Origin of the sequence: Pontibacter qinzhouensis, from assembly GCF_008017455.1 — a bacterium.
Taxonomy (GTDB): Bacteria; Bacteroidota; Bacteroidia; order Cytophagales; family Hymenobacteraceae; genus Pontibacter; species Pontibacter qinzhouensis.
In genome coordinates, this window is sequence record NZ_VRTY01000017.1 from 1 (window position 1) to 57671 (window position 57671).

General features: G+C 45.6%; 30 protein-coding genes (1 of these 30 running past the window's edge). 29 read left to right on the plus strand and 1 reads right to left on the minus strand.

Annotated elements, in window-relative coordinates:
• The 5 genes from FVR03_RS06285 to FVR03_RS06305 all read left to right on the plus strand — a co-directional run.
• A partial coding sequence (locus FVR03_RS06285; RefSeq protein WP_187270061.1) for a DUF8487 domain-containing protein occupies positions 1-267 on the plus strand: 267 nt, incomplete at its 5' end.
• 42 nt (positions 268-309) lie between these two features.
• Positions 310-1974, plus strand: a complete 1665-nt coding sequence (locus FVR03_RS06290) for a glycoside hydrolase family 2 protein (RefSeq protein WP_147920888.1) — start codon at positions 310-312, stop codon at positions 1972-1974.
• 23 nt (positions 1975-1997) lie between these two features.
• Positions 1998-2045, plus strand: coding sequence for a hypothetical protein (locus FVR03_RS25170; RefSeq protein WP_369410444.1), 48 nt, complete (start codon positions 1998-2000; stop codon positions 2043-2045).
• Between the two features lie 24 nt (positions 2046-2069).
• Positions 2070-2579 carry a glycoside hydrolase family 2 TIM barrel-domain containing protein gene (locus FVR03_RS06300; protein ID WP_187270062.1) on the plus strand — a complete coding sequence of 170 codons (510 nt, stop codon included), beginning with the start codon at positions 2070-2072 and terminating at the stop codon, positions 2577-2579.
• A gap of 325 nt (positions 2580-2904) precedes the next feature.
• A complete protein-coding gene (locus FVR03_RS06305; protein WP_147920890.1) occupies positions 2905-5841 on the plus strand; it encodes an exo-beta-1,4-galactosidase in 2937 nt (978 codons plus the stop codon).
• A 186-nt stretch (positions 5842-6027) separates the two neighbouring features.
• Here the strand turns inward: FVR03_RS06305 and FVR03_RS06310 are convergent, their stop codons facing one another.
• Positions 6028-6282, minus strand: coding sequence for a hypothetical protein (locus tag FVR03_RS06310; protein ID WP_147920891.1), 255 nt, complete (start codon positions 6280-6282; stop codon positions 6028-6030).
• 965 nt (positions 6283-7247) lie between these two features.
• On the opposite strand from FVR03_RS06310, the gene FVR03_RS06315 reads away from it, so the two are divergent.
• The 24 genes from FVR03_RS06315 to FVR03_RS06425 form a co-directional block, all read left to right on the plus strand.
• Positions 7248-8486 (plus strand): hypothetical protein, encoded by a 1239-nt coding sequence (locus FVR03_RS06315; protein WP_187270063.1) that lies wholly within the window; start codon positions 7248-7250, stop codon positions 8484-8486.
• A gap of 923 nt (positions 8487-9409) precedes the next feature.
• Entirely contained in the window at positions 9410-10495 is a 1086-nt protein-coding gene (locus tag FVR03_RS06320; RefSeq protein WP_222707179.1) for a family 43 glycosylhydrolase, read from the plus strand.
• Between the two features lie 203 nt (positions 10496-10698).
• Positions 10699-12048 carry a glycoside hydrolase family 28 protein gene (locus FVR03_RS06325; protein ID WP_147920893.1) on the plus strand — a complete coding sequence of 450 codons (1350 nt, stop codon included), beginning with the start codon at positions 10699-10701 and terminating at the stop codon, positions 12046-12048.
• A gap of 417 nt (positions 12049-12465) precedes the next feature.
• A complete protein-coding gene (locus FVR03_RS06330; protein ID WP_147920894.1) occupies positions 12466-13722 on the plus strand; it encodes a right-handed parallel beta-helix repeat-containing protein in 1257 nt (418 codons plus the stop codon).
• A 437-nt stretch (positions 13723-14159) separates the two neighbouring features.
• Positions 14160-17453 carry a glycosyl hydrolase gene (locus FVR03_RS06335; RefSeq protein ID WP_147920895.1) on the plus strand — a complete coding sequence of 1098 codons (3294 nt, stop codon included), beginning with the start codon at positions 14160-14162 and terminating at the stop codon, positions 17451-17453.
• A gap of 39 nt (positions 17454-17492) precedes the next feature.
• Entirely contained in the window at positions 17493-19910 is a 2418-nt protein-coding gene (locus FVR03_RS06340; protein WP_147920896.1) for a glycoside hydrolase family 2 TIM barrel-domain containing protein, read from the plus strand.
• 1296 nt (positions 19911-21206) lie between these two features.
• Positions 21207-23672: a DUF4982 domain-containing protein gene (locus tag FVR03_RS06345; RefSeq protein ID WP_147920897.1), complete on the plus strand. Its 2466-nt coding sequence runs from the start codon at positions 21207-21209 to the stop codon at positions 23670-23672.
• Between the two features lie 664 nt (positions 23673-24336).
• Entirely contained in the window at positions 24337-26550 is a 2214-nt protein-coding gene (locus tag FVR03_RS06350) for a glycoside hydrolase family 43 protein (RefSeq protein ID WP_147920898.1), read from the plus strand.
• A gap of 22 nt (positions 26551-26572) precedes the next feature.
• Positions 26573-26722 (plus strand): hypothetical protein, encoded by a 150-nt coding sequence (locus tag FVR03_RS24315; RefSeq protein WP_187270064.1) that lies wholly within the window; start codon positions 26573-26575, stop codon positions 26720-26722.
• A gap of 622 nt (positions 26723-27344) precedes the next feature.
• The gene (locus tag FVR03_RS06355; RefSeq protein WP_147920899.1) at positions 27345-30470 is read left to right on the plus strand and encodes a SusC/RagA family TonB-linked outer membrane protein; all 3126 of its coding nucleotides are present in this window, start codon (positions 27345-27347) and stop codon (positions 30468-30470) included.
• 34 nt (positions 30471-30504) lie between these two features.
• Entirely contained in the window at positions 30505-31953 is a 1449-nt protein-coding gene (locus FVR03_RS06360; RefSeq protein WP_147920900.1) for a RagB/SusD family nutrient uptake outer membrane protein, read from the plus strand.
• A gap of 35 nt (positions 31954-31988) precedes the next feature.
• A complete protein-coding gene (locus tag FVR03_RS06365; protein ID WP_147920901.1) occupies positions 31989-33662 on the plus strand; it encodes an arylsulfatase in 1674 nt (557 codons plus the stop codon).
• Positions 33663-33700: 38 nt separating this feature from the next.
• Positions 33701-34594 carry a formylglycine-generating enzyme family protein gene (locus tag FVR03_RS06370; RefSeq protein ID WP_187270065.1) on the plus strand — a complete coding sequence of 298 codons (894 nt, stop codon included), beginning with the start codon at positions 33701-33703 and terminating at the stop codon, positions 34592-34594.
• A 12-nt stretch (positions 34595-34606) separates the two neighbouring features.
• Positions 34607-36286: an arylsulfatase gene (locus FVR03_RS06375; protein ID WP_147920903.1), complete on the plus strand. Its 1680-nt coding sequence runs from the start codon at positions 34607-34609 to the stop codon at positions 36284-36286.
• A 929-nt stretch (positions 36287-37215) separates the two neighbouring features.
• Positions 37216-38325, plus strand: coding sequence for an AI-2E family transporter (locus FVR03_RS06380; protein ID WP_147920904.1), 1110 nt, complete (start codon positions 37216-37218; stop codon positions 38323-38325).
• A 734-nt stretch (positions 38326-39059) separates the two neighbouring features.
• On the plus strand, positions 39060-40793 hold the full coding sequence (locus FVR03_RS06385) for a family 43 glycosylhydrolase (protein ID WP_147920905.1): 1734 nt from the start codon (positions 39060-39062) through the stop codon (positions 40791-40793).
• Positions 40794-41125: 332 nt separating this feature from the next.
• Positions 41126-43408, plus strand: coding sequence for a beta-glucosidase BglX (bglX, locus tag FVR03_RS06390; RefSeq protein ID WP_147920906.1), 2283 nt, complete (start codon positions 41126-41128; stop codon positions 43406-43408).
• Between the two features lie 460 nt (positions 43409-43868).
• Positions 43869-46766, plus strand: coding sequence for a ligand-binding sensor domain-containing protein (locus FVR03_RS06395; protein WP_187270066.1), 2898 nt, complete (start codon positions 43869-43871; stop codon positions 46764-46766).
• A 791-nt stretch (positions 46767-47557) separates the two neighbouring features.
• Positions 47558-50578 (plus strand): SusC/RagA family TonB-linked outer membrane protein, encoded by a 3021-nt coding sequence (locus tag FVR03_RS06400; protein ID WP_147920908.1) that lies wholly within the window; start codon positions 47558-47560, stop codon positions 50576-50578.
• Between the two features lie 20 nt (positions 50579-50598).
• Complete coding sequence (locus tag FVR03_RS06405; protein WP_147920909.1) at positions 50599-52143, plus strand: RagB/SusD family nutrient uptake outer membrane protein; 1545 nt, start codon at positions 50599-50601, stop codon at positions 52141-52143.
• A gap of 25 nt (positions 52144-52168) precedes the next feature.
• Positions 52169-53095 (plus strand): LamG-like jellyroll fold domain-containing protein, encoded by a 927-nt coding sequence (locus FVR03_RS06410; protein ID WP_147920910.1) that lies wholly within the window; start codon positions 52169-52171, stop codon positions 53093-53095.
• A 325-nt stretch (positions 53096-53420) separates the two neighbouring features.
• Positions 53421-55124 (plus strand): glucoamylase family protein, encoded by a 1704-nt coding sequence (locus FVR03_RS06415; RefSeq protein ID WP_222707181.1) that lies wholly within the window; start codon positions 53421-53423, stop codon positions 55122-55124.
• Positions 55125-55355: 231 nt separating this feature from the next.
• Positions 55356-56735, plus strand: a complete 1380-nt coding sequence (locus FVR03_RS06420) for a glucoamylase family protein (RefSeq protein WP_147920911.1) — start codon at positions 55356-55358, stop codon at positions 56733-56735.
• Positions 56736-57203: 468 nt separating this feature from the next.
• Positions 57204-57671 carry the 5' portion of a GDSL-type esterase/lipase family protein gene (locus FVR03_RS06425; RefSeq protein WP_147920912.1) on the plus strand. Its footprint extends 222 nt past the window's final position, so the window shows 468 of its 690 coding nt (coding positions 1-468); it begins with the start codon at positions 57204-57206; its stop codon lies off the right edge, out of view.

Consider the following 57671-nt stretch of genomic DNA (forward strand, 5'->3'; position numbering starts at 1 on the left):
ATCATGCTGGATTCTGTAGCTACAGGCTTAAAGCCAATAGTTCGTGTAATTGATGATTGGGTTACTGCCCGTTCATTGGGTCTGATTTTCGAATGCAAAGTTGGTAAGGGAAGCATGATTGTATCGGGAATTGACTTTACAGGTAATTTAAAAGACCGCCCGGAAGCACGGCAATTGCTGCATAGTTTACAGCAGTATATGACTTCGCCTGCTTTTAACCCGGAAACACCTGTTACTATCGACAAAATTAAGAGCCTGGTACATTAAGCCTCAAGCTATCAATATTAACTATCTAAAATCGCTGATTGTATGATTAGTAGCAGAGCGTTCCGATTTTTTATTTTAGTATTCCCCCTGCTGCCTATTTTGTGTCAGGGGCAAACTATTTCTAATTCTTTTAAAATTCGTCATTTTTCAAACAACAGCAATGCCAATGGCGAAACCGATTTTAAACGAAAGACGAGTGTTTTCACTGATCAGCAACGGATAGATTTTTTAAATGCTTACGCTACTTATGGAATGATTTTTTGGAAAGATGCAAATCTTAACAAAGAAGCGTATCCGCTTGAAAAAGCAGTTAATCTATCCGCAAAGATAAAGTCACAGCCCCAACATCAGGTAAGAAGCCGAATGCTCACCGATGAATGGTCAAGGAAGGGCTATAAGCCGGGTAAAGAAGCCATTGATGCTGCTGAACTTGATAAATGGAAAGTATCCGGCGATGTGCGGGTTGAAAATGGTGCACTTTCTTTCAATAAGGAAACGCAGTTAATAAACCATGTTGACGCTCAAAACTGGCGATGTAAATTAGAAACAGACATCAACCTGTTTGAGGTAAAAAACTTCAGTATTTCATTAGACAATTGCGCGGAGTTCGGAAAAGACCAGTTGGGAAAGTTTTACTACACAGTTAATGGTAAAAAAGTTTTTTATAAGCCTAAAGCCCAGCCGAAAGGCTTAGTCAATATTAAAATTGATCTCGATTTTACTACCCGCCGTTATAATTTTTATGTACAGGATCAGTTAATCGGCGACTATGCTTATTTTTCAGACACTACCAGCAAAGCCTTTACAAAGCTGGTTATCAATGGCCCGGCAGGTTTTAAACTGGACAATCTACATGGTACGGGTTATAAAAGGTTAACTGCTGACGCTCATTATCCTTTCGATATCACTACGTTTGTTGATGAAGACTTTTCTCCGGCCAAACCGCTGGGTGAATGGAGCGAAGTTGCTTACAATGCTTCGGATTGGGCAACGGATAAACTTCCGATTGTGCATGGCGGCGAATGCTATAAAAAAGAAGATCTTTATTTGAGAAAAGAGTTTGAAATCAAGGATATAAAAGAATTTAAAGCCGCTAACCTCTACATTGAATCCATAACACCATCCGGGATATTGTATGTGAACGGCAAAACCGTTGAAGTTATCCATAACCCTGCCCCGGTAACTATCGATATCCGGAAATATTTAAAGCCGGGTAAAAACCTGGTAGCTATAAAGGTCGATTCTTATGAAGTTGCACCTGAACAGGTGATGACACACACTTCTACCGACAAGCATACCGGCTGGTTTGCGGGAAGAATTCACCTTGATTTATTGAAGACCGCCTATATTAAAGATGTATTCACGTACACCGAATCCATTTCCGGAGTACGTGCGGAACAAGTTATCAAGGTAGATTACCGTAATCTGACTGAAAGTAAATTTAAGGGGAAGCTTCGGATTAGTGTATCGCCCTGGTTCCCAAAAGAGGGAGCAGTGATTGCCAGTAAAGAGGTGTTATATGATGTAATGCTAATTGATCAGCTTAATGTAAGCAAACTAGTAATTGAAAATGCCGCGCTTTGGACAGCCGCTAACCCGCAATTATACCTTGTAAAAACAGAACGCCTTGATGCCGCCGGAAAAGTGGTAGGTGATCATCTGGTAACGACCGAAGATAACGTTAGGTTTTTATCATTCTTTCTATGATTAATGAGATGATTGGACGTGATATGAACCGTTGCAGCGTTGTACTATGGAGTGTGGTAAACGAGACATAAGCCAATAGCGACAGAAACCGAGTGTTGGCAAAGGCAATAGACGAATGCCATAAACTGGATCCTGCCCGGCTCGTAACCGTGGCACTGGATAACATGAAATATGCTGACAGTACAATAACAATTAACGATAATATTTTTAAATCGCTGGATATAATTTCGGTGAACGAATACCTTGGCTGGTACCAACATTGGATTGTAAAGCCAGAAGAAAAAACCTGCATATCAAACTTAAATAAACTGATTGTTATTTCTGAATTTGGTAGCGAAACCTTGTATGGAAACCACGGGCCATCCGATATCGCCAGTTTATGGACCGAAGAACACCAGGAAAAAGTGTATCAGGATCAGGTGACGATGTTTAAAAGAATGCCTGCTTTGCGCGGGACATGTGCCTGGTTATTGGTAGATTATAGATCGCCTAAGCGAATGCATCAAGCTTATCAGAACGGATGGAACCGGAAAGGATTACTTTCCGATCAGGGCTTCAAGAAAAAAGCCTTGTATATATTGGCTGACTATTATAAACAAAAATAAGAACTGTGACTTTGGATTTATCCTGATATGGATTAATGATTTTGCATATACTAAAAAATTGTATCCAGTCATTTTAAACCCAATACATATTTTACTGGACTTACTCCATAATCTTGAAAATTTTGCCCTGTAAACTTGGTGTTCTTTTAGTTTTTCGAGGTGCCCATGGTACCCGGTGCTGAGCGGAATATACTTTTTGCCGCTCCCTCGGAAACAGTGAGTGGAGGCGTTCATAAATTGAAAATGGCAGGGGCAGAACAAATAATTAAAGAGTTAAATATCAAAATAAGAGTAGCTTTATATGATGCGGTATAACTATAATTTTATGAACCTGAATCGCCCTGCCATTTTTCGCCTATTTCTGGTAACTGTATGCTGTCTGCTGCTTTTAAGCCAAGGATCCAAAGCACAGCAAAAGGAAATATCGCTGGCCGGTGACTGGAAATTCACCACTGACCCGACTGGCAAAGGGCTGACTGAAAAATGGTTCACCCAGAGCTTCCCCGAGCAGGTAAAGCTGCCGGGCTCTATGGCTGAAAACTTGAAGGGGAACGACATTACCCTGAAAACGGAATGGACCGCCAGCATTTACGACAGCTCCTGGTTTTACAATCCGCGGATGGCCCGCTACCGCGAGCCAGGCAATATAAAAGTACCCTTCTGGCTTACACCTGCCAAGCACTATGTGGGACCGGCCTGGTATCAGAAAGAAGTAACCATTCCGGCCTCTTGGAAAGACAAACGGATAGTACTGGAGCTGGAGCGCGCGCACATTGCCACACACCTTTGGATTGATGAGCAGGAGATAGGGAAAGCAAACTCCCTGGTTGCACCACACCTGTACGACCTCACAGGCAAGCTCGCACCTGGCAAACACACCATCACCCTCCGGGTAGACAATACCATTACAGAAGATGTGAATGTGGGCACAAATTCCCACAGCATCTCCGACCACACCCAGGGGAACTGGAATGGCGTAGTAGGCAACCTGATGCTGAAAGCAGGTTCTAAGGTATATTTTGATGATATACAGGTATTTCCTAATCTGAAAACAAAAACTGCCAGCGTCAAGCTGACCTTGCAAAACACCACAGATAAACCTGTAACCGGTAAAGTAAGCTTAGGAGCCAAAAGCTTTAACAGCGATAAAACCCATGCGGCACAGGCAAAGCCCGTAAATGTAAAGTTAAACCCAGGCGAAACAGTGCTCGACATAAACCTGCCGCTTGGAGAGAACATGCAAACCTGGGATGAGTTTAATCCTGCGCTGTATAAACTGACAGCAAAACTGGATGCAAAAGGAAACCAGGACGATGAGCAGGGAGTGCAGTTCGGAATGCGCGAAATAAGTGTAGAAGGAACCCGGATTATGGTGAACGGAAAGCCGGTTTTTCTGCGGGGCGACCTGAACAATTCCGAGTTTCCGCTAACAGGTTACCCGCCAACCGATGAGGCTTCCTGGGAGCGAATTTACAAAATAGCCAAGGCACACGGGCTTAATCACATCCGTTTCCACTCCTGGTGCCCGCCTGAAGCTGCTTTTATTGCCGCTGATAAGATTGGTATTTACCTGCAGCCTGAAGGCCCTACCTGGCCTAACCACAGCACCTCCCTTGGGAGTGGCAAAGCCATTGATACCTATATTTATGAGGAGACCAACCGCATGGCTAAACATTACGGCAACTATGCCTCCTTTACCATGTTGGCTGCCGGAAACGAACCACGGGGCGGAAACCAGGCAAAATACCTGGCGGAATTCGTGAAATACTGGCAGAAGAAAGACAACCGCCGCATCTACACCGGAGCATCGGTGGCAATGAGCTGGCCCCTGGTACCCGAAAACGAATTTATGGTGAAGTCGGGGCCGCGTGGTTTAAACTGGCCGAATGCACGACCAGAAAATGAGGGCGATTACCGAACAAAGATTGAAGGCTTTACCGTGCCCTATGTTACCCATGAGATGGGCCAGTGGGTAGCCTTCCCCAACTTCGAGGAGATAAAGAAATACACCGGCGTTTACCGCGCTAAAAACTTCGAACTGTTTCAGGAAGACCTGGCGGACAGGGGGATGGGCGATCAGGCGAGAGACTTCCTGACGGCTTCGGGTAAATTACAGGCACTGTCTTATAAATTCGAGATTGAGCAATCGTTGCGTACGCCCGGGCTGGCAGGTTTCCAGCTGCTGGGGCTGCAGGATTTCCCGGGCCAGGGAACGGCGCTGGTAGGTGTACTCGATGCATTCTGGGAGAGCAAGGGCTATATTTCACCGGAAGAATTCCGCCGCTTTTGCAATACGACCGTTCCACTTACCCGAATGGCAAAGTTCGTTTACAAAAATAACGAAGTCCTGACGGCAAATGTGGAACTGTATCATTTCGGAGAGTCTGACCTGACCAATGCTATTTTGAACTGGGAGCTGAAAGATGATAAAAACAATGTAGTTGCTTCCGGTAGCTTGCCAGCCAAAGCTTTTCCACGGGGTGCCAATACCGAAGCAGGAAAGCTGGAGATACCGCTCACCAAAATTACAAAAGCCAGCAAACTGAACCTGTTTATTAAGCTGGCTGAAACCAATTTTGTAAATGACTGGAATGTGTGGGTGTACCCGGCGGAGGAGCTGCCAGTAGTAAAGTCAGATGTTTACTACACAAAGGTGCTGGACAAAAAAGCGGAAGAAGTGCTAAACAGGGGAGGCAGTGTGTTCCTGGATGCAGCCGGAAGCGTGGTAAAAGGTAAAGAGGTAATGATGTATTTCACGCCTGCTTTCTGGAACACCTCCTGGTTTAAGATGCGTCCGCCACACACCACAGGATCGCTTATAAAAGCAGATCATCCGGCTTTCGAGTATTTTCCTACAGAGTCGTTCACAGACCTGCAGTGGTGGGAGGTCGTAAACCGGGCACAGGTCATGCACCTGGAGGACTTTCCGAAAGATTTTCGTCCAATCGTGCAGCCAATAGACACTTGGTTCATGAACCGGAAGCTGGGTCTTATCTACGAAGCCAGCGTAGGAAAAGGCAAATTGCTTGTTTCCAGTGCCGACCTGACTTCAGACCTGGATAACCGCCCCGCTGCCCGGCAGTTGCGCTACAGCCTGCTGAGTTATATGGCTTCGGATAAGTTTCAGCCCAAAGACAAGCTTGATATGGAGTTGGTGCGGGATGTGTTCCAGACCCCATCCAGGGAAGTGTGGGATAGCTTTACCAAAGATAGTCCGGATGAGCTGAAGCCAAATCAAGGGCAGCAGCCTGTAGTAAAGTAACAATTGAGCATAATGCATCAGGTGCAGAACTGGAATTGTAATGTTTTGCTGGAGACTTTTATAGGCAGTTAAAGCTTTGTATAACAGGTTTTCATATTGGCAAAGAGTCAGGTAGCCAAATTTTGAGTCCCTCCTTTTTCTGCTGTAGAAACCTTCAATGTATTCAAACATGGCAAGCTAGACTTCCTATCTGGTGGCAAAATGGTGGTGGTCTGCTATTTCTGTCTTTTTTGTTTTAAAGAAGCTCTCTTTCATGGCATTGTCCCAGCAGTTTCCTTTCTTGCTCATGCTCTGCACGACCAGAATTCCCTCGAGTCGTTCTTGGGAGATACTGCAGGCATATTGTACGCCCCAGTCAGAGTAAAACAAAAGGGAATAGAGCAAGCAACTGTTTCTGATGGCCATCTGGAAGGCCTCCACCTTGATTGCTTCTGCCTCCATGGTCTTACTCAGCACCCTGCCCACCGCTTTCCCTCAGTACGACCGTCAGGTACAACCAGCCTAGCCTGGTTTTGATGTAGGAGAGATCAGAGACCCTCATCTCTGCCGGCCTTACCGCTATGGATGGCCTTTTTTTAACCAGCAAACGTGCGTCAGCATAGGGGCGCAACTCGCTCCAACTGCGCCTCCTTCAGTTTCTTTTGTAACCGATTGATCTCTTCTAGTTCCTCCCTGAGCCCATCGGTAGACCGAATGGGCTAGCCTTCCTTCTGCCGTGACTTGCTCAACCGGCCAGAATCAATCCCAAGTTCGTCTGCTGCTTCTTTTACTTCTTCCCTCGCATAGGAGAGGTCAATCGCCATCCGTTTGAAGGAGGCATCTAATACAGGCCTTTCCAGTATAGTCAATTTTATATCAAATCACCTAAAGGCTATTCCGAATCCTTATATTTTATAGTGTACTTCTATGGTCAATGCTGACTGGTAGCCAAGTGCTTTTTGACGATTTTTTGTTTAAGTGTTCAGTAGTGGGGGCACGAGCCTCGTTTAGACATAATCCCCTCATGCTTGATTCTTTTGCTCACTTTAGGGAAAGAAGTCTTCGGTTCTCATCAAGGGAAAAAGTATGGCCCAGCCAGCGAGACGAATGCCATTAGAAAGCAGTCGAATATTCAATTGACAGAGCAGCAGACAGATATTATCGATAAACTTTACCTCCAACAAACTTGAGCTTATTATTCGCAAGGTAGTTTATACTATCAGGTATTAATTAATTATTTTACTTAAGTCTGCGTAGTATAATGCCTCCAGTCAAAGGTAACAACGCCAAAAGAGTGAGGCCATTCTCTTGCAATCAGCTTATATCCTGTCATTACTTTTGAACGTCTATCATTTATTTTGGACGTATATGATTAACTTGTTATTTTAGCAGGCATTAAGCATTTCCAAATTTAACATATCTTTGTTTTGATGGGCAGGAAAGTTAACCTAACAGATGTGATTAAATGCTGCGAAATTCGCTTCGGTCGCGGAGCGGCTGCCCATTGGACACATAGTGACTTTATTAACCTTAATCACGATATAATACGGGCAACGAAAATAAACATCAGTATCAATACCTTAAAGCGTATTTTTGGTAAACTTGCTGTAGATGAGAAGTATATCCCCCAGCATGCCACCATTGAAGCGCTGCAAAAATATTGCGGATACACTTATCCTGAAGATGTTCAGGCACCCGTTGAAGCCCAGATAAGCGAAGTAATAGCCCCAATAAAAGTCAGAAAAAATATATTTCTGTACATCTTCATCCTTGCTATAATCGGTATTTCAGGATTTGCTGCCTGGAAGTTGTTTAAGCCTGTCGCCTCGTTTCCCGCATATGTTACTTTACTAAAAATAGAAGGGACTATTCCGTTTACGGCCGTTTTTGATATTATGGTACCTGATAATCAGGACAGTACATTCGTAGATTTTGGAGATAAGTCACCATTAATCCACGTTAGAGCAGAGCAAAAACGGGTATCACACAATTATTTATATGCAGGTGTATTTAACGTAAGTTTGCGAACACGCCGGTCTGTTTTCGCAGAAACGACAATTAGTGTAAGTTCCAACAAATGGATCGCGCTTAGTTACCATGATCAAATGCGTAATCATTATTACGAGATCCCGGCTGTTAGAACAGGTTCTGATAGTCTTTTTAATCTCACGAACAGACAATTACATAGTATAGGCTTAGATACCGTCAAGCGTATTTTCACCAGACTGTATAATTTCACTCCGGTAAATTATTTTGCAGACGATTTTACGTTCGAAACAACTTTTAAAAATCCACCCCGCAGACACGGATTTTCCTGTAATAGCACCCAGTTTCAGATATCGGGTATCAATAGTATGATACGTTTTAAACTTTCGAACCCAGGGTGTAGCTCACGGGTGATCAATGTATTAAGTGAGCAACGGTTTGATGGAGATAAGGATGATCTTTCTCAGTTTGTTCTTGAGCAGGAAAATTGGAATACGGTAAAAATGATTAACCAGAACAAGCAAGTTTCGTTATTTGTCAATGGAGAACTGCTGTTTACGGGAAGCTATCAAAAACCATTAGGTGAAATAAAAGGATTGTTTATTGAATTTGAAGGAAATGGGTTTGTAAAAAACTGTGACCTTAAAGCTGGCGATGGACGCAGCCTCTATCAATTTTAGGCACAATGCGAAACCGTTAAAAAAAGCTCTAACTGATAACTTATCTTGTTTTTGATGTATTTTTAGCGCATGCCAGCACCCTTTGTGAGCGCACATGCCTATACCTCCTTACTCCTTTAGCTTTATCTCTAGCAAATCCCTGTCTTATTTGAAAGTATAGCTTTTGTCGGCAAAGAAAAGAGATATTCTTTTTTGGTAGCTCCACTTCCTTGAGCACCTCATTTATGTAAGCTAACTCAATAGCGGCTATTTGGAGCTTTTAACTTAATGCTCATCAATAAGCTGGTAAATCGGATGCCAGTCTACTCCTTTGTTTATCTGGTCGTAAAACTCGCTATTAATCTTATGGCAATCAACTACAAGGTTGGCAAAACCTATACAGGCTGTCTCATTGATATGCCTAAAATAATAATTTTTAACACACATACACTAAAATTATAAGCCATAAGACAGTAGCGTACCTGCAACGGCCTCAATGTTCATTTTATTAATTATTTGATTGTCAAATACATACTTCATCCATAATTTGGATGAGCTTTGGGCAGGCTCATTAGCCCTTTAAAAATAAAACTTCTTTCTATTTTTGGTTATTGTTCTGATGAGGAATGATTTGGTAGTTTATTATTACCATAAAATTCGGCAATTTCATTTACAAACATTTGTTCAATATTAGCCTATTAATTTTCTTGTTCGGTTTAACCTCTATTGCTTCCATTTAATTAAAGAGACAGATCTTGTCTTGCAAAGAGGATATTATTGCCAGCATCGGGCTGGCTAATAAATAGTGGCAGGACCCAGGAACCCCTGTTTCCGTCCTTAAGGCTAATAAACTGGTTATGCGAAGCAGCAAGCTTTAAAAACATTGAAAAAATAAATAAACTTAAATAGCTATACCTGATACATATTACCAAATTACTAACAATATGCACAAAACAGAAATGCGCCAATTAATGCCATGGTCACACCCACTCTTTTATGGTTTTAAAGCAGCATTTTGCCTGCTACTTACCCTATCTTTTTGCGCCAGCGATGCGCTGGGCCAGGGTAAAACCAATACAATCTATCCGGGCGAAGTATGGCCAGATAACAACGGAAACCACATACAGGCGCATGGCGGGGGAATTACTAAATGGAAAGGCCATTATTATTGGTATGGCGAGGACCGGCGGGAGGGGTTAGACCCAAACTACCGCTACACAAGTTGTTATAGATCTAAAGATCTGGTGAATTGGACTCATCTTGGATATGCTTTAAAAGTTTCAAAGCCTGACACTATACTGGGTGAATGGGTGGTTGAGCGGCCCAAAGTTTATTACAATGCTAAAACAAAAAAGTTTGTGATGTACGTGCATGTGGACGGTTCAGTGAAAGGAGTATCTCCTGATCCTAGCATTATAGCCTACCACTACGCACGGGTTGGTGTGGCTATTAGTGACAAACCTGAGGGACCCTTTAAATTTATAAGAACCTTTAGGCCATTGGGCCATGAAAGCAGGGACATTGGCCAGTTTATAGATGATGATGGATCGGCGTACTTAATCTTTGAAGACCGCCCGGTTCGTGGTTTTAGAATCGCGAAGTTGTCAGATGACTATTTGGATGTCGAAAAAGAAATGTGCCTGATTACTGAACGCATAGAAGGGGGAGCAATTGTAAAGTATGAAGGGCTTTATTATGTTATAGGTTCCGGATTAACGGGTTGGAACGCAAATCCGAATAAATATGCTACTGCTACCTCATTAAGCGGCCCCTGGTCCGAATTTAAAGACATTGCACCGCCGGAAACAAACACCTATGGCTCTCAATCCAGCATGTTAGTTAAAGTACAGGGAACCAAAACAACCTCGATAATTTTTACCGGGGATGTGTGGAAACCCAAAACACAATGGGATTCACGCTACCTGTGGATGCCCCTGGAAATAGGAGATGGAAAGCTTTGGTTGCCAGAGCCGGCACCATGGACATTGAATATAAAAACCGGCGAGACAAAAATTTTAAAGAAAAAATAACCTCTTCGCAAAAAGTATTGATTACACGCAAGGTTCCATTCTTTAGTTTATGCGTAGACTGTCGCTCCCGAATCGAGGACATGTCTTCAGTTGAAAAAAGGATATTGTACCTATCTCAATGCTTTTTGTAGAAAATAAATAAGGCCTGTTCAGGGAAGTACTTTCCTGAACAGACCAGTTCACCCAGCAAAATAATTGCTTTAATGAAATATGCATCCCTCTCCTGTTTACTGAGCGTTTTCCTGCTGATGGCCTCCTGCAGTAAACAACCTCTTGCCACTTCGGGGCAGCAGGTGTATGATGTAAAAAGGTTCGGAGCTGTAGGAGATTCCGTAACCGTAAATACAGCCGCTATTCAGCGAGCCATTGATGCGTGTTTTCAGAATGGTGGCGGCACAGTTTTAGTTGCTGATGGTGTTTTTTCCTCAGGAGCTCTTTTCCTGAAGGAGAATGTGCACCTACAGGTGGAAAAGGGAGCCAAGCTCAGAGGAGTTGCAGGACTGGAAAATTACCCGGAGTTAGAGAATACCCGCATTGCAGGTATCGAAATGAAATGGCCTTCTGCCTTCATCAATGCAATTGATACAAAAAATGTGAAAATTTTCGGGGAAGGCACCATTGATGGTTCGGGCTACTACTGGTGGGAACACTACTGGACAAAACGCGACAGCCTTTCTAAAACAGAACTCCGCGGCATAATCGACTGGCATGTGCCTCGTCCCCGGCTGGTGCTCTTTCACAACGTTTCAGAATCTGAGCTGCAAAGCATTAACCTGATAAACGCTGGTTTCTGGACGGTTCAAATCTGCTACAGCAATGCTATTAAAATAACAGATGTAAACATTTTCAATCCTGTGCTTGAAAAGGGAAAGAGAGCAGCCAGTACAGACGGCATTGACGTGGATTCGAGTCAGGATGTTTTTATCCGGAACTGCTCTGTTTCGGTGGATGATGATTGTATTGCGGTGAAATCAGGAAGAGGCTCTGATGGGTTACGGGTTAATATTCCGAGTGAAAATGTACTGATCGAAAACTGTTTTTTCGGCACTGGCCATGGCGGCGTCTCGATCGGAACAGAAACTGCCGGAGGAGTTAAAAATGTACTGGTCCGAAACTGCAAATCCGACGGAAATGTGGCGCCTATTAAATTTAAGCCGCGCCCGGGCAGAGGCGGCGTAATTGAAAACATTACGCACGAAGGCTGGGAGATTAAAAATGCAGGTACTGTTATCGACTATGCTTTAATTGATATTACCGCAGAAGATTACATTGATGAGTGGCAGAATATAAGGGTGCCCTTCGAAAAAGCCAATCCTGTATACAGAAACATTACCATCCGCAATGTAAATGCTACGGGTTCTGGTAAAGCTATCAGTTTCCTGGGTTGGCCTTTGGTGCATGCCGAAAACGTGATCCTGGAGAATATTAAAATTCAGGCGGAGAAAGGAGCCCGGTTCCAGTACATTGACAACCTACTGCTCAAAAACGTGAAGATAGAAACGCCCGGGACTCCAATAGAGTTCCTTGAAATCGCTAACATGACACGGTTATAGGCAATACAGAAGTAGATCATCATCTAAATAAGTTAAGCATAATACTCCTAAACAGTTGATTAACAGAAAAAAAAACAACATTACCTGATTCTGCTGAGCTGCATCACGGCTTTTTGTAGTTTGCCTGTTTTGGCCAGAACAAACCTTTGGTAAAACAAGTCAAAAGCGAGTTATATCACCCCCCGGACATCGCCCGCACAAAGCTTTGGTGGTTCCATAGCGAAACCGAAACAACACGAGAAGGCGTTGGCGGTTTTACAAGATTTATAAAAAATGATTTCTTCAAAAATTTGTAAATGAACCTGATATTAAAGCTTTGAGCATTGTAAGTATCAGGAAAGTACAGGCTTTAACAGTTAGCTACATTGGATAAATTTTAATCAAATTTCATATTTCTATAAACCTAAATCCATTTTTATGAACTACAAATTTAATAAAGCATCTTCAAGAATAATGGTAGGACTTTTTCTGCTATTTATGGTTGGCTCCTGTTCATCCATTGATGAGGATCTGGTGCAACAGGAAATGCAGCAAATTAAGGCATCAACTCAGTCTGCTTCTGGAGAAGTTAAATTAATTGATGATACCTGGCACAGTTACACTTACGGGGTAGAAGTCTATGTGGGAACTGATATGATAACAGCCATTCAGCAGGCAATAGATCGTCTTAATCCGAATAGACGAGAAAAAGAACTGGTAGTAGTACATCATTCAGGTAATTCAGGGCCTGATAATGGAAGTGGAGATGTACATGGGGTTTATTTAAGGAATTTTACTGCCCTCGATTTTTTGAATAATACGATGCATGTAAATGATACAGATAGAGAGCTTATCGTGCCTATTATAGCCAGGAGAGCTCATAATATAGAAATCAGGAATTTTAAAATCACAGGCAATCCGCGGTATGGTATCTGGATACAGAGCAGTGAAAACGTAATTATTAATGGCATTAACATCTCAATCCCTGAAGCGAAGGATGTCGGTTTAGGAATTCGTATAGATAATGGCAGGGGTACCAGGTCAAAAAATGTAGCTATCGATAATATTTATGTTGAAAAGGCGAAGAACCATGGTGTGGAAACAGCTGGTGTAGATAGTTTAACAATAGGTAAAATTACAACTGTAGATACAGGAGGCTGTGGACTATTACTTAACGGTACCAAAGATGCAGTCGTAGATCTGGTGCATGCCACCAGGGCAAACAAAGGAGGAGGATATGCTGGTTTTAGAACTGCAAATGATTGTGGCCCCAATATTTTGGTTAAAAAGGTAATAGCCTCCGAATGCGGTAGAGGTGTATTCAGCGTATCAGGAAGTTATGGTATTACCATTGAAGAAGTAGATATTTCCGGTTCTACCAGCCAGGGTGTGTTGATAGAGAACACGCAGGATTATACCATAAAAAGAGGAGTAATCAAAAATTCGGGAAATCAAGGGCTTAGAATTGCTTCCAGAAATGATGGCACCTACCATCCTTCCAGAAATGTAATGGTTAGAAATTTAAGGATATACGATGATAGAACTCCCATGATACAAACTCATGGTATTTTGGAGACTGCTCCTAGTTCTCATAATCGTATCGTGAATAATGATCTTCGAAACAGTGGTACTCAAAGCAGTCTTGAATATCATGGCGAGAAAACCATAGCAGCTGGAAATAGAGTTGACAAATAATCTTTTTTCAATATTGAATAAAAGGGAGGCTGTTCTCCATTTTATCTATAGCAACAGCATGATTAAATTAACTGAGGCCGATTCATACATTTTCGGCCTCAGTTTTTTCTCGCTATTGCATTTTAAAACCCAAAATCGATAAGGAGGTTAACCCTATTTGTTCTTAGAAAACGAAAGAAATAAAAGCCGCTGATGACCTGGATTCGCCTTTGGTGCACGCCGAAAACATCATCGTGGAAAATATCAAAATTCAGTCGGAGAAAGGAGCCAGATGCCGGTACATTGACAACCTGCTGCTCAAAAACGTGAAGATAGAGATGCCCGGAACCCCATAGAGTTCCTTGAAATTACCAATATAACACAGTTGTAGGCTGTGCAGAAGTAGATCATCATTTAAATAAAGCTACACCTAATACCTCTAAACAATTTATTAACAGATGAGAAAACAACTCTGCGTCATTCTGCTAAGCTGCATGACGGCTTTTTGTAGTTTGCCTGTTTTGGCCCAGACCAGCAATAATTCGTTAAAACAAATCCGGAACGAATTTTCTCACCCCTCGGACATCGCACGCACTAAGCTTTGGTGGTTTCATGGCGAAACCGAAACAACACGCGAAGGCATTACTGCGGATTTAGAGGCATTTAAACGTGAGGGCGTTGGCGGCGTGGTGTATTACGACCAGCAACATGGTAAAGGAGAAAATGCCCTGGTTGCTTTTTCTAATGAATGGTGGAATATGTTCCGCTTTGCCGCTTCCGAAGCAAAACGTTTAGGACTAACTTTTGAAACACATCTCTCTAACGGGTATGTTTCTGGCGGACCCTGGATTACAGAAGAATTAAGCATGCAACGCCTTGAAGCAACTGATACATTGGTTAATGGTGGCCAGCGTTTTAATGCTAAACTTCCTGCCCCTGCCCGTAAAAGCAAATCGGGAATAGTGCGTGATGTGGCTGTTGTAGCCTTTCCCGTTCCGGAAGGAAACTGGGAAACAAGTCGTAACCAATTTCCCAAGGTATCCAGTAATATCGCGCAACTGAACGCGAAGGCAATCGTTTTTCCAACAGATAATAAACTAATTAGTATCCCGTCTCAACAACCCGGAGCTGCTGTATTCATTAATTTGGAATTTAATAAATCTTTTACGGTGCGTAGCATCACCTACCGTGTTCGTCCGAGGGGTAAATCAAGAACGGGCGCCATGAATATGCCAGGTCCCCCATCAGAAACCTTTTATGGCTATGGCCATGTAAAGCAACCTGACCTGGGCCAGTTGGAAGTTTCGAACGATGGCATCACCTATACCAAAGTTTGTGATTTAAAACCCATGTATGAGTCGCCTTCCTGGAACCAGAGAACCATCTCTTTCCCGGCTGTAAAAGGAAAATATTTCCGGCTTAACCTGCACGACTGGAATAACCCCAATAATGCCGGTCAGGACATGCCGTTTGGCGATGTGGTGATTTCGTCACAGGCAAAAATGGACCAATGGGAAGAAAAGGCAGCGCTCAACTCGGAATATATTGAAAAAGATTTAACACCAGTCTATTCTAAATCGGCCGTTATTGATCCTAAAAAAATAGTGGATTTAACCTCTAAAATGGATAAAAACGGCCAACTGAATTGGAACGTACCTGCTGGGAAATGGGTGGTTATGCGGTTTATTCGTGTACCTATAGGAGTAAACACCAAGCATGGGCGGCCTAACTTAATGGGGCCTGAAAGTGACAAACTATCGGCCACAGCTACTAAAGTGCAGTGGAACAGCTATTTTAAAGTAATGGCCGATTCTTTAAAAAAAGTTGGAATTCCGTTAACTGGCTTGCACATGGATAGCCACGAAGCCGGTTCGCAAAACTGGACACCTGGATATGAAGCGAAATTTAAACAGCGTCGGGGTTACGATATACATCAATACCTTCCCGCATTAGCAGGTTACATTGTTGGTTCAAAAGAAGAAACCAGCGGCTTTCTTTACGACATGCGACGTACCCTTTCCGATTTAGTTTCGGATGAATATTTTGGTACGTTAGATAGCTTGTGCCGACAGGCAGGCGTAACATTTACTGCCCAGGCAGTGGGCAATGGACTTACAATCGTAGCAGATAACTTTAAAGCAAAAGGGCGGGTTGAGAAGCCTCAAGGCGAGTTCTGGGCATATCAAACCCACGGAAGTTATGATGTAAAGGAAACATCTTCTGCCGCCCATATTTACGGAAAGCCAATTGCCTCAGCAGAAGCTTTTACGGATTTAAAGTTCAGCCAATCATTGGCCGATGCTAAGAATGTAGCTGATTACGCCTATGTTTTTGGTTCCCAGGAATTTGTTGTTTGTGCCTCAGCGTATCAGCCCTGGCTCGACAAAATTCCGGGAAGTACCGGTGGAGGCAGGCAGTACGTGCTGAACAGAAATAATACCTACTGGAACTACAGCCGTCCATTCTGGGACTACCAGGCAAGATGTGCTGCCTTAATGCGAAACGGACGTTCCGTAGCAGATTTGTGCATATATCTGGGAGAAAATGCCCCTGTAAAACTGTTGGCTCACCGCTTGCCGGAAATGCCGGAAGGATACGACTTTGATGTGTGCACAGAAGATGGTTTACTAACCCGGATGGCACACAAAGATGGCCGGATTGTTCTTCCGGATGGCGTTAGCTACCAACTATTGGTTCTTGAGCCTAATGGAGACGTTTCGCTGGCCGCATTGCGGCAGATTGCGAAGTTAGTGAAAGAAGGTATCCCAGTATATGGAACGCGTCCATCTGGTTCAGTGTCTTTAAAAGACGCTGCTTCTGCAAAGGAATATCAGAAATTGGTAAAGCAATTATGGGGCACAGCACAATCAGGAACTAAAGTATTCGGTAAGGGTAAAGTGTATTGGGGCATGACCCTCGCCGAAGCGTTAGAAACACAAGGCATTAAACCAGATGCCGGGTTTAAAAGCGGGAATACTGTTACCGACAAAGTGTATTTTGCACATCGCCAGTTAGAAGATTCTGATATTTACTTTTTGAACAATCATAGTCAACGCGTATATAATGATACAATCCGTTTACGCACCCATGCCACCAATGCCGAATATTGGGATCCGGTAACCGGCCTGCAATATGCACTTCCCGTTTCAGCATCCGGAAAAGATGGACTGTTACTACATGTTGTTTTGCAACCCAACGAATCCGGATTCATTGTCACCTCTAACCAAGCTTCATCATCTCTTCCGACAAAGTTGAAAGGGATCGAAGAACAAGTTACACCGATAGAAGGGGAATGGAAAGTATTTTTTGATCCAAAATGGGGCGGTCCTGGGGAAGTTACTTTTACCAGCTTAACAGACTGGACGAAGAACTCGGATAATCGGATCAGGTATTATTCCGGAACAGGAGTGTACCGAAAAACAATTCAATTCAAGAATCCGGTATCGGGGGCACAAGTATTGCTTCGTTTCCCAAAATTAGGCTCTCTTGCCCGTGTTTTTGTTAATGGGAAAGAAGTTTCGACCGTCTGGTGCAGTCCGTGGGAAGCAGATGTAACACCTTATATACAGAAAGGCGAAAATGCACTTGAAATTCAGGTTGTAAATTCATTGACCAATCGCATGGTGGGAGATGCTTCCTTACCTGTTGCTGACCGTTTTACTTATGCTTATCCGGAGATAGCCACCCCTCAAACCTCCCTGGTACCTTCGGGCATCATGGATAAAGTATTGCTTGTACAACGAACAAAATAGGCTTTAAACTTAAAAGGTATTTAAACATATAATAATAGAATGAAGAATATTAAAATTTTGCTATTTGTTATTGGATTTTTTTCAACAACATTTCTTTTTGCGCAGAAAACGCAGCAAAACAAAGAAGAAATTAGAATAAAGCAACTTTTCAATTTTGACTGGAAATTCAAAAATGGTGACGTTCCGAATGCCCAAGATATAACCTTCGACGATAGTGGCTGGCGCAAGCTGGATTTACCACACGATTTCCAGATCGAGCTGCCCTGGGATAGTACTGCCAATAGAGGTCGTGGGTTTAAACCTCTGGGAGCAGCATGGTATAGAAAAACCTTTAAAGCAGATAGTAACTGGAAAGGAAAACAGATCCTGCTTGATTTTGAAGGCATTATGCTATCAGGAGAAGCCTGGTTGAACGGGAAAAAAATCGGGCGAACTCCTTACGGCTATCTCGGTTTTGAAGCGGATATATCAGATATCATTAATTACGACGCCGACAATGTAATTGCCGTTCGTTCTACTACAGAAGGCAATTCCCGATGGTACACCGGTGGCGGAATCTACCGCGATGTGCATTTGGTGGTAAAAGATCCGGTTTCTATCGCACGCCATGGTATTTTTATAACCACTCCAAAAATTACTGATCAGAATGCTGAAGTCAGTGTACAAGTGGAAGTGGCAGGAATTAAGGATAAGGAATTAGATGTCGAGATAATTACTAAGATATTTTCTCCGGATGGAAAACAAGTAGCCGAAACTAAAACGTTGGCTCCGAAAAAATCAAAATTGGTTGAAATAGAAGTGCCATTACCAAAGGTTAACATCGCTAATCCACAGCTTTGGTCCACCGAAACACCAAACCTATATTCTGCTGAAGTTTCATTGGTTTTGAACGGCAAAGTAGTGGATAGACTTACTAAGAGGTTTGGAATTCGTACCTTAGAATTCTCTAAAGAATTCGGGTTTAAATTAAACGGCAAAAAGGTCTTTCTAAAAGGTATTGCCAATCATCACGACTTAGGTGCGGTAGGAGCGGCTGCTTATGAAACTTCGATTGCCAGAATGATGGATAAAATTAAGGCTTTTGGCTTCAATCATATCCGTACCTCGCACAATCCATATTCCGAATCATTTTATGACCTTGCAGACGAAAAGGGAATTCTGGTAGTGAACGAACTTTACGATAAATGGGGCAGCAAAGTCGCCTGGGCAGGAAGTGAACCATGGAATGACATCTGGTATGATAATATTAAGGAGTGGGTTAAACGCGACCGGAACCATCCTTCCGTAATTATGTGGAGTTTCGGGAACGAATTACAGTTTCAGGAAGAACGTTGGGAATGGCCAACAAGCGACTGGGGGGTAACGACCTACCGCATTATGGATGTAGTGGCGAAACGTTATGATCCTACCCGTAAAACGACAGTTGGTATGTATCCTGCCCGAGCTGGCGGTATTATCAGAGCCAACCCTGATTTCCGTATCAAAGAGAACATTGTTCCACCCGAATTGTCTGTAGCAACCGATGTTGCCAGTATTAACTATACCTGGGAGGATTATCAGGAGTATCTGAAGCATGCACCCGATATGATAATTTATCAAAGTGAGGCAGTAACGAACGAATTGGCGGCTCCTTTCTTCGGAATGGACAGGGAGAAAATGGTTGGTTTGGCTTATTGGGGCGCTATCGAATATTGGGGCGAATCGCAGGGGTGGCCAAGAAAGGGCTGGAACTATTCCTTTTTCAATCATGCCATGGAGCCTTTTCCTCAGGCATGGTTAACCAAAAGCATTTTTGAAGACAAACCGGTAGTATATATTGGTATGGTTGATAATGAGGGAGAGATGAAAATGTGGAACGATCAGGTAGTAGGCCAAAAGGTTGTCTCGTCGCACTGGAATCGACAAAACGGTGAAAAGTATAATCTCTATACTTATACGAATGCCGATGAAGTGGAATTGTTTGTGAATGGGAAATCGATAGGTGTGCAGCAAAATTCTACAGACGTGAGAAAACGCAATACTATTTATTGGCAAAACATTCCTTATTCTCCTGGCAAAATTACCGCAATCGCCCGAAAGGGAGGTAAAGTTGTAGCACAACACGAACTGGAAACAACCGGAAAAGCAGTCGCATTAAAAGTAGAAACTGAAAATACCGGCTGGAAAGCGGATGGTATGGATCTTCAGTACGTAAAAGTTTATGCTGTTGACAGTAAAGGGCGCAAAGTACCTACTGCAACAGGAGAGGTTACTTTTGATGTAAGTGGAGCAGCACGTTTAATTGCGGTAGATAATGGCAACCACTCAAGCGACGATTTGTTTGCAGGCAATAAGAAGGCATTTCACTATGGCTTTGCTATGGCCATTTTACGTTCAGAACAAAAAGCTGGAAACGTAAAATTGAATGTTACAGCACCAGGACTGAAACCGGTAAAGAAAACCTTAGTAGTGAAATAAACTGTTGTTTATGATCAAGTTCTGATTCAGTCCTTTCATTTTTACAAAAGATCCGAATTTGATAAATCAACGAAAATCTTAATATTACTTACCGAAAAACAAACGCGTGCGAATTTAAAATTGAGCTAACTCAAGCATGGTGCCATCCTGCCGATCACTGCTTCCGAAGTGAAGGCAATGGCTGCTGAGCACTCTATCGTCAAAACGGCTAAGCCTGTGTGTTGCGTCCTTCGGCTGCAACCGGAGAACTTACTTTTAGTGTAAGTAGAGCAGCACATTATGGAGTTGTTACCTTTAACTGGAGACCTTTTTTAGGCAGATTTAGAGAAACGATTAAATCTGACTAAGATGGAAAGACGTGTATTTGATACCTCCTTTAAACGGATGGCTATTGACCTCTCCTATGCGAGGGGATCAGTAAAAGAGGTAGCAGACGAGTTTGGAATTGATCTAGTCGGCTGAGCAAATGGCGGCAGAAGGACAGTTCACGAGTAGGTAGCTCACTCCTTGCCAGTATGAGAACCTATTATACAACCAAGCTGTGGCTGCCTAAAAAAGTACCCAGTAAAACATTGCAATTCCAGTCAGACGTATCGTTTGGTTTCAAAATAAAGAGCCAGAAGTTTCGGGGCTATACAGGTCATTCAGAAGCGGATTCTTTAAATTGTTTTATAAGAACAGAGCTGTTGCAGTCGTTTGTCCGGCTGCAGCGGCTCTGTTCTTTTTTAGTATAAGAAAAACATGCTGCTTTAGAGCTTAATCGACCCGCACAACCACCTTATTGTCAAGTACTGCAAAGTAGAATCAGAACCTCCAGGGCTGGGTTCATCCGTCAGCTTTTTTCACTGAAAGGCCCTCCTCTAGGTACTTGGTCATGTTTTTATAAGTATTTCCTGACCGTTACTCTTGTGATAGCTATAGGTTTCATTATTATTTTACTTCTATGTTCTTAAAATAGGAATAGCTACCTCATAGTTTTTATTTCAAAGTTCATTTTCAAAATCGATGTCTACTTTGCGTTTAGCGGTAGAACATTTCTTTCTGACCATGTAAAAGTACCTTATCACAAGGCTAAGGGTATGGTGAAATTTAGTTTCTGTAATAGGCAGGAGCAAAGTTTTCGGTGTTGATTTTGGCTTATACTGGAGCCTGCATTAGCAGGTGTTTCGATTAAATTTTTTTGCTACCTGGTTTTGTGTGTCATCAATCTGCTATGTTTCAGGAAAATATTAGATTAAATGCGAATACTAATTAGTTTTGTGAAACACATATCTTCTTGCATCTAGTTAAATATAAATGAGTTCTAACTACTATATCAAAAGAGACGTTTTCTTTCAGAAACTGAGGTTTATCTTCTTACTGGCCTTACTATCAATAGCGACAACTTCTTTTGCGCAGGTAAGGGTGGTAACAGAGCTGCGCGACAACTGGAAATTCCGGAAAGGTCAAGATGAGGCAGCTTACCAAAAAGAGTTTAATGACAAGAGCTGGCAAACGGTTACAGTGCCACACGACTGGGCCATATATGGACCTTTCAGTAAGGAAGTAGATAAGCAGGAAGTAGCCATTGTGCAGAACAACGAAAAGGTAGCCACCGAGAAAACCGGTAGAACCGGGGCGCTTCCTTACATTGGCGAAGGCTGGTACAGAAATACATTTACGCTGCCACATTATAAGCCGGGGCAAAAAGTGATACTGCTTTTCGAGGGGGCCATGAGCGAGCCAAAAGTATATCTGAACGGCGAAAAGGTGGGGGAATGGAATTTTGGGTACAATTACTTTTACTTCGATGTAAGCGAGCATATAGTAGCCAGTAAGCCAAATACACTGGCAGTTCAATTGTCGAACAAAGGCTTATCGTCGAGGTGGTACCCCGGGGCTGGTTTGTACCGCAAGGTGCAGGTTATCGTTAAGAACCAGGAGAGCATAGACCAGTGGGGCACGTTTATCACCACACCCTTTGTCTCTGCCGGTCTGGCTAAAGTGAACATCAAAACGAAAGTATCCGGAGAGAATATACGGCTAGTTACTTCTATTGTAGATGCAGCAGGAGAAACGGTTGCAACAGACGAAACACAGACTATTTTTGCCAACGAATTTGAGCAAAACATAGGTGTAAAAAACCCGAAGCTCTGGAGCCCCGAATCACCGAACCTTTATACGGCCGTAACCCGCCTGTATATAGGCAACGAGCTGAAGGATGAAATAACCACCCGCTTTGGCATCCGCGCCATCAGTTACCAGGCAGGCGTTGGATTTAGCTTGAACGGAGAAGTGCGCAAGTTCAAAGGTGTATGCTTGCACCACGACCTGGGCCCGCTGGGTGCTGCGGTTAACAAGGCGGCGTTGCGCAGGCAATTGCAGATACTGAAAGACATGGGCTGCGACGCCATCAGGAGTTCCCATAACATGCCCTCTATAGAGCAACTGGAGCTGTGTGATGAGTTGGGCTTTATGTTTCTGGCAGAATCGTTTGACGAGTGGGAAAAGCCAAAAGTTAAAAATGGTTATAACCGTTTTTTCCAGACCGATGCCGAGAAAGATATTGTGAACCTGGTGCATGCCACCCGCAACCACCCCTGTATTGTGATGTGGAGCTCCGGCAACGAGGTACCCGACCAGCATGGTGCTGAGGGTGTAAAACATGCCAAGCGCCTGCAGGAAATATTTCGTAGGGAAGACCCCACGCGCCCCGTAACTGTTGGTATGGATCAGGTGAAAGCTACCATGGCCTCCGGGTTTGGTGCCGTACTGGATGTGCCTGGCCTGAATTACCGCACGCATTTATACGAGGATGCTTTTAAAGCTTTTCCGCAAGGCTTCATCCTTGGTTCAGAAACGGCTTCTACTGTTAGCTCAAGAGGCGTATACAAGTTCCCGGTAGAGAAAGGTCCTGAAAAAACATATCCTGACGGGCAGTCTTCTTCTTACGACCTTGAATACTGCAACTGGTCAAATATACCGGAAGACGATTTTATACTGCAGGACACCAAGCCCTGGGTTATCGGGCAATTTGTATGGACTGGCTTCGATTATCTGGGAGAACCAACACCCTACGACAACTTCTGGCCTTCGCGCAGCTCTTACTTCGGCATAAACGACCTGGCCGGGCTGCCTAAAGATCGGTATTTTTTGTACAGGAGCCAGTGGAACGCACAGGATCAGACGCTGCATATGCTCCCGCACTGGAATTGGGCCGGCAGGGAAGGACAGGTAACCCCCATCTTTGTATACACTAACCACGATAGCGCAGAGCTTTTTATAAACGGCAAAAGCATGGGCGTGCAACGCAAAAACAACGCAAGCCCGCTGCACCGCTACCGCCTGATGTGGATGGATGTGAAATATGAACCTGGTACAGTACGCGTAGTCGCTTTTGATAAAGATGGCAAACCAGCAACTGAAAAAACGATGGTAACAGCCGGGAAGCCCCACAAGCTGGTGCTGGAGTCGGACCGCAAAATTATAACTGCCGACGGACAGGATATTTCTTTTGTTACCGTGTCGGTGGTTGATGAAAAAGGAAATCCTTACCCGCTGTCAAACGACCAGTTAACCTTTAGTGTAAGCGGTAACGGGAAATACCTGGCAGCCTGCAACGGAGACGCTACCTCGCTCGAACAGTTTCACCTGCCCACCATGAAGTTGTTCAGTGGCAAACTCGTGGTGCTGGTGCAGTCTACCACAAAACCTGGCAATATTAAGTTATCTGTAAAAGGCAAAAACTTAAAGGCTGCCGAACTTCTGTTGCAATCCAGGTGAAGAAGATGAGATGGTTGGCCTAATAGCTGGTTAATTTTACCACCTAAGAACAGGCAAGAAAGTTTTGTCATATTAATTACCGGCATGTCAGTGTAAGTTTCTAAATTATTCGAATGAAACCAGCCTCCAAAAGGTTTTTCGTCAGTTTTTTGCCAAGGGTCTAGCCGACATGCTTTAGATAAAAATACTTGCTGCCATACGTTTCCACATTTAGTCAAACCTCTTTACACTGTTAAGTAGGAGGGTGTCATTACTGCTTGGTAAGTAATAATGGGACCCTCCTATATAAGTATGGCTGCTGATTTAGCTGATATTTAGCCTTATAACCTCAATTTCTGATTTGTATTTTAGGGCAGCAGCGAGTTTAGCTTTTGAACCTATGCGCTTGGTAAATGCCTTTACTGCAATAAAGTAAGTTTAAGAAGTAACAGGCATGATTTGCCAAAATACCCCCTTCAATTACAAATTTCCCCCACCTCCCAAAAGATGCGATCAAGTATATTTGTCTAACAAATGTTTAGTAGTTATAATAATAGCTGCCAAAGAGAGACGATCGCATAATCTTTAAAGTGTTTTTTTTACATTTATGCACTTTCTTCTATTATATTTGATTGTATCTCATTGCCTACAATTTGCTAGCAGTAGCTTTAAAATTAGATGCCCTATGTTTCTCAGAAAAGAAAAAGTAAAAAAGTACATCAGCTTTTGCCTCATGCTGGGCTTGTTGTCATCGGCTTGTTCCACCCTCAAAACCGACAGCTCCGATAAGAGAAGCAATGCCACAACGGCAGGTGTGCCGGAGGAAAAATATTCAGCTTACCTGTTTACTTACTTTACCGGAAATAGCAAAGCCGAAGAGGCCATACGGTTTGCTATCAGCAACGATGGCTACAACTACAGGGCGCTCAATAATAACAAACCGGTAATCAAGTCAGAGGATATCAGTTCTACCGGGGGGGTGCGCGACCCGCACATTCTGCGTGGCGCCGATGGCAAAACGTTTTACATGGTGGTTACCGACATGGTGTCGGCTAATGGCTGGAGCTCGAACAGAGCCATGGTGCTGCTCAAGTCAAACGACCTCGTAAACTGGACTTCCAGTGTGGTCAATATCCAGAATAGATTTTCTGGTAACGAGGACCTGCTGCGGGTGTGGGCGCCACAAACTATTTATGACCCCGAGGCAAAGAAATATATGGTGTATTTCTCTATGAAACACGGCAACGACCCGGATAAAATCTACTACGCCTACACCAACAAAGACTTTACTGACCTGGAGTCGGAGCCGAAGCAGCTCTTTTTCAGCCCGACCAACAACGCAGCCATCGACGGCGACATTATCTACAAAGATGGTAAATACCACATGTTCTTTAAAACCGAAGATGCCGGCTCTGGCCTGAAAGTAGCCGTGTCGGATAAACTGACAGAAGGCTATGTACTACGCGATAAGTTTGTGCAGCAGACAAAAGATCCGGTAGAAGGATCGGGTGTGTTTAAGCTCAACAATGGCGAAGGCTACATCCTGATGTACGATGTGTATACCAAAGGGAAGTACCAGTTTACGAAAACCAAAGATCTGGAAAACTTTGAGGTGGTAGACGATGCCATCAGCATGAATTTCCATCCGCGCCACGGTACAGTATTGCCTATAACTGCCAAAGAGGCCGAAGCGCTGGTGAGCAAATGGGGCACCATAGATGAAGCCGCCTTAGCGCCACAGGCAGAGGCTATTAAAAAAATAAATGTAGTGGTAGATACAGCAGCTAAAAAGGTATACCTGCCTGTAAAACCAGGAACAGATGTAAAAGCCTTCGATCCGGATTTCAGCGCGATGCCCGGTATTACTGTTTCGCCCAAAGGCGCGCAGAACTTTGCCGCCGGACCAGTAACCTATAATGTTACTATAGCAGGTAAAGCTCCACAAGCCTACCAGGCCATTGTGAAAAATGACCACAACCCGGTATTGGCTGGCCTGTATGCCGACCCCGATATTATTTATTCTGAAAAAACAGGCAAGTTCTACATTTACCCCACCAGCGATGGCTTTACCGGCTGGGCTGGTACGTATTTTAAAGCCTTTTCTTCTCCTGACCTGGTAAACTGGAAAGACGAAGGCGTGATACTGGACCTGAACAAAGATGTGAGCTGGGCCGACCGAAATGCCTGGGCTCCCTGCATTATCGAGAAGAAAGTAAACGGTGCCTACAAATACTATTACTACTTTACAGCAGCACAAAAAATAGGTGTGGCAGTAGCCGATAACCCTACTGGACCATTTGTAGATTCCGGCAAACCTCTAATTGATAAGTTTCCGGAAGGTGTTACCCGCGGGCAGCAGATTGACCCCGACGTATTTACTGACCCTAAGACCGGAAAGAGCTACCTCTACTGGGGCAACGGCTATATGGCTGCCGCAGAGTTAAACACCGATATGGTATCGCTCAAGCCAGGTACAACCAAAATTCTGACACCAGTGAGGTCTTATAACGAGGGTACGCATGTGTTCTACCGAAACGGCAAGTACTATTTTATGTGGTCAGAAAACGACACCCGCGACGAAAATTACCAGGTGCGTTACGGTACCTCCAACTCCCCAACCGGAAAAATAAGCGTGCCGGAGAATAACCTGGTGCTGGTAAAAGATACAACTTCCGGTATTTTAGGCACCGGGCATCATTCTACTATTCAATTACCAGGTACAGATACGTGGTATATCGTGTATCACCGCTTCAACTATCCGAAAGGTGCTGCTATGGGAGAGGCTGCCGGCTACAATCGCGAGGTCAGCATCGATAAAATGGAGTTTAACCCGGATGGCACCATAAAGCCGGTAAAACCGACTCATGAAGGCATAAAGCCTGTCAGCTTAAATAAGTAACCAGGTTTTTACCCTTACAAAGATGAGCATCACGAAGAAACTACTCTGGATAACTTTGCTGGCGCTGCTATTGGTGCCAGCAACAGGTAATGCTCAAAAAAAGGCTAAGTTGCCCATAACAAATCAACAACTCCAAAAACTAATAAAAATGCTTCCAGATGGGCCATTGTAGTGCCTTTTACAGCATTTTTAATATGGTGAAGCTCCTAAGCTTAGCACCCAAAAAAGCTGTTCTTGCTATAGTTTGCTCTCATTAATGCCATTAGACTGAAAAAAAAATTAAAAGTTATGTGTCAATTATATAAATTTCCTATATTTGTCTAGTTATTTGATAGAGTTAATAGTAATATAAGGCTTAGTTGATTCTTTTATAGCTCTGGTTGTTAAATGCATAACAAATAATAATATGAAACATCTTTATTTTATCTCACTTCCAGTCACCTTTACCTTAGCGGCGAGTTCTGCTTCTAGCTTAGGTCGTTTAAGCAACATCGCCTGCTGTTGTTGCTAATTCTATTTGCAGTTGAGGCTGCATTATAATCCTTCCTTTCAATAAATAATGGCTTTTTCAGCATCTGGTACATGATGAAAAGAGACATGGTTTTCCTGTTGCTTCCACCTTTCAGAACCTGAGAGGCAGGCAGAGATTTAATATAATAGCATATAGTAAGCAACCGGTGTAAGCTGGGATGCCAGGATATGTTATGTCAATAAAAAGCTTTCCCGGCTTATGGCGCCTCTGGTACAGGCACCGGCCGGGAAAGCAGCTAGAAAAATACTAACACACAAATTTAATGATTAAGAAGAATTTACTGCATAAAAGTAGTAGGCTTTTGCTATTGCTGGCAGCGTATGGGCTGTCGTATCCTATACAGGCTGCTCCCCGCATTGCGTCTGACAATTCAGAAAGACGAATCTTAGAAAATAATTTTTTAAACTCACAACCGCAGCAAACGTCCATAACAGGTAGAGTTACGTCTCAGGAAGGAGAACCTCTGCCGGGTGTAACAGTTGTTCTTAAAGGGACTTCATTTGGATCCATAACAGATTTAGATGGCAATTTTAGCCTGAGTGCTTCCTTACAAGCCAACAATGTACTTGTCTTTTCTTTTGTGGGTTATCAGCCCAAAGAGGTGCCTTACAAAGCAGGGCAGCGGCTACAGGTTGTGCTTACAGAAGATGCCAAGTCGCTTAGTGAGGTAGTGGTAGTAGGGTATGGCACGCAGAAGAAAAGCGACCTGACCGGTTCGGTGGGTACGGTGTCAAAAGAACTAATTGAGCAGCAGCCAGTAAGCTCTATCGACAGAGCATTGCAAGGGGCAGCAGCAGGTGTGCAGGTAACGCAAACATCGGGGCAGCCCGGTGGCGGTGTCAGTATTCGTATTCGGGGAGGAGGTTCTATTCAGGGAGGCAATGAGCCACTGTATGTTATAGATGGATTCCCGTTGTATAATAATGCGGCCAGTGCAGGTGTTACCAGTGGCGCAGATGTTAACCCCCTGGCTAGTATAAACCCCAGTGACATAGAGTCGATGCATATACTGAAAGATGCCTCTGCTACCGCTATTTATGGTTCTCGTGGGGCGAATGGGGTTATCATTATTACAACTAAAAAAGGTGCGGCAGGTACGAGCATAGTGAGTTATGAAGGAAGTTATGGCTTGCAAGCCCTGCGGCAAAAAATTGATTTACTGAACGCAAGTGAGTTTGCCCAGCTTCGCAACGAAGCATTGCAAGATAGAAACCCGGCTGGTGGTCCTTATCAGTATTTAGCCCCTGCTGAAATTGCCGCTTTGGGTACAGGAACGGATTGGCAGGATGCGGCTTTTCATCAGTCCCCTATCCAGAACCATCAAATCTCGATATCCGGTGGAAACGAAAAAACTCGTTATGCCCTTACAGGAGGATATTTCGGACAAGATGGTATTATCAGGAATACGGACTTCAAGCGGTTAAGCGCCAGAATTAACCTCGATTCTAAAATTACCGATAAGTTCAATGTGGGGCTGAATCTTACCGGGAGCAGAACAGATGCTAACTTAGCTCCCTCCGGTATCGTGAGTTCTTTGCTTACAATGCCTCCTACCGCTACCATTTATGAAGCAGATGGAAACTATACTTTTCGGAATCCCTTTGAAAACCTTATTACTAATCCCATAGCATCATTGTTTGAGCAGACAAACAAAACAAATACCTTGCGGGTTCTCAGCACGATTTATGGCGAATACACACTGTTAGATGGACTCGTTGCTAAAGTATCTTTCGGAACAGATATTACTACTACAAAAGATGAAAGTTACATTCCGAGAACGTTGTATGAGGGAATTGCTGTAAACGGGCAGGCCGCAATAGGTCAGTTAAACTCCTATTCCTGGTTAAACGAAAATACCTTAACCTATAGAAAGGAATCCGGCAAACATTCGCTTAATGCGTTATTAGGTTTTACCCAACAGGAATTTTCTAATGATGTTTTCAGGGCTGGCTCTCAACAGTTCGTGTCAGATGACCTTACCTACAACAGTCTTCAAGGAGGTGCCACTCCTACAGTTCCTTACTCTGATGCTTACTCCTGGTCCTTAATATCGTATCTGGGCAGATTGAACTATTTCTTCGATCAGCGTTACTTTTTTACAGCTAGTTTAAGGGCAGACGGTTCCTCTAGGTTTGGGAAGAACAACAAGTGGGGCTATTTCCCGTCTGTTGCTTTTGCCTGGAAAATTAGCAACGAGAACTTCTTTACGAATGTAAATCTTCCCATCACCGATTTTAAGTTCAGGACAAGCTTTGGTGCCACCGGTAACCAGGAAATAGGCATGTACCAGTCCCTGTCGACCTTAAGCAGCGTGCGGGTGCTGCTGGGAGAACAGATAACCACTGGCTTCAGACCCGACAGAATCGCAAACGACAACCTGGGCTGGGAAACAACTTACCAGTTTGACTCCGGAATTGACCTGGGGCTGTTCGAGAACAGGCTCCTGCTGACAGTGGATGGCTACTATAAGAAAACAGTCGATCTGCTGCTCAACGTGCAGATTCCGTGGACATCCGGGCACTCTTCTTCGCTTCAGAACTTTGGCGCTGTAGAAAACCGCGGGCTAGAGTTCGGGATTAATACAGTTAACATTGATAATGGCGCTCTTACCTGGAACTCCAGCCTCAACCTGGCCTTTAATCGGAACAAAGTATTGAAAATAGGAGATGGTCAAGAGGATTTTATCATTAGTGGAGACTACATCATAAAAGTTGGCGAACCTTTAGGCTCTTTTTATGGCTCTGTAACAGATGGCGTTTTGCAGCCGGGCGAAGTTGCTGAAAAGGGAAATCTAACTGGTAAATCTTCACCAAAAGCCGGGGACAGGCTCTACAAAGATGTCGATAATAATGGTACCTTCTCTAATGCTGCAGATAGAGCTATTATTGGCAATGCCCAACCTGACTACTTTTTTGGATTAACAAATAATATTGCCTGGAAAGGATTGGATTTGTCTGTTTTCTTGCAGGGGTCTGTTGGAAACCAGATTGTTAATAAAAACAGGCAAAGTCTTGAGCTCTTTACTGGTTTGCAGAATGCAGCTGGTTCTGCTCGGGATAGATGGTCTCCTTCTAACACTGATACAGATATTCCGAGAGCATCCTCTGACCCATCCAATATCTTTTCTAACCGGTTTGTTGAAGACGGTTCCTATATACGGCTCAAAAATATTACACTGGGTTACACACTGCCTGTTGCCCTTACCAAATGGGCACGTGTATCGAATGCACGTCTGTTTATAACAGGCCAAAACCTCCTTACCTGGACAAGCTATACAGGCTACGACCCCGAAGTAACATCTACTAACAACACGGTTTCTCAAGGTACAGACCAAGGTGTTTACCCCGTGGCAAAAACAGTTACAACCGGAGTAAAAGTTACCTTCTAGAAGAATTTAGTAAAATTTAAAGCCAGTATGATACATGAAAAAATTAACATATATTCTGTTGCTATTCTCTTTTTCTTGCACAAACCTTGAAGAAGTTCCACCTTCTAATTTAACTACTGAGCAATTTTATAAAAACGAGAAAGATGCATTAGCTGCTGTAAATGCTATTTATCACCGCATGTTTACCGAACAGTTAGTGCTTTTTAACCGGCAGCTCATGATGTTAGAAATGGCCACTGACGATGTTACAGCCGGTCCCCGTACCAGAAGCGCCCAGGTGGTGGATATGTCGAAGCTCCAACACGTGCCTAACAACACAGCCGTTGAATGGACCTGGCAATATACCTACGAAGCCATAAACAGGGCAAATATTGCGGTTGACAGGATAGAGGCATTAGGTGAAGACGTAATTAACAGTGAGCTTAAAACGAGGTTGGTGAACGAAGCCAAATTATTGAGGGCCTGGAATTATTTTAACCTTGTCAGGTGGTTTGGTCCTGTTCCTCTTATACTGCACGAAACTACGTCGCTTACAAACGAAGCCTTGCAAGTGCAACAAGCTTCGGAAGAAGTGCTCTATAACCAGATAATTCTTGACCTCACATCGGCTGAGAGTCTGCCGGCACCTGGTACTTACGCTACAGCCGATGCAGGCAGGGTAACAGCTGGTGCTGCCAAAACTCTTCTGGCCAAGGTATACCTTACCAGAAAGGAATGGGGTAAGGCGGCAGACAAGCTAAAAGAGGTAATTGATTTAGGATGGTATAGTTTGTTCGATAATTTTGCTGATGTGTATAATGTAGCCACAAAGAATGGCAAGGAACACATCTTCTCCATCCAGTTTAATGGCGACCCTTCTATTGTCAATCACCTGGCCATGTTTTCGCTGCCATTCGAGTTTAATGGCGAATACGTAGATGCCCCCCATTTGCCAGGCCAGCTTTATGAAAGTTACGACCTGCAGGACGAAAGAAGGAATTTAACACTGGCTAAACAGTTGTATAATCCGCAGACAGGGCAAACCGTAAATCTGCAGCACCTGACCTATGTCAAGTTTTTTGATTCTTCCAAAGCGTTAGCGCCCCAGCAATCTGCCAAAAATATACCGCTTTTCAGGTATGCCGATATTCTGCTGATGTATGCAGAAGCTTTAAATGAACTTAACGGACCTACGCAGGAGGCTTATCATCCTATCAACCTGGTAAGGCAGCGGGCCCATATTCCGTTGCTTCAGGAGGTAAGCCTCAATTTAACGAAGGAGCAGTTCCGGGATGCGGTATTTCTGGAGAGGCGGAAGGAACTGGCACTGGAATACCACCGCTGGTTTGACCTGGCCAGAAGAGGTCCGGAAGAGTATGTGAAAGCACTACATGCAGCTGGTAAAACAAATGCAGCGCCACGCCATGTGCATTTTCCTGTTCCGCAACGCGAACTGCAGCTAAACTTAAACCTCCGGCAGCATCCTGACTGGGTAGGGTTCTGATTAGTCTATTTTTCATTGTAAACGAAACGCGATATATGATATTTCAAGGAAAATTACTGGCGCATGCACTTGCCGTGCTCCTGTTGGCCAACTCTGTTGCCGATACCACGGCACAAAAGCGAAACGAAAAACCAAATATCGTCTTGATAATGGTAGATGATATGGGTTATTCTGACTTAGGCAGTTATGGCTCCGAAATTTCCACCCCTAATCTGGACAAACTGGCTTCGGAAGGAACACGGTTCAGAGAATTCTATAACAATTCGATCTGTGCTCCTACACGCGCATCGCTGCTTACAGGCCAGTATCAGCATAAGGCTGGTGTGGGTTATTTTGATGTGAACCTAGGATTGCCAGCCTACCAGGGCTACCTGAACCGGGAGTCGCTTACCCTGGCAGAAGTGTTGCAGGCTAATGGTTACAGCACCCTGATGGCAGGAAAGTGGCATGTTGGTAAAGACAGCCTTGCCTGGCCAAACCAACGTGGGTTCGAGCAGTTTTATGGCTTTATTCCTGGTGCAAGCAACTACTTCGACATAGGTGAATATGGAACTGCTCCACCGGTTGTGCTGGTAAAAAATAACCAAAAAGAACATCTGAAACCAGGTGAGTACTTAACCAATACCATAACAGATAATGCGCTGGCATTTTTAGAGCAACAGAATAAACATAAAAAGCCATTCTTTTTATACCTCGCTTACAATGCTCCTCACTGGCCTTTGCAGGCATTACCGGAAGATATTGCCAAATACAAAGGCCGCTATAACATAGGCTGGGACTCTTTGCGGGAAGAGCGTCTGTCTCGCCAGGCAGCTTTAGGCCTGCTGCCCCCGAACCAGACAATAGCAGCAAGAGACCCGGAAGTGCCGCTCTGGGAAAACCTGAACTACGACACAAAACAACTCTGGCAAGCCAAAATGGAAGTGTATGCGGCCATGGTCGATCGGGTAGACCAGAATGTAGGCAGGGTCTTACATAAACTGAAGGATTTGGGGAAAGCTGAAAACACACTCATAGTGTTTATATCGGACAACGGGGCGCAGGGCGGCTATGTAAACCCTTTAAGAAGAGGGAGCAGCCGAAACTCCGGCCCTATCGGTACGCCAGGTTCTTACGATTACCAGGAGCAAAGCTGGGCCTATGTGTCTAATACTCCTCTTCGCCAGTACAAGAACAATATGCACGAAGGAGGATTCAGAACACCATTTATTGCCTGGTTTCCGGGTAAAATAAAGCCGGGCTCGCTAGTGAAAGGAACAGGCCATTTAATTGACCTGGCCCCAACCTTTTATGAATTGGCCGGTGCAAAATATCCTGCCACATACAAGGGAGCTACTGCACATCCTTTGGCTGGTAAAAGTCTGTTGCCAGTGCTATACGGCAGGGCAGAGGAAGTAAACAGAGGAGAACCCATATTTTGGGAACGAGCAGGAAACAGAGCTGCCAGAGAGGGCCAATGGAAAATTGTGTCTGACTACCCCGGCTACACCTGGGAGCTGTACAACCTGGATAATGACTTGGGCGAAACCAGAGACCTGGCAAGCCAGCATCCTGACATTGTGAACTCGTTAGCTGCTAAGTATTTTAAGTGGGCAGAGCGAACCGGAGTAGTAGATTACGACAAGATTAAAAGAAACGGAAACGCTGCTCCAGCCGAAGCTCCCAGAACACCAACTACGGCCCGGTCTGCCCCCCAACGAACCAACTGATTTAAGAATACTTGCTGATGGCGTTAAATGTAAAGCATATGAAAAGCCTTTCAAAAAAGGCTATAGCAGTATACAGCTCTATGGTGGTTGGCATATTTGCCGTGAGTAGCCTGGTAGCAGCTCCTTTCTTTATGTCAAAGGCTAATCCTGATAAGGCGCTTTATCCGGAAATGGCTTTGATTCCGGGAGGGATGCTCGAAACAGAAAATTCGGCCAGAGAGCGAACCAAAGAAAGAATAGCTCCTTTTTACCTAGACAAAAACCTGGTTACAGTGGCTGAATTCGATGCTTTTGTAAAGGCAACCGGCTACACCACAGAGGCAGAAAAATTCGGAAATTCGGGCGTGTTTAATTTTCAGAAGCACGGCTGGGATATAGAAGAAGGTGCCAATTACCTCTATCCTTTCGGTAAGGACAAACCAGCTGCGCAGCCAGACCACCCCGTTACACAGGTCTCCTGGAACGATGCCAGAGCCTATGCAGCCTGGAGAGGCAAAAGGCTTCCTACCCAGTGGGAGTGGGAGTGGGCAGCCATGAATGGGCAACAGTCGGAGCAGGTATACACCTGGGGTAACCAGCTTATGGAGGGCGGCAAGTACAAAGCTAATACCTGGCAAGGAGCCTTTCCGGCTTACAATACCTTACAAGATGGCTATGAAGCTACCTCGCCGGTTGGTGCCTTTGGCGAAAATAAGATGGGGCTAACCGATATGGGGGGCAATGTTTGGCAATGGTGCCACGACGATGTTGCGCCAAACCAGGCCGACGCCAGCTTAGATCCGGGCATAAGAAAAGTATTGCGTGGCGGCTCCTTCCTTTGCGACCCTGGTGTGTGCCATGGTTACCAGATAAAGGGGCGAGCCTCTTCTACTCCCGAATCAGCTATGGTGCATATAGGCTTCAGATGTGCAAAAGATATTAACCAAGATTAAACACAAAAAAATATGAGAGTAAAAAGTAGCATTTTTATCAAGAGCAGCTTGCCGGTACTTGCTGTTCTAGTCATGTTCGCCTGCACGCGCATAGGCCAGAAAGAGGCAGAAAGCACAGAAGCAGAGCGCCCCAATGTCGTGCTCATCCTCACCGACGATTTAGGATATTCTGACATAGGAGCCTACGGAAGTGAAATTAACACCCCCAATCTCGATGCCTTGGCAGCATCTGGGGTGCGCTTTAAGGAGTTTTACAATGTCGGCATCTGTGCCCCTACACGCGCGGCTCTTTTAACAGGGCAGTATAACCATAATGCAGGCATCGGGCACTTTTCTTCAGACCTGGGCAACGAATATTACCAAGGCTACATCAGGAAAAACGTGCCAACCATTGCCGAAGTGCTCAGAGCTAATGGGTACAACACCCTGATGTCGGGAAAATGGCACGTAGGTTCTGATTCTCTGCAAGGCCCATCCCATAGAGGGTTCGATAATTTTTACGGGTTCTTAGGTGGTGCAAGTGTTTTCTTTGCGCATAGTCCTAACACAACCAACCTGACTGCGCTAAACCGGAATGACCAGAAAATTACAGCGCCGGATGACCCGTCATTCTATCTGACAGATGCCATTACAGACGAGGCGATTCAGATGATCGGCTCTACACAGAAACCAAACAATCCGTTTTTCCTGTATCTGGCCTACAACGCGCCACACTGGCCGCTTCAGGCAATGCCTGAAGATATAGCCAAATACAAAGGCAGGTATAATACTGGCTGGGACAACTTAAGCGAAGCCAGGTTTCAGAAGCAACTGGAACTGGGTATTGTCGACAAAGGTTTTGTAAAACCCGAAAGGCCATCAACCATACCAGCCTGGACGAGTTTAAGCGAGCAAGACAGGCAGGAGTGGGCCGCCAGAATGGAAGTGCACGCTGCCATGATTGACCGGATGGACCAGAACCTGGGGAAGCTAATTGCCTACTTAAAACAGTCTGGCCAATACGACAACACCATTTTTTTCTTTATGTCTGATAATGGCGCTGCAGGAGAAGAAATGACCAGAAACCAGGCTGGCGATAGCAAACCTGTTGTAGGAACAGCAGACTCATATTATTCTATAACCCACCACTGGGCTTATGCTGCCAATACACCTTTTTCTTATTGGAAGTCGATACCTTACGAAGGGGGCTTAAGTTCTCCTTTTATTGCTTCGTTCCCGAAGGCTTTTAACCAGAACAGAATAGTAACAGGAAGAGGGCATTTAATTGATATACTGCCTACCATTCTGGAAGCAACCCGGAGCACCTACCTGCAGGAAATTAATGGAAACCAAACCAGGCCACTTGCAGGTAAGTCGCTGGTGCCACTCCTGAGCGGTAACTCTACTGTGAGCCACGATACCTTGTTCTTTGAATGGGGTGGTAACAGAGCAGTTAGGGCAGGCGATTGGAAGTTGCTTGCCCTGCGCGGAAGTCCGAACTGGAAACTGTATAACATTAAAACAGACAGAGGCGAAACAAAAGATGTGGCCGCTGCAAATCCTGGCTTGGTTAATGACTTGAAAGGCACCTACCTTAACTGGGCTAAAGCGAACCACGTAACCAATACCGACTCCCTGCTACACGTTACCCAGAACAGCATGCTGCAATTTCAGAAAAGGATAGAACAGACCATACCTAAAGAAGTGCTGTAGTTTACTCTGTCAATCACTTCCGGCTGCCACAGAGTGTAGCAGGAAACTCTGAATAAGCCAAAGGTACATGCAAGTAAACTAAGGCACACCCTTGGCAAAATTCTGACGAAACTCCTTTGGAAGGCTCATTTTATTTAAATAATTGGAGTTTGGCGTTTAACTTAAACTTCCTAAACAGGTAAAGCTGGCATAACAAATCAGCAACTCCCAATTAAAAAACTAACGAAAATGCTTCTAAACAGGCTATTGCAGTACCTTTTGCAACATTTCTAATTTGGCGAAGCCCTCAGACAAGAAGTACATGCAAGAAAAAACATAGAGTAGACCCTTGGATATTTTTCGGTAAAAATTCTTCGGAAGGCTATTTCTATTAGCATAATTATGAGATGCATTATAAAATAAATTTCTAGAGAAACGAGAACGCTTATTTGCTTGCACTTGGTGTTCCTTCAATTAAATTGTTAGAGGTTTGTGCCTGCAAAGGACTTGCAAAGCTGCCAGAGACCGCAGAATAGTAGTCATGCATGGGAAGCCGCTCGCGCCATAATAATTCTTAATTTCTGATTTTTTAACTGACGAAGCACCGGTCAACTTACTTTGTAGATAGTTGCTATTTTTAATTCTCCCCTCAGGAACAAGTAATAACGAGAGTTTGAAACCTGTTCTTAAGGGGAGAATTTCTTCTTGAAACTAACCTGGCATGTACTGGTTAAAAGCGAGTAGGTGCTGTCGCAGTAACGTTATCAGGTTTCAAATTATTCGAATGAAAATAGTCTTCCAAAGGACTATCATCAGAATTACGTCAAGGGGTACCTGGCTTGCAATGTACTGGCCTACTTCGTTGGCTAAGAAATATGGCTGCTCTACTGCTTAATTCCATTCTTTTTTCTGCCGTACACGTTTCAATGCCATACCTTTTACTCCGCTTTATGAACATTGAAACACAGGAGCCTTTTTACAAAAAGACGACCACCATCTTAGTTGGCCTTACAGTGGCTGTCTATATACTGTACATGCTCGCCGATTTTCTGGTGCCGCTTGCATTTTCGGGCCTTTTTGCGGTGCTCTTAAACCCGCTCTACAGCAGGTTTCTGAACATGAGAATACCCCAGGTCATAGCTATTCTGCTAACCTTGCTGCTCGCTATTTTAGTGCTCGGTGCTATTTTATATTTCCTGTCTTCCCAGATCATTCAGTTTGGAGAGATGCTGCCCGTTATGAAAGAGAAGTTCGGCCAGATACTGCTCGATCTGGAGCATTGGATTGCCCGCACCTTCGGCCTGTCGCTGGAGAAGCAGGCCCAGTATATAAACGAGGCAGCCAGCAGCAACAAAGCGCTTGTAGGCCGTACCCTCAGCGGAGCGCTAGGGCTGTTCAGTGTCGTTTTCCTGATTCCGGTGTACATCTTTCTGCTGCTGTTCTACAAAACCCTGATTCTGAACTTTATTTATGAAGTGTTTTCGAAGGAAAGCTCAGAGAGTGTAGCCGGTATTCTGCAAGGCACCAAAGCGGCTATACAGAGCTATATTGTAGGGCTGCTGATAGAAACCTTTATAATTGCCATTATGAACTCTGCCGCACTTTTGTTGCTAGGAGTCGAGTATGCCATTCTGCTGGGTGTATTGGGGGCCATCCTGAACCTGATTCCTTATATTGGAGGCATTGTGGCTATTTTGCTGCCTGTTATAATAGCTACTATTACCACAGAGGGCTATACAACTCAACTGGCCATAGTGGGCGCTTACGCTGTAATTCAGTTTATCGATAACAACATTATTGTGCCGCGCATTGTGTCGTCGCAGGTACAGATCAACGCGTTGGTTTCTATTCTGGCGGTATTGCTGGGCGGGTCGCTGTGGGGGGTGTCGGGCATGTTCCTCTCTATTCCGTTTGTAGCGGTGCTCAAAATTATTTTCGATAGAATAGACGGCCTAAAACCCTGGGGCAAGCTACTGGGCGATGAGGTGCCTGTTCGGCTCATAACCATGGATTGGCGCAGAAAAAGCAAACCAAACCCAGATGGGCAGCCACCGGTGTAACCGGCAAGTCATTAACTTTTTTGTTTCTTAGGTTTAGCATAGGCACTGCTTTTCTACATCAGGAGTTTTGTACATGAACCTACTGGTTGTTAGGCCGATTCAGCTAAAAAGTAATGCAAAGCCGAAGTACTGCTGAAAATATATTTTTAACATTGAGTTGAGAAATAGCTTGCCTTTCAGCAGATTCAGGCATATTCCAATTCAAGGTCCTGAATAAGTTTTCAACCCGGCATTACTTCTTTAACACTACCCTGTAGTACTTCTTTGTTCAGTAAATTTTAACTTTTCAAGCCATAATTCTTTAGGCGACTTACTACATCCCGTAGTACAGGCAGCAGGTATCGTATTACATCAGGTAGCGTACTTTTTGCAGTTTATGATCTCTATGCTGTTGCTACAGCATCTCACGCACGTTAAAATCCATTGTTTTTACTACATCATTACCTCTCAGAGGTCTGAATTGCTGTGTTGTACTACAGCTAAAATAAAAAAACAGATTCCTGCTGATTTCAGTATGAAAGGCTAGCTGCATACAAATGGAAGTTAGTTTTGTGATGGTTTTATTTTAAAAATGGAAAGGCACAGGTATGATGTAGTATTGTAGGGGAACGAAATTTTGGAGGAGAAAATAAGTTGTTGAAATTGCCGGAGATCCATAGAACGTGCTGCTGTCGCTCCTGAGGATAAGAATTGCTTTTAACTTAATGGCTACCCGATAAGGTATACCTACAACTATGAGAAGAACTGCTACTTTCCTGACCACGTGCTTCGGTCTCTTTTTGTGCTGCTACACCAGCCTTTGGGGGCAATCTTCGCAAATGAGCACCTACTGCAACCCTGTTAACCTCGATTACACCTACATGATCTACGATGCCCACCGCGAAATCTCCTACCGATCTGGCGCAGATCCGGCCGTGGTAGAATTCAGAGGTGAGTATTACATGTTCGTGACACGCTCTATGGGCTACTGGCACTCCACTGATCTGCTTAACTGGACCTTTATAACGCCGGAGAAATGGTATTTCCAGGGATCAAACGCACCGGCCGCACACAATTACAAAGATTCGGTACTTTATGTAGCCGGCGATCCTTCCGGCTCTATGAGCATACTTTACACCGACAATCCAAAAAAAGGCGACTGGAAAGCTACTCCCGGCATCATCAACAACCTGCAGGACCCCGGTTTGTTTATTGACGATGACGACAAAGCCTATATGTTCTGGGGCTCTTCCAATACCTACCCGATCAGGGTAAAGGAACTCGATAAAAACAAACGCTTCAAACCTTCCGAAGAAACGCACGAGCTCTTTAAACTCGATGGGGAAAAACATGGCTGGGAGCGTTTCGGCGAAAACCATTCTGACACGGTGCTGGCTGGCTACATGGAAGGCCCTTGGATGACAAAGCACAACAATAAATACTACCTGCAGTATGCGGCTCCCGGCACCGAGTTTAACGTGTACGGCGATGGCGTTTATACTGCAGATTCACCTCTCGGACCTTATACTTACGCACCTAACAATCCTATATCTTACAAACCGGGTGGTTTTATGAATGGAGCAGGTCATGGCAGCACCGTTATCGGGCCTTATGGCACCTACTGGCACTTTGCCTCTAATGCTGTGTCGGTGAACGTGAACTGGGAGCGGCGCATCTGTATGTTCCCCACCTTTTTCGATAAAGATGGCCTGATGCACAGCGACACGTACTTTGGCGACTATCCGCATCATGCACCCGCAGTTGCCGGCCACAAAGGCGAGTTTACTGGTTGGATGCTGCTGTCTTACAAAAAACCGGTAAAGGCATCGTCAGCTGTAGGAGAGCACACAGTCGAAAACCTGGTAGATGAGAGTGTGAAAACCTTCTGGCTGGCCGAGAACAACAGCGACCAGCAGTGGGTGCAAGTAGACCTGCAAAAACCCGGAAAGGTGCATGCCCTGCAGGTAAATTACCACGACCACCAATCTAACATGTATGGCCGCCTGCCAGGGCTTTACCACCGCTATGTAATAGAAGGCTCCCTCGATGGGAACAACTGGTTTACGCTGGTCGACAGAAAGAACAGCTACAAAGATGTACCCAACGATTATGTGGAACTAGGTACACCACAGACTGCCCGCTACATTCGTTACAAAAACATACACGTGCCTACACCGCACCTGGCCATTTCCGGGCTTCGGGTATTTGGGTTAGGGCAGGGCAAGGCACCGGCTAAAGTCAAAAGCTTTACTGTAGAGCGTGGCTCCGACCGCCGCGATGCCATGATCCGGTGGACCAAGCAGGCGGGAGCGCAAGGCTATAACGTGCTCTGGGGCATCGCACCCGACAAGCTCTACAGCTCCTGGATGGTGTACGGCGAAAACTCCCTCGACCTGAAAAGCCTGACTGTTGACCAAACCTATTACTTTACCGTGGAGGCCTTCAACGAAAACGGTGTTTCTGGCAGAGCAAACCTTATAAAACGCTAAGGCTGCCTGCGGCAAATTAAAAATTAGAAATTAAAAATTATGGATGGCAAGTGAAGAGCAAAAGGCAATTATTCTAATGAAAAGTGCCCTCTGGAGGCTTTAAATAGTTGAGAATTGAACATTATGAGTTGAGTTGATTTGTGCTTTTACTATCCATCTTCAAATTTTCTAATCAACCATTAAACAATTTAACAATCAACAACCAAATTATTCTAATGAAAATGGCCTTACGAAGGTTCTGCCTATGCAGTTGCTGCCACAGTAAGACCTTTTATGAGTATTTCGGAAGTCTAAAATCTAACATCTACAATCTAGTATCTAAAAATTAACAGATGAAAGTCCTACGAATAATGCTGCTGCTGTGCCTGATGGCGGCAACAGGTGCCATGGCACAGAAAGCAGAAGATGCCAAGATGAACAAGTTTATTTCGGCTCTGATGAAAAAAATGACCCTGGAAGAGAAACTGGGGCAGCTTAACCTACCCGGCGCAGGCGATATTACCACTGGGCAGGCTTCCAGTGCCGACATTGCAGGCAAAATAAAGGAAGGCAAAGTAGGCGGCTTGTTCAACATTAAATCGGTAGAAAAAATACGCGATGTGCAGCGGGTAGCTGTGGAGCAGAGCCGCCTGAAAATACCGTTGCTGTTTGGCATGGACGTAATACACGGCTACCAGACGGTATTCCCGATTCCGTTGGGTTTAAGTTGCAGCTGGGATATGGCCCTGATCGAGCAAAGTGCCCGCATTGCAGCCATAGAAGCCAGTGCTGACGGAATTAACTGGACCTTCTCGCCCATGGTAGACGTATCGCGCGACCCGCGTTGGGGCCGAATGTCAGAAGGAAATGGCGAAGATCCTTATATAGGAGCCCAGATTGCCAAAGCTATGGTAAAAGGCTACCAGGGCGATGACCTCGCCAAAAATAACACGATACTGGCGTGTGTTAAACATTTTGCCTTATACGGAGCAGGAGAGGCGGGCCGCGACTATAACACTACCGACATGAGCCGCATCCGGATGTACAACGAATACTTTGAGCCTTACAAAGCAGCTATAGAGGCAGGAGCAGGCAGCGTTATGACCTCATTTAACGAAGTAGACGGCATACCGGCCAGTGCCAACAAATGGCTGATGACCGATGTGCTCCGCAAACAATGGGGCTTTAACGGCATGGTGGTAACCGACTACACCGCCATAAACGAAATGGTAGATCACGGCCTCGGCGACCTGAAAACAGTGTCGGCATTGGCGCTACAGGCAGGCGTTGATATGGACATGGTAGGCGAAGGTTTCCTGACTACGCTGAAACAATCGCTGGCAGAGAAGAAAGTGACACAGCAGCAGATAGATATGGCTTGCCGCAGGATTCTGGAAGCCAAATACAAGCTAGGCTTATTCGACGACCCGTACCGCTACTGCGATGTGCAACGCAGCAAAACAGAGATATTTACAGCCGAGCACCGAAAGGCCGCCAGAGCCACAGCCGCCCAATCGTTTGTGCTGCTCAAGAACAACAACGTATTGCCCATCAAAAAGACAGGTACCATTGCGCTTATAGGACCACTTGCCGATGCTACCTTAAACATGACCGGTACCTGGAGTGTGGCCGCAGATTTCGAGAAATCGGTTTCGGTACGGGCCGGTTTGCAAAAGGCAGTGGGCAACAACGCCAAAATACTCTATGCCAAAGGCTCCAACTTAACAGCCGACAGTGTACTGGAGGCAAATTCAACCATGTTCGGTAAATCGCTGGGCCGCGACAGGCGCTCTCCGGAGGCCATTTTAAAAGAAGCCCTGGCAATAGCAAACCAGTCTGATGTAATTGTGGCGGCATTGGGCGAGGCGGCAGAGATGAGTGGCGAGAGCTCCAGCCGCACCGACATCGAAATTCCGCAGATACAAAAGGACCTGCTGCAGGCGTTGCTCAAAACCGGTAAGCCGGTGGTGCTGGTACTGTTTACAGGCCGGCCACTGGTACTAAACTGGGAAGAAGAAAACGTGCCGGCCATTCTGAATGTTTGGTTTGGAGGTTCAGAGGCCGGAGATGCCATTGCCGATGTGCTGTTTGGAGATGTGAACCCATCCGGCAAGTTAACCGCGACTTTTCCGCGGCACCTGGGGCAGGTACCTTTGTTTTACAACCACAAGAACACCGGCCGGCCGATTGAGGAAGGCAAAGGATTCCAGAAATTTCGCTCTAACTACCTCGATGTGCCGAATGATCCGCTGTACCCATTCGGGTTTGGCCTGAGCTACACCACCTTTAGCTACAGCGATGTAAAACTGAGCAAAGCCACCTTTAAACCAGGCGAAACCATTACAGCCTCGGTAACTGTAACCAACTCCGGCTCCAGAGAGGGGCAGGAAGTAGTGCAGTTGTACATCCGCGACCTGGTAGGCAGTGTGACGCGCCCGGTAAAAGAGCTCAAAGGTTTCCAGAAAATAAACCTGAAGGCAGGCGAGTCGCGGGAGGTAACTTTTAAGATCAGCGCAGACGATCTGAAGTTCTACAACAGCGACCTGAAATTTGTGGCAGAGCCCGGCGACTTTAAACTCTTTATCGGCACCAACAGCCGCGATGTAAAAGAAACAGCCTTTACGCTCACGAATTAAGAAGCATTTTTTAAGCTGTACCCTTGACCTGTTTGGCCCTTTTTTTCTTCTGAAGGCTAATTTCATTAGAATAATTTGAGTGTAACATCTATCTAGAAGCAGTTCTATTCAGATTAACAGAACTGCTGCCAGATGTTTTGATATTTATTTGGTTAACAGGTGTTTATGGTTTGATGGAGCGTGCTGTTATCCTGTTACTTGGGGCATCGTCATTTTTATGAGGGAGTATTTTTATATCTTTGGAGAAGCTGGCACCAGGTAACGATGCGGCTAAGGAGCCATTTAGAAAAAGCCACTGCTATGGGTTTGGGTGTGGCAGGTTTTTGAAACATTGTAGCCGGAAACATGTATATGCAGCAGCTTCAGTAGGCTTGCCAGCAGCTGTAAAAATTGGCTGTTTTATTTATTGAGTGGCATGCGTATCTGCTTCAGGTGCTGCCTAAAATTGCTGACAAACAACATGTACAGAAAGATCTTACGTGCCTTATTTATCGTGCTGATTCTGGGTTTGGGGGCCGTAACAGAATCGGGGGCAACGGTAGATCTGGGTTTTCCTTTTATACAGAACTACACCAAACTGCTCTACCAGGCAGGTAACCAGAACTGGTCGGTTTGCGAAAGTCAGGACGGTGTGATGTATTACGGGAACTCCGAAGGCCTGATGGCGTACGACGGAGAACACTGGCAGCTGTACCGCATGCCGAACCGCATTATTGTACGATCGGTGGCTGCCGACGATAACGGCAAAGTGTATGTGGGAGGCTATGCTGAATTCGGTTACTGGGCCAACAACAACACAGGCAAGTTTACCTACCACTCCCTCACTAACCTGATAGAAGATAAGAACGAGCTCAAAAACGAAGTCTGGAAAATTTATGTAGAAAAGGACCGGGTGTTGTTCCAGACTTTTTCTGCGCTTTATCTTTACCAGCACGGTAAAATGAAGGTGGTAAAAGGGCCGCATGCTTTCCTGTTTCTGCTGAAAGCCCGCGACCGCTATTTTGTGGAAGTAATTCAGCAAGGGCTTTTCGAGTTAAAAGGAGATTCGCTTGTGAAGCTCCAGAACAGCAATGTGCCTGGGTTAACGAGCGTGCATACCATATTGCCTTTCAAAGAAGATCAGTTTCTGGTGGGTACCTCCAAAAACGGAGTTTTTGTTTATGATGGTGAGGAATTTACACCCTGGCAAAACGAGGCGCACCAGCTGCTAAAGCAGTACCAGCTGAACAACGGGGCAGTAGTGCAGGGCAAGTACTTCGCTTTTGGCACCATACTGAGCGGCGTTATTATTCTGAACGATGAGGGACAGGTGGTGCAGCACGTCAACAAACTGAAAGGCTTGCAAAACAACACTGTGCTTAATGTGTACACCGACCGGATGCAAAACCTCTGGACCGGCCTCGACAACGGCATAGATCGTATAGAAGTAAATTCGCCCTTGTTTTACTACTTCGATAAGAGCGGTAAGTTCGGCACGGTGTATTCCAGCATCATCTACGATAACAAAATTTACATCGGCACCAACCAGGGCCTTTTCTACAGCAACTGGTCTGCCACCGAAAACCGTTCGCTGCAGCCCTTCGATTTTACCCTCATAGAAAACTCACAGGGGCAGGTCTGGGATCTGAGCCTGGTAGGAGGCGAACTGATATGCGGGCATAATGCAGGCTCCTTCAGGGTAATGGGCAATACTATTCAGAAAATTTCGGATGTAAATGGCGGCTGGACGATTCAGCGGTTGAAGTCGAACCCGGAGCTGCTGCTGCAAGGCACCTATACCGGCCTTGTAGTGTACAAACGCAACGACTCCGGCAACTGGAGTTTCTCGCATAAAGTCGGGAATTTTGGGGAACCATCGCGTTACGTGCAGGAAGATAACACAGGGTATATCTGGGTGAGCCACAACTACAGAGGCCTCTACAAGCTAACCCTCTCCGACGACTACAGGCAGGTAAAGTCGAGCCGCAAGTACGACCAGGCAGATGGCTTGCCCGGCAATTACAACATAAACGTGTTTGACCTCGAGAACCGGATTGTTTTCTCGACAGATTCAGGATTTTATGTGTATGATGAAATCAGCGACAGGTTCCGGAAATACAACGAACTGAACAAGAAACTGGGCAGTTTTGCCGCTTCTGGCAGCGTAATTAAAGCCAACAACAAAAAATACTGGCTCATAGACCATGGCAAAGTGGCCCTTGCCGATTTTAGTGAGGCAGGTACGGTAAAAGTAAATTCAAGCCAGTTTCATATGCTGAGTGGGCACATGGTGCAGTTCTACGAAAACATAAGCCGCATCAGCAATAACATGTACCTAATCAGCATCGACGATGGTTTTGTAGTATATAATGCGGCGGTGCAGCAGCCCCAGAGAACAGCTTTGCCTGCCGTGGTTATTCGGAAAGTACAGAACACGACCAACCGCCTCAGCACCATGGCCGATACCGGTAACCCCGGTAATACAGTAGAGGTAGCCTACAACCGCAACAACATCCGGATAACCTATGCTTTACCCTACTACAGCCAGGGCAAAGCCATGTACCAGTATAAGCTGGAAGGCTACTCAAGCAACTGGTCCGACTGGAGCAGCGATGCCCAGAAAGACTTCACCAACCTGAACCAGGGCGATTATCGCTTTCTGGTAAGAGCCAAAATAGGCGAAGATGCCGTTTCGCCGGTTACAGCCTTTACTTTTACTGTGCTGCCGCCCTGGTATGCAAGCTTCTGGGCTTTTGCGTTTTATGTGCTGGTGGCAGTAGTGCTGCTTTTCCTGTTCCGGCACCTGTACCAGCGTAAGCTAAAGCGCGACCAGCAGCGCATACACGAAAAAATGGAGCAGGAAAAGCAGGAGTTTCTGCAGCAGGAAGCCCTGGCGAATGAGCAAAAAATTGTGAAGCTGAAAAACGAGCAGCTCCAGGCAGAGTTGGCTGCCAAAAGCCGGGAGCTTACCAATTCAGCGCTCAATATTGTGTCTAAAAACGAGATGCTGCAGAGCCTCCGCGACGAAATTAACCAGATTAAAGATGTAGCCGGCAAAAAAGTGCCTGACGATCAGCTTAAGAAAATACAAAAGATCATAGACGAGGGCATGGGCAACGAGCGCGATTGGGATCTTTTTGAAAGCAGCTTTAACGAGACGCATGAGAACTACTTTAAGAAGCTGAAATCGAGGTACCCCGACCTCACGCCCAACGACCTGAAGTTCTGTGCCTACCTCCGCATGAACATGTCGAGCAAAGAAATTGCCTCGCTCCTGAATATAACGGTGCGCGGTGTGGAGATCAGGCGTTACCGCCTGCGCAAACGCCTGAACATGGAGCACGAAAAGAACCTGGTGGAGTTCCTGATGGAGATTTAGCCGGTCCGGTTTTTCCTCTTTTATAATCGCTGCAATACTCTCAGAAAGCAAATATTCAAATAAAATGCCCCTTCCAAAGGCTTTTTGGCCTCCCGGCCTCCAAGGGTGCTATTGTTTCCCGGCATATCGAGTCTTCCGCGGCAGTTGCTTCTAACCAATACCCTTGGGATTATTTACATGAAATTGCTTCTGAAGGCCTATTTCATTTAAATAATTGGGCTAATGCATACCTGTCTTAGGACTATTTACTACTAACTCTCTCCTTTTTTATCCGGCAAGTGTATTCGTGGCAATAGTTCCATTAAACAAATTTTTAACTGAAGCAGGTATGGGTGGAGAGGCAGCTGCATAAGAGGTTTGCGGCTGAAAGGGGAGGTGCTTTAAGGAAAAGTAATCTGCAGAAGTGCAAATTTTGTTTTCACAAACTTTCACCTTGCTACATCAGTTTGGCTTGCCACAAAATACTTGCCTGCTCAGGGTTACTTTAGCGGTTCTCCTAAAAACTTAAATTTGGCGTTAAATATGTCATTCTGGGGTATTAGGTACTACATCATTACCTCTCATGCACTTGCTCATGCCATAATAGCAGAATTTATTAATGAAGATATCATCTCCGTATTAAACCCCATTTAAAGAGTATCTACGTACAACTGATTGTTAGATTCGCCTGGTAATCATCTTCAGTTATTGCTTCTTCTTTTTGATGTAGTAAAGTAGAGGATGATTTTTTTGATGACCCATTTATTTACCAGATCATTGTTGCATTATCTAAAACAAACCGGACCATACTTATGAAAAACTATTTACTTCTGGTGTTGTGCATGTTTAGCTTTCAGGTGCTGTTTGCGCAGGAGAATATAAGCATTCGCGGCACTGTAACGGACGCCTCTAATGGGCAGCCCCTAATCGGAGCAGGTGTTCAGGTAAAAGGAACCACTTCTGGTGGCCAGACAGATATTGATGGTAACTACACCATTGAAAATGTTCCTTCTAATGCAACGCTTGTGGTGAGGTACATCGGGTATCTCGATCAGGAAATTCCTGTAAATAATCGAGCAGTTATTAACATTGCCTTAGAGGTAAGTGCCAGCGAACTGGAGCAGGTGGTGGTAATTGGCTATGGTACCCAGCGTAAAAGAGACCTGACCGGCTCTATTACCTCGGTAGGCGGCGAAGAAATAGCCAAGCAGCCCAACCTTAACCCGTTGTCTTCTTTGCAGGGTAAGGTGGCAGGCTTAACAGTCGTGAACAGCGGTCAGGCTGGTGCCAGCCCGACTATTCGCATAAGGGGTGTAAACAGCACCAACAATACCAACCCGCTTTATGTGGTAGATGGTATTTTCCAGACGAACATCGATTACCTGAACCCCGCCGATATCGAGAGTATGGAAGTTCTACGCGACCCATCTTCTATCGCTATTTTTGGTTTGCAGGGTGGTAATGGGGTAATTGTAGTAACAACCAAGCGTGCCGCCAGAGGCGAAACCCGCGTAAATTTCCAGAGTACAGTGGGTGTGCAGCGTGTGCAGAAGAAAATTGATGTAACCGATGCTGCCGGTTTCCGGCAACTCTACGATCAGCAGCTGTCTAACCTGGGAGCCGCACCTTTTGACTATACCAATTACACCGGCAACACCAACTGGCAAGACCTCATTTTCCGGGATGCGCTAATTACAACCAACAATCTGAGCATTTCGAACAGTGGCGAGAAAACCACGACCATGGTGAGCCTGGGTTATAACAACCAGGAAGGTGTACTGAAATACGACAAGCACGAACGGTTTATTCTGCGCCTGAACCAGGAGATCAGGGTAACCGATAAAATTAAGGTAGGAGCTGACCTGAACGGTTTCCATTACAACCAACAGCCAGCAGCAGCCAACCTGAACAATGCACTTTGGGCAGCGCCTATTGTGCCGGTGCAGACAGATGCCACCACTTATTACGCCATGCCATCTTTCCAGCGGGCGCAGGTTGGTAACCCGATCGCTACCCTCAACAGGAACACAGGCAATGTGATAGACAAAGGCTACAGGATAGTAGGTAGCGTTTTCGCAGAAATTAATTTCCTGAACGATTTCACATTCCGATCTGCCGGTTATGCCAATCTGGGCTACAACAGTATAAGAAGATACAATCCGCTACCTTTTACAGAACTAATTGTAGGGGAGAATGGTCAGCCAAATGAAACGTTTTTTAATCCGCTGGTAAGAACAAGTGTAGGGCAGGAGCAGGCGGAAAACCGCAGGTTTCAGCAGGACCACACCTTAACTTACTCTAAAACAATAAACGAGAAGCACTTTGTAACAGCTCTCGCCGGTTTTACAACCTTGTTTACTGCCGATAGCAGAATCGTGGGGAACAGACAAGACACTTTGCTCAACATCCCAAGAAACCCAAGTTTCTGGTACCTGGACATTGTAGATCAGTCTACTCCTGTGCTAACCAATGAAGGCCGTGGTAATGAAAGCGCGCTCATGTCTTATTTCGGGAGAATAAATTATGCCTATAACGATCGGTATTTGCTTAACCTTACCATTAGGCGAGATGCTAGTTCTAATATTGCTCCAAACAACAGGGCTGGCACTTTTGGTAGCGTAGGCTTAGGCTGGGTCATGAGCGACGAGGCATTTTTTGAGAACATAAAAGGCATCGACTTTTTAAAGCTGCGGGCTTCCTGGGGAACAGTGGGAAGTGCCTTAGGTATTAGAAATAACATATTCAGACCTGGTGTTACCATAGCAAACAGAGCTGTTTTCGGTGATAATGTAAACACCTCTATCGCTCCAGCCTATGTACCTGACCCTAATTTAAGATGGGAAGTAGTAAGAGGAATTGACCTGGGCCTGGAAATGCGTTCGTTCAACAACAGGCTTACCTCCGAAATTGTGTTCTACGATAGAACTACCAAAGATATCATAACTGACCTTAGGCTGCCTGGGACTGCAGGCGACTTTACCTACACAACTAACCTGGGCGAAATTAGCAACAAAGGGGTGGAGATCTCCTTAGCCTGGAGCGATAACATTGGCTCCGACTTCTTTTATAGCTTTGCCCCGAACGTTAGCTACAACAAAAACAAAGTTGAGTCCATCGGTCCGAGCTTCGATTTTTCAATTCTAGGCAATGGTGGTATTAACCGCACGATTACCGGCGAATCTATCGGCCACTTTTTTGGCTACCGACAAACAGGTATTTACCAAACAGCTGCTGACTTAGACAACAGAGCGAGTTGGCCTAATTCACTGCCTGGCGATATAGCGTACGAAGATGTTAATGGCGATGGTGAGATTACGCCTGCCGACCGTGTGAACCTGGGCTCTCCGTTCCCGACCTGGAACTTTGGCGGAGCTTTCTCTGCCGGCTACAAAGCATTCGACTTTATGGTAGATGTGCAGGGTGTGGCAGGGAACAAAATCTATACCCAGCGCCGCACGGCCAACTTTGCTGCCCTCAACTACGAGACTAACCGCCTTAACGCCTGGACTGGTCCTGGCACCACCAACATAGAGCCTATTCTAGATAATACGCGTGGCAACAACTACCTCATGAGCAGCTACTTCCTGGAACCCGGAGACTACTTCCGTTTCCGGAATGTGCAGGTAGGCTACACCTTCCGGCCAACCGGCGCATCAGCCATCGGCATCAAACAACTGAGACTCTCGATCAGTGGTCAGAACATTGCCACCTTCAGCCGCACGTCGGGTTACACACCGGAGGCCCCTCTGGAAAACCCAATTTCAAGTGGTGCAGATAATGGTATATATCCATTGCCAGCTGTGTATTCATTTGGTGTAAACGCAACTTTCTAAGTCACATGAACAACAATAAGATGAGATTTCTATATAAAAAAATAAGGAATTACGGCCTAACGCTCGCTCTTGCAGTTGTAGCCTCTGTTTTTCCGGCCTGCAAAGATTTTCTGGACCGTGATCCGCAGGGAGAGTATACCGAAGATACTTACCCTTATCCACAAGGAGCAGGCCCTTACGACCAGTTTTTGTTTGCTGTCTACTCGGAGCTAAGAGATTTTGACGTACACAGCTTATCCTTTATTGCTGTTACCAGCATCCGCAGCGACGATGCCGACAAAGGTAGTACACCTTCTGACGGTGGCTCAAACGCCATCGATATGGATAACTTTCCGGTAACGGTGAATAATGGTTATGCCAATGCCATGTGGGAAGGCTACTACAATCTGATTACCAGAACAAATATTGCCATAGACCAGATTCAAAATAACGAGGCTATAGAAGCTTCACCTGAAGTGAAGGTGCAGTCAGAGGCTGAGGCAAGGTTTATGAGAGCTTATGCCTACTTTATGCTGGTACGCACATATGGCAGAGTTCCGCTTATTACAGAAGTATTCGATGACCCTGCGGCACAATCTAATGTGCCGCAGAACAATCCTGCCGAAATCTATGCCCAAATCGAAAACGATTTGCAATTCGCTGCCGCTAATCTTCCTGCAAGCTGGGACCCCTTGTTTATAGGGCGAGCTACTTCAGGGGCTGCCAATGGTATGCTGGCTAAAGTATATTTAACACAGCGTAAATGGTCGCAGGCCCTGGGTGCTGCCAACATGGTTATTATGTCGGGCCAATACGACCTGTCAACTCCTTACGATCGCATTTTCAGGGAAGAAGGGGAAAATAGCCGTGAGTCGGTGTTTGAGGTTCAGGCAACGGCCAGCAGAACTTTTCCGGAAACAAATGGTGTGCAGTACGCACCAATTCAGGGTGTAAGAGGAGCCGGTGTATGGAACTTAGGCTGGGGATGGAACACCCCAAGCGCGGCCCTCGCTGCTGCTTATGAACCCGGAGACCCACGTCGTGCACGTACTATTTTGTTTACGAGTACAACAACTGAGGCTAACGAAGGATTGACCATTTACGGAGAGAAAACGCCTCTTGGGTTACCTAACCCGCGCTACAACCACAAAGTGTATACAAACCCTGCCCGCAGAACTGCCATTGGCAGCCAGGGCGGCTGGTGGATGAACGTGCGCATTCTGCGCTATGCCGATGTGGTGCTGATGTACGCCGAGGCTGCCAATGAAATGGGGCAGACGCAGGAAGCGCTTGATAAACTGGAAATGGTGAGAGCTAGGGCAAGAAACGGTAATCCTGATATTCTTCCACCAGTTACCACTGCCAGCCAAACTGAGTTGCGCGAAGCCATACGCCGGGAGAGACGGGTAGAGTTAGGCATGGAGCACGATCGCTTTTTTGACCTGGTGCGCTGGGGCATTGCCCGTGAAGCACTTCATGCTGCCGGTAAAACCAATTTTAACGAAAACCGCGATGTGCTGCTGCCAATTCCTCAGAACCAGATAGACATCAGCAGAGGAGTACTTACTCAAAACCCAGGGTATTAATCCACTAATTTAAAGGTAGAAGAAAATGAAACTCTCAGGAATATATAAAAACAAGCAGGTAGCTGGTCTCGCACTGGCTGCCGCGCTCCTTACCTCGTGCGAATATGATGGCAACCCCAACAAGCTCGACGATGTAAACCCTGCCGATTATGCAGGAAAAGTAGATGGTTACTCCAGCTCCGACGAGATTTACCCCAACAACCTGATCGCTTACTGGTCTTTCGACGATACCAAAAACGAACTGGTAAGTGGTACGGCTCCTACTGCTTCTGCTAACGATAGGTTTGTAGATGGCGGTGTAAGAGGCAAGGCCCTGGACCTGAATGCCGGCTGGATTTATTTTGCCCAGCAGTTCGAGAACTTTAAAACCGATAACCTCAAGAGCTTCACCATCAGCCATTGGGTGCAAATTCTGAATAACGGCTCTAATAGAACTATGACCTTTCAGCTGGCCCGGCCAGGCATGTTTAACGGCAACATCAACATAGCCCTGAACACCAATGCTTTTCCGGCTACCGACGTGGATAACCTTAAAATACAACCGACTTTCAACACCATTGGCGGTGGCATGCAAGACAATATTAACACCCAGCGCGATAACCCCGGCGATGCTAACTACGTGCCTTACATTACTCCCCGCATCGGGGCCGACAGGTGGGTACACATTGTAGTAACTTACGATGGTACCTCCGGCACTTTCAACATCTGGTCGAATGGCATAAAAGCAGGAGCCTTCTCCAGTAGAGGCGTGGGCGACAACTTGTTTAATGCCTTCGAACCAAGTGAGGTTATTATTGGCGCGAACTACAATAGCATACCTGGCAAAGAAGTAAACGACGACACCAACTTTGCTCCCATGACTGGTCGCATAGACGAGATCAGGGTGTTTGATATTCCCTTGCCGGATGCACACATCCGAAGCTTGTATAACCTGGGGCTGGTAAACCAATAAAACTCCTAAAATACCCTTCACTGTTTTTAGCCGAAAATCCTTCTGGAGGGCATTTTCATCTGAATAATTCAGAAAGAGAAATCTGCATGATGGGTGCAGTATTTTATTTTAAAGTCTAGGAAGGTATTTCTACTCAAGCAACTAACCTGTAGTCCCTGCTATCGCAGCTTTGAGCAGGCAACCGGGCTACAGGTTAGTTACTTGAATAGAATAATTTGCTGCCTAAAGATCGCTGCTTTAACCTACTTTATGTTTTTAACAAAAGCTGAAACCATACTTGTTGTATGGCTAAAGTAATGTTTCTTTTAAGTTTTCTTTAGTGAATATGATGTTCTATACACGCGGCCTTGTTCAAGATGTACCTGTAAAACACTTCTGTTTTACCTGGAACCTTATTACTCTCGGCCTGCTCCTCCTGATCTCAGGCTGCAAAAAAGATAATGAGCAAGCTCTGGTAAATACCTCTGTGGCGTTTACGGTGAACGATGTGTATAACGGCACCCTGAACTACTCTGGCCTGAACCCGAAGCCAGTTGTCACCTTAAATTTTACAGAGCCTATTAACCAGAACTCTGTAGCTGATGGAATTAAATTAACCACTGCCGCTGGCGCAGCTGTTCCGCTAACTACTACCCTTCAGAACAACAACAGAACCGTTATTGTCACACCCGAAAACAACCTTAGTTCTTTCTCCAGCTATGAGCTGGCCGTAACCAGCAGCCTGCGATCGGCTACGGGTGGTCGTTTGGTTAACCCGGTTACGATCAGTTTAAAAACCGGCCTCGACGATACCGACAAATTCCCTCGCATACCAGATGAGGAACTGCTGACGCTCGTGCAGAAACAAACCTTTAAATATTTTTACGACTTTGCCCACCCCGCGAGCGGCCTGGCGCGCGAGCGAAACACATCTGGCAACACAGTTACAACTGGTGGCTCCGGCTTCGGTATTATGGCTTTGGTAACGGGTATGCACCGCGGCTTTATAACCCGTGCCGAAGGCCTCGGCCGCATCACCACAATAGTTGATTTTCTGAAAAATAAGGCAGAACGACACCATGGCGCTTACCCGCACTGGCTCGATGGCAACACCGGCGCTACCCTGCCTTTCAGTGCCAACGACAACGGAGCCGACCTGGTGGAGACTGCTTTCCTGATGCAGGGCCTGCTCACAGCCCGGCAATATTTTAACACTGCCACAGCCGCAGAAACAACACTTAGAAACGATATAACTGCTATATATAATGGCGTGGAATGGGACTGGTTCCGCAAAGACGGTGGCGATGTGTTGTACTGGCACTGGAGTCCGAATATGGGGTGGGCGCAGAACCTGCCCATTCGGGGCTGGGACGAAGCTTTGGTGACCTACGTGCTGGCAGCAGCCTCGCCCACACATACCATCCCGAAAACAGTGTACGACAATGGCTGGGCCAGAAACGGCGGCATGCGCAATGGCAACACCTACTACGGTGTGCAGTTGCCGCTGGGGCCGGAGTTAGGCGGGCCACTTTTCTTTGAGCATTATTCCTTTATGGGCATCAACCCCAAAGGCTTAACCGATGCCTACGCCAACTACGAAACCCAGACCCACGCCCACACCCTGATCAATTACAGGTATTGTGTAGACAACCCCAAGAACTTTTATGGCTACAGCGAAAACTGCTGGGGTTTAACGGCAAGCGACATCCAGAACGGCTACACGGCCAGCTCGCCCACCAACGACAGAGGCCACATTGCGCCTACTGCCGCGCTTAGCTCTTTCCCTTACACGCCCACCGAATCGATGCAGGCACTGCACTTTTTCTATTACAAACTCGGCGATAAAATCTGGAAAGACTATGGCTTTGTAGACTCCTTTTCGCTGCACGACCAGTGGTTTGCCAGTTCACACCTGGCCATCGACCAGGGGCCTATTATCGTCATGATAGAGAACCACCGTTCCGGTTTACTCTGGGACCTGTTTATGAGTGCTCCCGAAGTGCAGGCAGGTTTAAAAAAACTAGGCTTCACGAGCCCGCACCTCCAGTAACACGGCCACAGCCCTGACCAAAAAAATACTGAAAAGGCTTCGGAAGGTCATTTTCATTAGAAGAATTGGTTGTTGTTTGCTGATTGTTGATTGCTGGGAAAATATATTGTTAAATGGCTGATTAAAATTAGCAGCAAAGACCTCGCAGCGTGCGCAGCTCCTGCGAGTGTCTGGGCAAAGCAGATAAAAAGTAGAACATAAAAGATTCAAAAGACCAACATTTTAAAAAAAATGAGAACTGGAAAAAACTACATCCTACATCTACTCATGCTCATTTTGAGTGGCAACTTGCTTAGCTGCAACCAAACCTCCACCACTACAGACAACTCCGATGCCGCTACCACACAGGGAGCTGAGAAACTAAGCGACGACGAACTGCTCACGCTGGTGCAGCGCAACACGTTTCAGTATTTCTGGAATGGCGCAGAGCCAACTTCCGGGCTGGCCCGCGAGCGGATTCATATGGATGGCGACTACCCGCAAAACGACCAGAACGTGATTACAACCGGGGCCTCAGGTTTTGGTGTAATGGCCATTCTGGTAGGTATTGAGCGTGGCTTTATTACCCGACAAGAGGGCTTTGAGCGGCTGCAGAAGGCAGTAGACTACCTCGGCAAAGCCGATCGGTTTCATGGGGCCTGGCCACACTGGATGCAGGGCGAAACCGGTAAAGTAAAGCCGTTCGGCAAGAAAGACAATGGCGGGGACCTGGTGGAATCTGCTTTTTTGGTGCAGGGGCTGCTGACGGTAAGGCAGTACTTTGCCGATGGCAACGAGCAGGAAAAAGCGCTTGCCTCTAAGATTACAAAACTGTGGCAGGAAGTGGAGTGGGATTGGTACCGCAACGGCACCAACGCGCTTTTCTGGCACTGGTCGCCAAACTACGCCTGGGAAATGAACTTCCCAGTGCGCGGCTACGACGAATGTCTGGTTATGTATGTGCTCGCAGCGTCTTCGCCTACCCACTCCATTCCTGCCGAAGTATACCACGAAGGCTGGGCCCGTAGCGGAGGCATAAAAGCCAATGTGGAGCCATACGGACATAAAATTGAACTGAAGCATAATGGTGCAGAAGGCAGTGTAGGACCTCTGTTCTGGTCGCATTACTCGTACCTGGGTCTCGACCCGCGTAGCCTTAAAGACCGCTACGCCGACTACTGGCAGCATAACCGCAACCATGCGCTGGTGCACCGGTCGTATGCGATCGAGAACCCGAAAGGCTTTAAAGGCTATGGCGAACATGCCTGGGGCTTCACGTCCAGCTACTCACCCAAAGGCTACGCCGGCCACAGCCCGCAACACGATTTAGGCGTTATCTCGCCAACGGCAGCCTTGTCTTCTTACCCCTACACACCTGAAGAGTCGATGCAGGTTATCCGGCACCTGTACGAAAACCTCGGCGACAAAGTATGGGGCGAATACGGCTTTTACGATGCCTACAGCGAAACCGAAGACTGGTACCCGCAACGCTACCTGGGCATAGACCAGGGGCCAATTGTGGTGATGATCGAGAACGGGCGTAGCGGCATGCTCTGGGACTTGTTTATGAGTGCGCCGGAGGTGCAGCAAGGGCTGAAGAAACTGGGCTTTGAAAGTCCGAAACTAAAGTAGCAGAGGGTAAATTCGTTGAAAAGACTCTCTTGGCGATTTCGCAGACCATGTTTATTAGTATAACCCAGGATGTACGGTAACTGTCTTTACTAGGATATTGCAGCAGTAAGATACAGCGCGAACAAGCTTGCCAGGTGCACCCATTGAGCCGGCACTGTTGGGGGAAGGGCCCTCGGTTTTGGAGCATCTTGATTTTTCTTCTTCTTTTTGTATTAAGACAAAAAGAAGAAGGAAGCAGGCAATGAAACAGCTCCACGCCGCTGACACAGCAGTAAAGGCAACTATGCGAACTTAAACCCAGAGCTGCCATTGCAAATGGATCTCGCCCACAAAATCCTTCCAGGATGACAAAAGTAGGATGGCAGATTAGCAATAAATTATTTTTTGGCTACCGCACAACTTGGGTTAGAATAATTGCTGCGAGCCAGAAAGCTCACTCAATAAGAAGTCAGAAAACCAATACTTGCCATGAAGAAGAAACATTTACTAACATCTTTGATCCTGCTGGCGCTCTGTTTTACATGCTTTTACAGGGTTCAGGCACAGGAGCTGCCATTGCCTCCCTTCTGGAACGAAATTCAGGAATTTAAGCAGCAGGATAGCGTGCAGATGCCTCCTAAAGAAGCCATTCTGTTTGTCGGGAGTTCCTCTTTCAGGTTATGGCCCAACATGCAGCAGATGCTGCCGGAGTACACTGTTATTAACCGGGGCTTTGGCGGTTCCAACCTGCTCGACCTCAAGCGCTACCTCCCCGATATTGTGTTTCCGTACCAGCCCCGGCAAATCGTAATTTACTCCGGCGAAAACGACATTGCTTCTGATACAGTGGAAGCCGAGGAAGTTCTGCTGCGGTTCGAAAATGTTTTTCAGGCGATCAGGGAAGAGTTGCCGGAGGTGCCCATTGTGTACATCACCATAAAACCGAGCCCCGACCGC

Excerpts from the sequence above, each read along its gene's own strand:
- FVR03_RS06290 (WP_147920888.1), top strand. The coding sequence starts at position 310 with ATGATTAGTAGCAGAGCGTTCCGATTTTTTATTTTAGTATTCCCCCTG.
- FVR03_RS06305 (WP_147920890.1), top strand. The coding sequence starts at position 2,905 with ATGAACCTGAATCGCCCTGCCATTTTTCGCCTATTTCTGGTAACTGTA.
- FVR03_RS06310 (WP_147920891.1), bottom strand. The coding sequence starts at position 6,282 with ATGGAGGCAGAAGCAATCAAGGTGGAGGCCTTCCAGATGGCCATCAGA.
- FVR03_RS06320 (WP_222707179.1), top strand. The coding sequence starts at position 9,410 with ATGCACAAAACAGAAATGCGCCAATTAATGCCATGGTCACACCCACTC.
- FVR03_RS06325 (WP_147920893.1), top strand. The coding sequence starts at position 10,699 with ATGAAATATGCATCCCTCTCCTGTTTACTGAGCGTTTTCCTGCTGATG.
- FVR03_RS06330 (WP_147920894.1), top strand. The coding sequence starts at position 12,466 with ATGAACTACAAATTTAATAAAGCATCTTCAAGAATAATGGTAGGACTT.
- FVR03_RS06335 (WP_147920895.1), top strand. The coding sequence starts at position 14,160 with ATGAGAAAACAACTCTGCGTCATTCTGCTAAGCTGCATGACGGCTTTT.
- FVR03_RS06340 (WP_147920896.1), top strand. The coding sequence starts at position 17,493 with ATGAAGAATATTAAAATTTTGCTATTTGTTATTGGATTTTTTTCAACA.
- FVR03_RS06345 (WP_147920897.1), top strand. The coding sequence starts at position 21,207 with ATGAGTTCTAACTACTATATCAAAAGAGACGTTTTCTTTCAGAAACTG.
- FVR03_RS06350 (WP_147920898.1), top strand. The coding sequence starts at position 24,337 with ATGTTTCTCAGAAAAGAAAAAGTAAAAAAGTACATCAGCTTTTGCCTC.
- FVR03_RS24315 (WP_187270064.1), top strand. The coding sequence starts at position 26,573 with ATGAGCATCACGAAGAAACTACTCTGGATAACTTTGCTGGCGCTGCTA.
- FVR03_RS06355 (WP_147920899.1), top strand. The coding sequence starts at position 27,345 with ATGATTAAGAAGAATTTACTGCATAAAAGTAGTAGGCTTTTGCTATTG.
- FVR03_RS06360 (WP_147920900.1), top strand. The coding sequence starts at position 30,505 with ATGAAAAAATTAACATATATTCTGTTGCTATTCTCTTTTTCTTGCACA.
- FVR03_RS06365 (WP_147920901.1), top strand. The coding sequence starts at position 31,989 with ATGATATTTCAAGGAAAATTACTGGCGCATGCACTTGCCGTGCTCCTG.
- FVR03_RS06370 (WP_187270065.1), top strand. The coding sequence starts at position 33,701 with ATGAAAAGCCTTTCAAAAAAGGCTATAGCAGTATACAGCTCTATGGTG.
- FVR03_RS06375 (WP_147920903.1), top strand. The coding sequence starts at position 34,607 with ATGAGAGTAAAAAGTAGCATTTTTATCAAGAGCAGCTTGCCGGTACTT.
- FVR03_RS06380 (WP_147920904.1), top strand. The coding sequence starts at position 37,216 with ATGAACATTGAAACACAGGAGCCTTTTTACAAAAAGACGACCACCATC.
- FVR03_RS06385 (WP_147920905.1), top strand. The coding sequence starts at position 39,060 with ATGAGAAGAACTGCTACTTTCCTGACCACGTGCTTCGGTCTCTTTTTG.
- bglX (WP_147920906.1), top strand. The coding sequence starts at position 41,126 with ATGAAAGTCCTACGAATAATGCTGCTGCTGTGCCTGATGGCGGCAACA.
- FVR03_RS06395 (WP_187270066.1), top strand. The coding sequence starts at position 43,869 with ATGTACAGAAAGATCTTACGTGCCTTATTTATCGTGCTGATTCTGGGT.
- FVR03_RS06400 (WP_147920908.1), top strand. The coding sequence starts at position 47,558 with ATGAAAAACTATTTACTTCTGGTGTTGTGCATGTTTAGCTTTCAGGTG.
- FVR03_RS06405 (WP_147920909.1), top strand. The coding sequence starts at position 50,599 with ATGAGATTTCTATATAAAAAAATAAGGAATTACGGCCTAACGCTCGCT.
- FVR03_RS06410 (WP_147920910.1), top strand. The coding sequence starts at position 52,169 with ATGAAACTCTCAGGAATATATAAAAACAAGCAGGTAGCTGGTCTCGCA.
- FVR03_RS06415 (WP_222707181.1), top strand. The coding sequence starts at position 53,421 with ATGATGTTCTATACACGCGGCCTTGTTCAAGATGTACCTGTAAAACAC.
- FVR03_RS06420 (WP_147920911.1), top strand. The coding sequence starts at position 55,356 with ATGAGAACTGGAAAAAACTACATCCTACATCTACTCATGCTCATTTTG.